Here is a 40,667-nt window from a genome sequence, read left to right as displayed (position 1 = left end):
TGGTAACAAGGCGGAATTTTTCTTATGTAGTTGTTCTACATTGATAAATTCTAACGCAGTTAGCATGATATTTAGCCCGCTAGGATGATCAGCTATTTAAGTGAATTGGTATTATTGCAGCTATTAGCTAAAATGCACTCCGGTGATGTCATATTCGCCAATGTATCGCTCACCGTACATATCAGCAAAGAAAAACTCCATCTCGACTTTGTGCCTGCCTTGATGGTTAAGTAGCTCGATTACATAAAAGGTTTTCTTGGGGCCTGAATAGGTTTTAAGATCGCTCGATTGCACTATTTTGAAATCGCTCGGATTACCTATCTTATCAAAATATTCATAAAGCACATTTAAGCCTCGCGAATAAATGTCTATTTCTCGTTGGCTTGCATTGGGAATGTGCTGCGCCATTAAAAATGCGGTATTTTGGCTATTAATCGCATCAATAAATTGGCTAATTAACTGCTGATGCTCAATAGGCGGTACAACTTTAACCTTTGTTGCTAACGCTTTTAACTTATCCGACGGCGGCATAATGCGATTTTGATACACCGTGAAATCACGTGAGTAAGCAACAAAATTCAAATAGCTTTCTAGGCTTTTTTGGTATTGATTGTGAAATTGTTTAAAATCTTCCGCTAGGTTATTTTCCAAATCTAAGTAAAAATCATAACCGGCTTGTCCAGTTAAATGAAGAATATCTCTATGATCAATGAGTAAGCCAAATAACAACGCATTAAAATCAATCACATTGTCTTGTTGGTTAAATAAAACCAGATCACTTGACCAGGTTTTATTACCTTTTTTTATTTCAAGCACATAATCTTTAAAGGGTGCTTGGCTGCCAAATTCTAGGTGTATTTGGTTAGATTGAAACGGAATAGACTCAGATTTGAAAAATTTTTCGCGTAAATGTAACTGAAAACCTTCGCTTGCTTTAGCAAACTCAGCTGACTTTTGCACTAGGGTCGTCTGTGACGAATGCACCTTAGTAACAAACATAATAAGTACGGTAACAATCAGTAGCTTAATTTTCATTATCACTCCTTGATAACTTGCACATGCGCTTTGATAGTATAAAAATCAATCGGCAAAATAAAGCCTTAACCGTTAAATTTGCATCTATCATTATCGACTGTTGACCTCAAAGCGTTTTGTTCTTTGTTGTTACTTCTTGACTTAGACAGCTAAGCCTACAAAGCGACGCCGCTAGCAAAAAGCGTTGGACTTGAACAAAATTTAAACCACAAAGAACAACACGCATTAGTTCGTCACTAAGTGTCTGTTACACAGTTACTTTGTTTAGAAACGAAATTACAGCGTGATTGAACACATTTGGCTACTCCCATTGCAATGCATGTCCAGCTTCTGCCACCACTAAGGTTTCACAACCCGGTAATTGCCTTGCTGCTGCGCGCATCAGAGCAGGCGGTTGATACAGATCTGCGCCGCCTGCAAAGATCAACAGACCCTAGGTACAGGTAAAAACGGCACTTCGTCAAAACGGTTCGATACTAGGCCGCTATTTTCTTTTGCATTTACTTTTGAGGTTAGCGCCAAAGATGCGCCAAGCGTGCCAACCGCAGCGCTTTTTATAAACTGGCGTCGTGACGTTCCTTGCTGAATGTTGTGTGCCATTATTATGTAATCCCTTTTTATTGTTATGCACTATTTAAACGCCACCCAATTTTAGTAAACAAGCAAGATACGATAAAACAATGCGTAAACGAAATAGAATCGTTAAATGTAATAAAACATGTCATAACATACTGAATTTTTGATTGTTTTTCTGTCATTCATTGTTTTCACTGCCACTCTAAATGCCTCAAATAAGCGCCGATAAAAGCGCATTAGATTAAAGTCTAAGTGTTCTAAACGTGGTATTTGTTTTAAATCAAAAAGGCGAAAGGTTTCGCATGTGACAATCACCGTCGCAATAAAGTAACTCTCACTAAATAAAGGACAAATCATTATGACTACTGCATTTTATATTCCTACCGTTAACTTAATGGGTGCAGGTTGTTTAAAAGATGCCGCTGATAATATTCAAGCAAAAGGATTTAAAAAAGGGCTTATCGTAACCGATAAAATCCTGAACCAAATTGGTGTTGTTGAAAAAGTTCAGTCGCTGCTTTACGAGCGCGATGTCGCAACGGCGGTATTTGATGGTACCCAGCCAAACCCTACCGTTAGCAATGTAAACGATGGCCTAAGTATTTTAAAAGACAATGATTGCGACTTTGTAATTTCACTTGGCGGCGGTTCGCCACATGATTGCGCAAAAGGCATTGCGCTTGTTGCTGCAAATGGCGGCAAAATTGGCGACTATGAAGGGGTCGACCAATCAGCAAAACCAATGCTACCGCTGGTCGCAATTAATACAACAGCCGGTACGGCTTCAGAAATGACGCGTTTTTGTATTATTACCGATGAAGAGCGCCACATTAAAATGGCCATTGTTGATAAACACACCACGCCGTTATTATCGGTTAACGATCCTGAGCTAATGCTGGCAAAACCTGCCTCGCTTACTGCCGCAACCGGTATGGATGCGCTTACCCATGCAATTGAAGCGTATGTATCAATTGCTGCAACGCCAATCACTGATGCTGTTGCAATTAAAGCGATTGAACTAATTCAAACACATTTGCGCGAAGCAGTGAATAATGGCGAGAACATTGAAGCACGTGAACAAATGGCCTATGCGCAATTTATGGCAGGCATGGCGTTTAACAATGCATCACTTGGTTATGTACACGCGATGGCGCACCAGCTTGGCGGTTTTTACGATCTGCCTCACGGTGTATGTAACGCAATCTTATTACCACACGTACAACGTTTTAACGCTAAAGCGGTTCCAGGTCGCTTACGTGATGTTGCAAAAGCAATGGGCGTTGATGTGAGCAATTTAAGCGAACAACAAGGTGCAGATGCAGCAATTGACGCAATTGTTAGCTTAGCCACTGATGTTGGTATTCCATCAGGTATTGAGCAATTAGGCGCAAAAGCTGACGATATTCCTACACTTACTGAAAATGCGCTAAAAGATGCCTGCGGATTTACTAACCCAATACAAGCTACTTCTGAAGAAATTGCAGAGATATTCCGCGCTGCAATGTAGTGATAACGCGATAACTCCTTAAAAAATAAAAAGGTTAGCATTCGCAGCTAACCTTTTTCTTGTCTTAATAACAATGTTGTTTGGCTATCTCAACTAGCGCGTGTTGCTCTTTACGTTCTACATAAATGCAAAATAAATTTTACCTTTACGACAATTATTTATCGTTTTACTTAAAACAAAAATAGCCCTAATTTGTCGGTGTTAAAAATATCAATCCAGTTAATTGAAAAAGGGTAAATATGAAGATTTTTTAATGGTATTGGCATTAGCAAGCACTGTAGTTTGGGCAAGCGAAGAACAAGCGAGCGTAGAAACAGTGAAAGATTCTTATGAATTCTGCCTAGATATGGCTGAAGAAGAAGAGAATAAAGACAGCGCCGTGCTATTTTGAGTAAACGATGAATTAAAATCTATTGGTTACAAAGGGTTTGATTCATTACAAGCAATCAAAAGCTTTATTAAAGCCGATTAAGCGTTAAACGCTAACAAACTTGATACAGACGAATAAAGGCCAGCATTTGCTGGCCTTTTTGTTTAGCTTTTGTTTCGTCTAAAAATATTGCAACCTTTTAAAAACAATTTGCGACTTAGTTAAAAACAACACATAAACAAACAACTATGAACAAATTTCTGCTCGCATTTTGTGCACTCGCTATTAACTTTTCAGCAAACGCTAATGCCGCACCACCGCGCATTTTTGATATTTCGATAAGTGAATCATTTGATTCATCTCTAACTAAATTGCAAGCAAATTGCCAAACAAAGGTACGCGTTATGTCGACCTCAACAGCGCGCTTTCCTCTAGCAAAAGAAACAGAGCAACATTTAGTATGTGACAGTGTAAAACACGGCGGAAAGGCTGCTATTGTCATTGCCGACGGTAAGGTTGCACACATTAACACAAATAATATCAGTGAAAGTGCCATTACCGGCTTAAGCGAAAAATATGCTGAGTACTTAACGTATCAAGCACACAGCAATCATCTATTGTGGTTAAATACACACAAAAATAGTGCTACCTTAATCGGGCAGGATGCGCTTCACCCAAATTTATTTGTGTGGTCTAACCCACATATCAACAATAACCAGCAAAGTGAAGTTACGTTAAATACCTTACTTAAATTTGGCGCGTCAATTGATGAACTTATGCCGATATTTAAAAAACACTGCCAACCGCTTGTGATTCAAGACACTAAACCCTGGTTGTTAACCAAGCCTAATGCACAAAAACAAGTTAACTGTTTTAATTTTTCAGCATTTGGTTTTCCGCGCAAAATTGAAGCCGTATTCGGTGATAACCACCTAGAACTCGCTTGGATTTTAACAGCAAGCACTGAGCAAACACGTGTGGCTCAATCACTTAGCAACACCTACGGCAAAGCAATATTTGAAAATGCCCAGTGGCAGGCATACCAAAATGGTGAAATTTATTTACGCAAAGACAAGCCTGAAGTATTAGCGGTATCAAAAAGGCTTATTCCCCTTATCAAAGAAAAATACGCAATTACGTTTTAAAAAATATTGCTAGTGGCTCGTGTGCCAATTTGCTCGCCTGACGCTAGCTAATTGGCATGCCAGCCATTTTGATACGCTAAACTGCCCCAAAGCGCATGTGCCAACGCCACTTTCGCCTCATTATGATCGAGTGGTTTTTCACTCATATCATTATCTACGCTATTAAAATCGAACATTTTCGGTTTTTTCCCTGGCTGTAAAATAGTGACACCTTTGTCACTGTAGTAGGCAAAATTATCAGCATACTGCATTAATGCCCTGCCAGTTGTGGCACTTTTTGTTAAATCGCGCCCAACCATAGGCGATTGATTGGTTACTCCCATTAATGACAGCACCGTTGGCGCTAAATCAATTTGACTAGCAATGGCTTTATAGCTCTGATTATCAAACTCACTGTTTAAAATAATCGCTGGAATATGAAAATTGTTTACTGGTACCAGAGTCTGACCTAACGCGCGTGCATCGTGGTCGGCAACAATCAAAAACAGCGTATTTTGCCAATACGATTGTGTTTTTGCTGTATTAATAAACTCACCTAAGGCCAAGTCTGCATATTGAATTGCTTTATGTCTTGCGCGCTCTTTATCATCATATTGAGCACGCTGAGATGCTGTATAATCAAATGGCTTTATCCTCCCGTTTGGAATTTCAAATGGATCATGATTGCTTGAAGTGAAAATCAGGCTAAAGAACGGTTTTTCTTGTATCGCCAGCTTATTAAGTTCTATATTCGCTTGTGTGAATACATCTTGGTCACTTGCACCCCAAGAGCCAACAAAATTTGGCTTATCAATATCATCAAAATCCACAATTGTCTGAAAACCGTTGCCAAGAAAAAAACTTTTCATATTATCAAAGTGGCTTTCACCGCCATAAATAAACTGGGTGTTGTAACCTTCAGACTGCAACAAACTTGCAAGTGTAAAAAAACCTTTTTGTGACTTGTCTAACTTAATCACCGCCCTTGCAGGCGTCGGCGTAAAGCCTGTAACAACGGCCTCAATACCACGTACAGAGCGCGTGCCCGTTGCATATAGCTTGTCAAACCCCCAGCCCTGTTGATACAAACTGTCGATATTAGGTGTTAGTGGCAAGCCGTTTAAACGTTTAACATACTGGGCGCCGAGGCTTTCTTCTAAAATGATCACCAAATTCTTTTTCGCACCTAGGTAGCTAGGTTGCTGTATGTTAAACATTGGATTATTCGGTAAAGTAAAAGCCGATGTTGGTAAGCCTGTTTCTTGACGAACAATGTTTATAACCTCACGCTCAGGCATCGCGCCATATAGTTTGCTCGCATTTTTTTCATTTAGCAGCGCTTTAACTGCATGGAACACACTATAGGTGGAATTAAGCGTTAGCGAATTCACTAGTGCATCATTTGAAAAAAACACATACGCGGGATTGATAGGTCTGTGTCCAAATGTGCCACGGGCAAGTAGTATAAGTGTAGCGAGCACCAGTAAAATCGCGACGAGTTTAACCTTTACTGTAGCGTGAGTTTGTCCAGTCGTTTTAAACACAAAATAATTGGCTAGCGGCAACACAATTAACTTAATCGCCGCGGCTAATAAAACAAGTGTTACAAAAACGGCAGCAGAATGCCCGCTCATCAACATTGAAAACACTTCTTTTGGATACACCAAATATTCCACAAACAAACGATTTGGTCGCAAGCCATACTCTTCTATGAATATGGGTGTGGCCATTTCTAAAAACACCAAGATTGTTAGAATTAGCACCAAGTAGCTTTTAAGGCATGCTAGCCATATTGGTTTTAGGGCTTTAATACTTAATGCAAGCGGTGAGATAAGTGCAGGGATAAGCAGTAAATAACCCAACGTACTTAAATCAATGCGTAATCCACCAATTAATAAATTTAACAACGCATTGGGGTTTGAAAAGTGTTGATACTGCCAAAGGCTAAAGCCCAAACGAAAAGTGCTAAGTACACCTAGCACACACAAGGTTAATACCAAATACGGCATTAGATGTTTTTTAAGATCTGTCAGCATTATTAATCTCAGCTGTGACTACCTAGAGCGTTCTATTTGTTAGACCTTAAACGGCAATACTTAAGAAAAGCTTAAGAAACGGTTTGCTGCAGCTTATTGCTAAAATAACCTTGTTAACGTAAGGCAAAGGCAATTAGCTGTGTGAAAGCTGAACAATATCGCTATTAAATGCAATTTCTTTGATGTAGCGCTAATTCTTAAACGCAAACGCGGTTAATTTTTAGCGCGCATTAAACTATAATTTGTGTCGCTAATTACCTTTTACTCGCGTTCTCTTTGCGCTGCACCTTTTTGACTACCGGCTTTTAAATAATGACTACGTTTCTTTTCCGCTTTGCTATGGTTTTTTTGCTAACGGTTTTTACCCACACCGCAACTGCACAAACGGGGGATAATATTAAATGTGGTATGGCAACAGGCTATCCGCCTTTTCAGTTTATCGAGAATAACCAACCCACTGGCTTTGATTACGATGTGCTGACGCGTGTGTTACAGCAAGTTAATCGAGAACTGTATTTAGTTGCAGATACATGGGATGAGGTAGTTAACCACTTACGTTTTGCCGAGCTTGATTGCGTCACTGGAATGGAAATCAATCCGCTGCGAGAGAAGTACTTTGATTTCACCATACCCTATTATTTTCGCTACACCACTGTGTTTGTAAAAGAAGACAGTAAAGACATTGAAATTGTACGTGACCTCTACGGAAAAAAAATTAGCGGCGACAAACACTCGCTCACCGAAACCATATGGCAAGAAAAGCACATAAAAGATAACTTTCGTTTAATTCAAACTGAGTCAAAAGAGCAAGCGATGTTAATGCTTGCCAACGGTGAAACTACCGCTGCTATTATGCCGCGTTCAGTAGGACTTTACCTCGCTAAACAGTACGGTGTTAAAGTTAAAATTGTGCAATCAAATTATCGCGGTACCCCCGTTGCCATTGCGGTCAGAAAAGGCAACAAAGTACTGCTCGACAAACTGAATTCAGCGCTTCAAACACTGCTTTCGTCAGGCCAGTTAGACACCTTGCAATCTAATTACCAAGACTGATTTAACAATTGATTTAATTGACAAAATTTATTTAACGCGTAGCCTAACGCCACATTTTATCTAAAATCACTACAAGGACTGTAATGAACTGCTCTCATGCACTTTATTGTGTGGAAGACTTCCTTCAAATTGCTTACTTACTTTCAAATCCTATCTTTGCTAGTGGCATCGTCATTCTTGCTTTTATGCTACGCAATATCCCAGGTCGCCCTTGGCTAATTAGTTTTGCTGTGCTGTCGCTATTTTCGAGCGTGTTTTATGCTGCTATTCAAATTGCGCAATATACATTATGGGGCGATTTACTTTATTTATACAAACATTATAACAACACGATGAGCGTACTAAATTTATTAAAATTTAATATTCTACTGCCCTGTTTTTTACTTAATTTATGGACTCTGAAAAATCTAAACATACCAATTCATACCGTGCTCTTTTCGTGGCGAGGACGTGCTACTCGAAGCATGTTTTGGGGTATATCGCTGCTTTACATAGTATTATGCTTAGGGTTATTTAACGTATTAAATAATTTCTTTAAATCCAACTCTAGCCTGCCCGTTTACGCTGAAGCGATTTTTTTCTTAGTATTCTTTTTCACCCTGTGTGTGATTTCCTGGATGACCTTAATGATCCACATAAAGCGTTGGCACGATTGTAATCAATCTGGTTGGATGATGTTTTTGAGTCTGATCCCTGTGATTGGCCCTATTGGTTGTATGGTATACCTAGGTTTCGCCAAAGGAGGCGATTCAGAAAATAAATATGGCCAGCCAGTTTCAGTAGGTGCTGGCGTTACCAATAACCCTGTAACTCACGAAATAAATAACAAGTGAAAATAGAGCAGCGGTTGCCTTAACCTTGTTTTATCTTTATAACATTAAAGAAAAAACAAACAGATGCTATTAAGGACAATTTATGGCTATTTATCAATTTCTCGATTTCACGTTTTGCGCAACAACATTTGCCTTAACGCAATCAGGTAAAGAAAAGCCCATTCGCCCTAAAACTGCACAGGCACTGCTGTTTTTTTTAACACAGCCAGAGCAATTAATATCAAAACACGCATTGTTTAAGGCACTGTGGCAAAGTGAAGACGTGCAAGACTATCGCCTTTTCCAAGTGATCAGTGAATTGCGTAAACTGGCACCAGAGCAACAGCTTATTCGCACTCAACCTAATCAAGGTTATATTTGGCAAGCCACGGTAACACAGGTAACGCCGGTTCGAAGAACACAACTACCTTGGCGCGCCATTGCTGCCGGCCTAACCTTAATGATATCAACAATTACCAGTGCTATGTGGGTATCACATAGCGATACACCGCCTACAACAAATTTATTGCCGGCAATGAGCAGCTACTCAAATGCGCTAATCGCTTTTCAAAAAAGTGATTTGGAGGTTGCCGAAAAGTGGCTTAACTTTAGTTTGCAAGAAAACCCCCACTCCATAGAGGCGCAACTATTGCTCGCTGAAGTAAAATTACACAAAAAAGAGCTCACTCAAGCAAATCAGCTTGCGTTTAAGATTATTAATCAAACGCCAACTTCAGATTATTATCGTACGCAAGCACTCGACCTATTAAGCCGTATATCATTAGAAAACAGTGAAATCAATGATGCACTCAACTATGCAATTGAAAGTAAAGAGCTACTTAATTCAAGTTTAGCCGTGTGCAGTAGTGAAGTAGTTAATCAGCGTATTGCGACGATTATTACCAACAAACCAGCAACTGCAAGCACGACTCAGCGTAACCCCGTTAACAGAGAATCTCTTATTGCAACAATAGTGACAAATAACAAGCAGCAAGCCAACACAGAGCAAAATGCTGAACACTTGGCGCTTTGCCACCAACTAAATCAGCCAACCAGTTTTAATTTCACAAATAGCACCTTGCATAGTGATATTTTTAGCTTACGACAACGCACTATGCGCATCTAAAACCACCTTACCCTTAAAAATATAAGCCATTAATATTAAAAAAATTATAGCTATTTATAGATGATTATAGATAGTTTTAAATGCGTCGAACGCTGCTACCTAGTAAGTTGGCTTAATCCAAATTTAATAGGCTAATTATATGCAATCAGTTAATCGAATTATCGCGTTATTATTCACACTTTCACTCTTTTTTTGCGCCGCGTTTGTGCACTCACAAACAGTGCAACCACTTGAAAATAATCACTCGACTCTTGCAGCGGTAAAACAAAAGTTGTTTGATTTACTCGGTGAAAATACACAGTTTTCCGTCGAGCCCTATAACAATGAGCTCCGCTTAGTCACAACACAAAACCATACGTTTTTCGCAAGTCCCGATGGTAAATATTTATATTTAGGACAAGTTATCGACACCGAAAGCAAAATAGATCTAACTGAATTAGTAAAGCAGCAGCAACGTGTAACACTTATCAAAACCTTGCCTAGAGATGCACTACTAAGTTATCAAGCAAGTAACGAACAGCATATCATCACGATTTTTACCGATATCGATTGCCCATTTTGCCGCAAATTGCATGGAAAAATAGAGAAACTCAATCGTCAAGGCGTTACGGTTGACTATGTAATGATCCCACGAGGTAAAGTCGGCAGCAGCGCATTTGAAAAAACCGCCGCAGCACTGTGTGCACGCAATCCACAAGAAGCAATGAACCAAGCAATGCAAGTAGGTCGTTACCAAGGTAATGTTACAAACGTCTGTGAGAATAACTTAGTTACACAGCAACAGCTGGCACAGCGTTTTGGTTTTAGTGCTACGCCTACTATCTTGCTACAAAATGGTGAAGCCATTTCAGGATTAATCAAAACCGATGAGTTGCTACAGCGATTAGCAGATATTTAGCACTTTCGTTTTGTTATGTTGCTGTACCACATTATAAATTGAGGGTCTATTGAACCCTCTTTCCCCTTTGCAGTTCGGTTTATAAACACATTGTGTGTAATACCATCATCTAATCATAAAACCACAACATAGTGCCGTTTTTTGCTTTCAAACCCAGCTTGTACCGATTTACAATATCCCCTGTGCCACTGAGCAATGTAAAACTTACAAATTGCGACTTTTTTACCGAGTAACTCTTTACACAGTTAGTATTAAAAAACTAAGAAGCCTTATTAATTCATTGAAATATAAATGAAAAATAATAGGCATAAAATTTGTAAGCCAGTTCGTAAAAAGCAGAACGAACATATTTACTTCGCCACTGCAGCAATCTACTAAACTAAATGACGTTTACATGAGAAAACGGAGATCATTAAATGAAAAAACACACTCTTGCGCTATCTATTTTGGCAGCTGTAACAAGCATGCCATCGCTTGCTGAAGATAAGGAAATCTGGCTTGGTGGCTTTGCCGAATATTACTATGCAGACAAAGATAAATTCCAAGCAATGCCAAAAGACCGCATTGATTGGGGTTGGGGCTTAGAACTTGGCGAACGTTTCACTCCGTCATGGGGTGGTCGTTTTGAATATGCACGCATCGACTTAGAAGCATATCCAGGTCAAGAAAGTATTGACGGTCATCGCTACGGTTTAGATGCGATGTTCTTCCCATTCCAAGGCAATTCATACGTATTTGCAGGTTTAAAACACGAATCACTTGATACAGGTTATAACCTAGGTAATTTAGGTGTAGGTATGCATTGGCCAGTAGCCGACAAATGGAAAGTAATCACAGAAGTGGCGGCTTACCATGACTTTGGCGAAAACCATAAAGATTACAGCGGTAAACTTGGTCTGCTTTATCAGTTTGGCGGTAACAGTGCGCCTGCAACCGAAGCACCTAAAGCTGCGCCGGTAATTGACAGCGACAACGACGGTGTTATTGACGCAAACGATCAATGCCCGAATACAAAACAAGGTGTCCGTGTCGACAGCACTGGCTGCGCTATTGTGCTTGATAGCGATAACGACGGTGTTAACGACAACGAAGACAGATGTCCAAATACACCAACGACAGATAAAACAGACGCACAAGGGTGTACACTGTTTAAAGACATGCAAGACAGCATTAAATTAGCGGTACAGTTTGATAACAACTCAAGTGAAGTACTTGATCCAAACAGCACTGACTTACGTCGTTTTGCTGATTTTATGAAAAAATACCCTGAGCAAAATGTGCAAATTGAAGGTCACAGCTCTGCACCAGGCAACGCGGTTTATAACCTGAAACTGTCAGAAAAGCGTGCCAAAGCAATTAAGCAGGTGCTAATTGACACATACGGCATTGATGAATCACGTATTAGCGCTGTAGGTTACGGTGAAACGCGTTTATTAAACGACGCCAACACAGCTAAAGCACACAGTGAAAACCGTCGCATTGAAGCGAAATTGATGATTGAAAAACGTGTAAAAGTTACGCGTTAATACTAGTAAAAACTAAAAAACGGCGAACTTAGGTTCGCCGTTTTTATTTAATGACTATCACGATTATTTTGCCGCAAGATATTCTGCAAACGTGATAAAAAATGGCACACCAATCAGTACGTTAAATGGAAAGGTAATACCTAAAGATGCGGTAATCGACATACCAGCATTAGCTTCTGGCAGGCTTTGTTTCATTGCAGCAGGCACCGCAATGTAAGACGCACTTGCGCCTAGCACCGCCATTAACGCAATACCACCGCTACTTAGCCCAAGCATTAACCCAAGCCCTGTGCCCGCAAGACCACCAATCATTGGCATCAGTACAGCAAAACTAATTAAGAACACACTGTTCTTTTTAACCGTTATAAGCTGTTTGCCTGCGATTAGCCCCATTTTGAATAAAAATAGCGCAAGAATGCCCGAAAAAAGCTCAATAAAGAAAGGCGATAATTTCGCAACGCTATCACCACCCAAATAACCAATAATTAAGCTCCCGAGCATCAGTAGAATGCTTTGGTTGGCCACAAGCTCTTTTTTAACAAATTCACCGTTGATGATTTTCAAGCTGCCTTTTGCTAACACTAAGCCTACAACGATCGCTGGCATTTCTAATAGGACAACAAACAGCGGGAAGTATGCCTCATACGAAACATTGTTCGCCTCAAGAATAGCAATTGCAACAGCATACGTGGCCACACTCACCGAGCCATAATGTGCTGCAATTGCCCCAGCATTAATTTTATCGAGCTGTCCGAAGTAGCGTAAAAGAGGGTATGCGATTAACGGTAAAACAAGGCCAAATGCAACAACGGCCAGTGACATTGTAAGTAATGCTGGGTCGACGTGTTTTTGCAATGCAAGGCCGCCTTTCAAGCCAATCGCAATCATCAAAAACATGCTCAGCGACTTATACAGCCCGTCAGGAAATCCTATTTTGGCACCTAATAATTGACTAACGATACCCAGAATAAAAAAAGCGACAACGGCATCAATAATCATGGCTTATTTTTCTCCCACGCGTTGCATATAGTGCTCTGCGGCAGGTCGAGACAAGCCTAGCTTGTTGCGTGCGACTAACTGTGAATAAAGTGAAAAGCTAAACAATAACGCTGCAACAATAACAAATGCCAACTGAGGCTGACCAATTTGACTGCTCAGCGCGTAGAACGCCAGCAGCATTGCACAGGTAACGAGAGACAATATAAAACTTCGGTTCTTCATTTTACTTTCCCATCTATTAAATTAAGCGACAGAAAAAAGTTTACACACCGTTTCAATTAGATAAAAATAGATATTAACTATATTTAGATTAGATTTTTATCTAATTTAATGTTTTGGAATGAGTATGGCATCACGATTACATGCGCACATTGGCACCTTTCGTCAACTTGAAATTTTATTAGCCGTATTTGAAGGTGGCAGCATTAAAGCTGCAGCAGAATCATTATTTTTGACCCAGCCTACGGTCTCCATGCAACTTAAAAAGTTAAGTGAAGCCATTGGCTTACCGCTTTATCAACAAGTAGGACGGCAACTTAAATTCACCGATGCGGGATTGGCAACCGTGGCAACAAGTCGGAAAATAATGCAGCAATGCGAAGCGCTTGATATGCATTTATCTAACTTGCGAGGACTTAAGTCGGGTACGCTTCGTATCGCCTGTGCCACCACAGCAAAATACTTTATTCCACACTTATTGGGCCCTTTTTGTAAGCGTTATCCGGGAATCGACATTCAATTTACCGTTGCTAACAGACAGCAAGTCATTGAGCGATTTGAACAAGGGGTAGATGACTTTTATGTATTCAGTTACGTGCCGCAAGAGCTTGATCTTGAAGTTATTGAGTTTATGTCAAACGACCTTGTGGCAATAGCCAATGCGGATCACCCATTTGCAAAACGCAAACAGGTTTCATTAGAAGAGTTTGCAGCGGAAAACTTTATTATTCGTGAAGAAGGATCAGGGACACGCTACGTCACCGAACAATTTTTCAAAGCAAACAATATAAAGCCTAATGTCAGAATGACTATTGCCAGTAATGAAGCCATTATTCACTCTGTACTCTCAGGCATGGGCGTAGCCATTTTATCAGCTCATACATTGGCATTTGGCGACAGCTATAATGTGAAAGTGATTAACGTATCGTCCTTACCTATTCAATCCAAGTGGTCTTTCTCTTGGGCCAAATCGCAGCAGCTTTCGCCCATTGCCAAGGTGTTTTTAGATTACGTAGAAACCGAAGGTAAAGCAATGATGACAAAAGCCATTCGTTTGCAGTAACACTGCTTACCTAAGTACACACTGCAATACACTTTTTAAAGCACGCTGCTCCATAATTACCAGCACAAATACACATAAGAAAATACCAATATGGAGCAAGTGCTAACGTTACGTGAGACATTGTGCAAACCACCAAATCTTACGCTACTATGCATTCAAAACACGTGAAAGTCCGACAATTAACGCCTTCTACTGCCAATTTAGCCATTACAGCCCCTAGCTAAAATCAAATTATCGCTTGAAATAATTCAAATATTAATGATAATGGTTTTTATTTAAATTAACTATTTGAGATGCCCGATACTAAAACCTGTATTCATAACGTGATGCAAATTTGGCAACAGCATGTATCAAAAGGTAACCAAGCTTTCGATAGCTGCCAGTTTTCTTACGCTAACCTCTTTTATGCCGATTGTTTAACTGCGTTAGAACAAGTAGAGGCGGAAATCGAATCTGATTCACCTCCGCCAGAAGCTTGGATTGTGGATCAGTATATTCCCGCTGTGGTGGTGTCGTATTTAAACTTAGTAGATTCCAATATCGCACAGCAAAATATAAACAACGCCTGCGATCTGTTAGTTGAAGGCTACAAAAGCGTATGCAAATGCGCCGCGCATATTTTTACATCAACCCAGTCTTCGCATCAGCTCCTCGTATTAAAGCATCTCTCACAACTAAAACACCATTGCTTCGTTTTACTAAAACAATATGGCGACGATGCGAATATCGCCAGCAAGTTAACTACCATCATGAACACAATCTGTGCTCAAAACAACACGATTCACTAGCGAGTAACGCTAAATTATAAAGGAAAAAAATATGGCATTTACACTACCGAACCTCGAATATGCATATGATGCATTAGAGCCGCACATTGACGCAAAAACAATGGAAATACATCACACTTTGCATCACCAAACTTATGTGAATAAAGCTAACGAAGCGCTAGCAGGTTCTGAGTTTGAGCAAAAAAGTGATGAATGGCTGCTAGTTAATATTGCTGCTTTACCACACTCATTGCAGGAAGCTGTAAGAGATCACGTAGGAGGCCATCATAACCACAGCTTATTTTGGCAAGTAATGTCACCCACTGGTGGTGAGCTTCAAACGGGGGAACTTAACAATGCGATTACTGCAACATTTGGCTCATTTGACGCGTTCCATGATCTGTTTGTTAAAGCAGCATTAACTCGCTTTGGTAGTGGCTGGGCATGGCTTGTTGTAAATGCAAATGGCGAACTAGCAGTGACGAGCTCTGCCAACCAAGATAGCCCGCTAATGAATAACGAAACGCCAATTTTAGGTTTAGACGTGTGGGAGCACGCCTATTACTTAAAATACCAAAACCGCCGTCCAGAATACATTAGCGCATTTTTCAATGTAATAAACTGGCAAGAAGTAGAGCGCCGCTATTTAGCTTTAATCTAATCTCAATAAAAAGGCTTACCACATGGTAAGCCATTTATCATCATAAATAAGAAAACTAAGAGGTTTACTGTGCTACGCACCAAACTTTCATTCATTGTGTTATCGCTTAGTATGTTGTTAACTGCTTGCCAAAGCACTCACATGCCAAGCCACGAGAAAACCGTGAGCTCGCTTGTGCAAAACAACAACCAATGGTATTTAGCTACACCGCTAACAAGCTTGTATGACTATCAACTGATCGATGTGCGTTCAGGGCAACCTAAGACTGTTGATTTAGCAAAAAGCATTGGCGGGTTGAGCGATTATGACGTGATATTTATTGGTGAGAATCATCGTCATCCAGGTAATCATTTAGCACAGGCAAACATTTATCAAGCGCTACTGAAAGCTAACCCTAAAATCATCCTTTCGTTAGAACAATTTGAGCGAGATACGCAAACATACCTAAATGCGTATTTAAATGATGAAATTGGTGAATGGTCATTCCGCCACTTTGGCCGTGCATGGGATAATTACCAAAGCAGTTATCGCCCCCTTGTTGAAATGGCAAAAACACATGGTTTACCTGTTATTGCCGCAAACGCACCGAAAGATACTGTGGTATGTACCGGCAGGCACGGCTTAGGGATACTAGACAACTTACCAGAAAAACGAAAACACCAAGTGGCACAGTCGTTTTATACGCCAACCGAGGGGGCTTACTTTAATAAGTTTACCGCCAATATGGGGCACAGTCAGGAAACAATTAAACCAAGTACGTTAAATCGCTATTTTGCCCAAGTAGTTCGTGACGATACCATGGCTGAATCAATCCATAATGCATTAGAAAATCACCCAAATCATAAACTAGTGCACTTAAATGGTCATTTTCACTCTGCATCACATCTCGGAACCGTTGAACGGGTAATGCTGCGAAAAAAGCGAAAAGTCGCGGTGATCCAACCTATTTTAGTAAATAACCCCAGCGCTCCCTCATTTTCAGTTGATGATATGAATAAAGGCGATTATCTATTGATAATTTACCCACTGCCAGAACAAGTTAAAACCAAAGAAAACCGGCGTATTTGGATGCAAACCGTATTTAAACGCTCTGAGCAAGACTGTACTTTTGGCACTAAATAAGCCTAATCTAAGCTGTTAGATAAAACGTATAAAGTTTGGGGTAATGAGTGTTTAGCGTAAATACGTTACGTTGCTGGCACACTGATTACGTTGATCTTAGTTTAATTATTACGCCACGTTTAAATAAAGCAGGATTTAAAGCATATTATGAGATTTCTAAACATTTTCGCTGTTTTTTCACTACTTTTAACCTCATGGGTTAGTGTTGCGGAGAGTACAAAACCAACATTGACCGCGGGTCAAACACTCTCGTTACCCGAGCTTAATGACCAATTTGATAAAAAGCAGGCACTTTTACCTAGTACGAAATGGCTGGTATTTAGTCACGATATGGATAGTAGCAAGCTTGTTAAAACAGCATTTGAGAATAAAAAAAGTGATGATTTATTAGCTGCAAATGTTCAATACTACGCCGATATTAGCGCAATGCCATCGCTTATTAGCCGTTTTATTGCTATTCCTAAAATGAAGAAGCTCGCTTATTCGGTAATTATGGATAAAGAGGGGGACGTACTAAATACTATTCCCAAAAAAGATGATCACGTTACTGTGTTAACACTCAATAACGGCAACATAACGCAAGTTAATATCGTGGACACTAGCAGGGCTTTAAAAGCCCTTATAAAGTCGTTTTAATTTATTTCCATATGACTTACCATTAAACAGTAATGATTATCAGTTACAATTTGGTGTTAAGCCATGTTGAACAAATTCGTTACTCGCTCGTGCCCTTGCTGCAAAAAGCCGCTTAAACTGAGTGACCGCCTTGCATTATTAAATCGCGAGCCACTCAACTGTAAGTATTGCGCTAAGCCGCTTAAACCAAATGTAAACATCACTTTGTTTAATGTATTTTGGCTAAGTATGAGTATTTCATGGCTAATTAAAAATACCACCACCTTAAATTATTTATACGCACTCGCGGCGGCGCTATTTGCCGTTAGCGTGTTTCTCCCAGCGCTCGATCTGCTCTTTACGCTCGAACCTGATGAATCAGGCTAATCAAAATCTTACGCTTCCCTATTTTCTCAAGGTTTATTATGAAGTACTTTGCTATTGTATTAATTACTGTCTGCTTAGCGGCATGCAACTACTTATCGAAAAATGCGACGCTAAATCTATCGCCAGAGCAAATTAGTCAATTACAAACACAGCTAAAGCCAAGCGAACAGGTTGTTGTCGATGCACTCTCAACCCATCAATTTGTTGCACTTGGTGATGCCCATTACTACCCTGGTTTTATGCTGGCAATAAGTGACATTATTACCTCACCAAAAATTGTATCGCAGCAGCCAATTATTGTGCTGGAGTTTGGCAATCAAAATTATCAAGACTATATAAATCAGTATATTAAAGGTGATACTGTTGATGAGTCACAGCTAAAACACGTACTGCGCGAAACCCTCTATTTCACCGCATGGCTTGGCGACGGGTATATGGAATTATTGCAATCAATCAGGGCCATAAACCAAACATTACCCGATGACAAAAAGCTAACGGTACTGTTGGCAGAAAAACACTTTAATTGGGAAAGTGCCACCGCCGAGTCGTGGCAGCGTGCTGCATCAAGCAAAGTAGATGGCTTTTACGATACACTCAAACCGATTATTCAGTCTAACCAAAAAGCGATTTTAGTGTTTGGCGGTTTTCACTTATTAAAAGCAACGCATCCAGAAACGGTTAATCAGCACGATTTGTCTCTGGTTTCTCGTATTGAGATGGCTAAACCTAACTCAGTATTTACTGTGTGGCCTGTTATTCAAAACGTGTTGTATGACGTGTTGCCTAATACAGACACGGCAAAAATTATTAAACTAGACGATAATTCCGTTCTCGCCGATATCCCATTTCGCGACATAATGCCAAAAGCGCGACCTATGCTTAGTAAAATAAACAGTAAAGATGCGACACTTCAATCACTTGCCGATGCTTTGTTGTATGTTGGTCACACTAAACGCGATATGACATTTTCAAAAGATGTGATGAGCGATGAAAAATGGATAACAGAAATGAAAAAGCGTGTCGCGATTATCGGTGGCAAACTCGAAACCCGCTTTAATTCGTTACTTACCGATAATAACCTTAAGTAACGAATTACACCGTACTAAATATGTGTTGTTAGTACGGTGGTTAACTTAAATATTTTGTAAGGTTTCTGATTGCGAGAAAGTCGTTTGTAATCGCTGTTTATAAACCTTAAATTCAGGGAAACGTGTAAACAACTCAAAACTTAACACCTGCCCCCAGCCTAAGATCACCGCAAAATATAAATCCGCAAGGGTTGGTTTTTCGCCTGCTAAATAAGGCGATTGAGCTAATCGGTCTGACACAAAATTAAGTAACTTAACAATCTCTTCTTCAGCATTTTGTTTAACCGAATCATGATCCGTTGACACTTTTTCCGGATGAAATATCTTAGTGAAATGGCCATGCAAACTACTGGCAACAAAATTTAACCACTTTAACGCTTCCATGCCATCAACACTTGCTAAATCAGGCATTAGGTGTGCATTTTTGTGCTTTTGCGAAAGGTAAATTAAAATTGCTTCGCCCTGCGTAAAGGTGTGGCTGCCATCTACCAACACTGGCAATTTACCAAGTGGATTAACAGCCAAAAAATCGGCGTTGTGTTGCGCGCCTTCAAAGAGATCCACTACCACAGTTTTATGTTCTGCACCAATAACTTCTAGCGCCATCTTTACCGCAGAAGAACATGAAATTTGAAAATGATAAAGGGTATACATAATTAGCATCCTGTCTAAAGTTAAATTAATTACGCACTCACTTTACGCCACTTTAGCGCTAAAAAAATTAGTGATTTTCGCATTTTTATTGTGCAATAATGCACAGATGAACTTAGATGATGATTACCAATACATAGTTGCTCTTTATCAGTCGGGCACCTTATCGGGCGCTGCCAAGCAACTTAAGGTTAACCACACAACCGTTGCACGGCGCATTCAAGCATTTGAAAAACGCTTTAAGGTTAGGCTGTTTGAACGTGTGCCAAAAGGTTACCAGCTGACGGAAACCGGCAAAGCGGTGTTACCTGATATCACGTTGTTAAAAGAGCAGCAGCGCAATATTGAACGTAAATTATTCGGACAAGATCAGCTGCTAAGCGGCGAGGTAAATATAGCCTTAACACCTGAACTAGCTAACGATTTTGTGGTACCCGCACTTAACGAGTTCAATGCGCGTTATCCCAATATTCAAACCAACTTACTAATTGGTTCAATGCACAAAGACTTGCGTGCCAGAGAGGCCGATATTGCATTGCGATTCACCCCAGCACCGAGCCAAGACGACCTCATTGGCAGAAAGCTGTTTGCATCAAATTGGGGTGTCTATGCAAGTGATGATTATTTAAGTACCTCTCGCGCACAGCACCGCGTGTTATTGTGGGAGCTAGAATTTGAAGCCGATTGGCATAACAAATACTTGCCAAGTAGCAATGTAATCGCACGATTTGATCAACTCGGCCCGCTTGTTATCGCGACTAAAAATGGCTTAGGTATTGCAAAATTACCCTGTGGTTTAGTCGATTCACAACCACATTCAAATCTTTACCGCTTAGATATACCGGTAAAACCCTCAATTTGGAGTTTATGGTTGCTGTATCATTCTGATTTAAAAACAGCAGCAAAAGTAACCGCAACCAAAGACTTTTTGTATCAGCATCTATCGCAATTTTCACACTACTTTTCGGGCGAAAATTCACGCTATTGGAAATAAATTAACTCACTTTACGGTAGTACAAAAAAGCCGCAACTGATTGCGGCTTTTAGTGTTATATAACGGTTTAAATTACACCCTAATTTGTTTGACCCGCAAACTTAATGTTATCAATCCAATCCGCATCATCTGACTCCGCAACCGATGAATCTTTGATATAACGCCATTCATTCTTTTTCAGCAAAATACAGGTGTTTATTATTTGTATGGTTCGCATTAAGTGGATGTAACTGCGCTTATCCAAAATCCAAAACATCTTCTCATCGACTTACACAGCTCATAAATAGCGCTAATTTGTTAATAACGTTAACCGTTACTTTTATTAATGTTAAATGTCACATTGAACGATTGAATAAAATAAATGATTACAGTTATCATTTGCATCTTAGTTATAAATACAATTACGTAAACAATGAAATCATTTAATCTCTCGCTTATTGCACTGTCATGCGCAGCGCTTTTACCAACTTCAATGGCTTTTGCTAATAACCAAGCAATAGCTAAAAACAACGACGACATTGAAGTTGTCAGTGTTTATGGCCGCCAAAATAAAGTGGTACTAAACTCGGGTCTTGCTACTAAATCGAATATGTCGTTAATGGAAACCCCAGCAGCCGTAGTAGTGGTTGACAGTGAATTACTTAACTCGCAACTTGTCGACAATTTACAAGATGCTATCAGAAACATCAGTGGTGTAACCCAAGCTGGTAACAATTACGGCATTGGCGATAATTTAGTGATCCGTGGCCTTGGTGCTAACTACACATACGACGGCATGTATGGTGGCGCGGGCCTTGGCAACACCTTTAACCCTACCCGTTCAATGACCAATGTTGAGTCAATCGAAGTATTAAAAGGCCCAGCAACCGGTTTATACGGCATGGGCAGTGCTGGCGGTGTTATTAACCTAATTGAGAAAAAACCAGAGTTTGAAGCCTCTCACACCATGACCGCCGATTTAGGTCAGTGGAATACCTATGCGCTTGAACTTGATTCAACGGCAGCAATCACCGACGATCTTGCTTACCGTGTATTGGTTAAATCAGCGCGCAGCGACGGTTATCGCGATTTAAACAACGACCGCGACGAAGCCTACCTCAGCTTCAAATACGTGTTTAGTGACAGCCACGATATAATGCTTTCGACAGCCTATATTAAAGATGGCATTGCGGTTGACTCAATCGGTCACCCTATTCGCATTTATAATGCCGAATCGGTCGGCGGTAAAAGCGCAGGCGACGTAAGCTGGACTGACTTAATAAATGACCCTAACGGAGTTGGTATTCAGCTGAGCGATGCACAAAGACAACAATTGGCCGAGTCACTTGCTGCCAATGATGGCTTAACGCCTTACACCTTTGGTCATAATGGCATCATTTCGTCGATGGCAAAAGACAATGAAGGCGAAGAGTTCCGTGTAAAGCTAACACATAATATTAACTTCACTGATAACCTCTACTTTAACCAGCAATTACAATACCGCGACTACGATTCAGGGTTTGCCCGTCAAACTGGTGCCTATAACTATGTGTATTGGAACCGCCGCGGCACCATCAATGCCGATCCACGCGCACCACTTGTGGTAGACGGTGAGCTGTTCCCATTTGCAGCAAGGCGTCAAGAATACCGAAAAGTAACTGCAAATGAGCAATCTTTGCAGTATTTTGCCGACCTACGTTACGATTTTTCAATGGATAATATCGACAACGAGTTACTAGTCAATGCGAATTATGAAGATCGCGACATTCGTTTTCAGCAATATTCAATCTATGACGCTGATAAAGTAATTAAAGATAAAGATGGCAACACAATTTATCGTGGTCAATTACCGTATATTTTTGATATTCGCACACCTAATTGGGGCGCTGGTAGCTTCGAAGATTATGATCCATTAAAAACCGCTAACTACAACAAGGAAGTCAGTGCTTGGGGCTTAGGTATTCAACACGTCGGTTATTTTGACTTTGGTTTAACTACGCGTATTGGTGTGGCGTTTAATGAAATCACTCAGCGTTATGCGCACTTTGGTGTGGACCCGCGTTACCGCGCAAGTGCCGCTGAGCCAACGCCAGAGCAAGATACCTCTGATAGTGGTATGACTTATAATTTAGGTGCAACCTACCTTGTAAATGACGACTTTTCGATATTTGTAAACCACGCAAAAGGCCGAACCGCCTACAGTGTGCTTGGCACTATCTACGGCACCGAAAGTGACCGTAAAGATTCAGAATCTATCAGTAATGATATTGGTATGCGTTATAAAGCACTCGATGATCAACTGGTTGCATCATTAGTGATATTTGAATCTAGTCGCACTAATTTACGCTATAACAACCCAGATTTTGATGAAGGTGTTTCAGCACCGAATGTACCGCGCTACTTCTATGATGGTAAAGAAGAAACAAACGGTATTGAACTTGATTTAAATGCTTATTTAAATGAGCAGTGGAAGCTAAATGTCAATGCGGTGTATCAAGATGCCCGTGATAACGATGATGAGCGACAAAAAGGTGTACCATATGTTACAGCGGGTGCTTGGTTAACCCATTCAAGCTATGCCTTTACCAGTGAAAGCCCGATTGAATTCAGCCTTGGCGGCATCTATGTTGATGAACGCAGTACAAACTCAAACTCCTTTGGTATTCCTGACGGTTATGTACCAAGTTATACCGTGTTTGACGCGGGTATTGCTTACCAAGCTGAGAACTGGGGTGTACAACTTAAGTTAAATAACTTATTCGACAAAGTGTACTACGAAAAGGCGATGTTCTTAGGTGGTATGCCTGGCAAAGAGCGTAATGCCCAATTGCGCTTTAATTACCGCTTTTAAAACTGTGGTCTCGGGTGAAGTTAACACAAATACTGCTAACGTAAATTAATTGCGCCAAACCTGAGATCATAACCATTTTCATATCCAAGGGATCTGAACATTCAGATCCCTACTTGTTTGGCAAAATATCCTGCTGCCAAGAATCCGATAAAAAATCGATAAATGCTCGCACAAGCGGAGATTGATAACTTCGCGATAGATACACGGCCCACAACTGACTCGCTTCAAGTGAATACTCAGTTAAAATAGGCACAAGCTGCTGTTGCTGTATGTAACTGCGAGCAATATCAAACGGCAACCATGCTATTCCGGCACTATTTATCGCCGCGTGCACAATCGTGGTTACATCATTACACACGAGTTGCCCAGCCACCTTCACTTCAACACGTGTATTGTCATTAAAAAAGCGCCATTAGTTGTGCATCTGCTTGTGGCATTGTCATTGCGCTTTTTGGCTCAGTGGGTTACATCACGTCGGGTAGCCAGCAGTTATCATTAAGCCAGGGATTTGTAGGCCTTGTATACTTACCGGCACTTGTTGGCATTGTGTGTACTTCTTGGTTTACCGCACCACTTGGAACAAAGGCAATACACCATTTACCCGTTATCACCATTAAAAAAGTGTTTGCAGGGCTTTTAGTAGCTATGGCAATCAATATGCTTATGCCATAGCTGTTTTAGTATTTGGATGGGTCACCCTATATATTGGTTTTATAGAGTGACATCTTATTTGCTAAAGTTGGTCATTATACAAATGAATAAATTGTATAATGACCTAGGAAAATAAACTGTGTTACACAATCTTATCAAGCGTTGGTAAAGCTGACATCGCACCTATTTCAGTGCATGTATATGCGCCACATTTTATTGCGAACTCAATTGCCTGCTTCAGCTCATTAGTATTTTCAGCCAATGTACAAATATCTATTTCATTATTTGATAGGTAGAATAGAAAACCGCTTATTAAGCTATCCCCCGCTCCAGTGGTATCCGCTACTGTAATCACTGGTGTGTCTACAAATAACTCGGATTTTTCCGTGATTACGTGAACAGGTCCTTTACCATTGGATACAATAATTACTTTAACACCAAGTGATAACAACCAATTACAATAGCGTTTGCATGAAATATTCCCCAATTGACACAAATAATCTAACTCTTCTTGACTAAACTTTATGATATCGCAGTGCAAATAACAGCGTTCTACACGTTCAGGCAGTAAGGTTAAATCTAACCATAAGTTAAGTCGCAAATTAACATCATAGCTTATCAGTTGATTATGCATTTTTGCACGTTTTAACAGTGCCATATGCACTTGCGAAATATCTGGATCAGTTAAGGTATTTGAACAAAAATGGAAGATACCATTTTCTGGCCAAGAAACACTGTCAAAGGCATCGATTTCAACTTTGATATCGGCAGTGTTCTCCCGATAAAAGCTAAATTGACGTTCTTTGTATTGATCTAACTGCACCACAGCTAACGCGGTGTTAGCGTCATTCACTTTGACACAAAATTGTGTATCTACACCATAATGCTGTAGTGTATTTTCAATTTTTTTACCAAATGGATCTTGCGATAATCCACCTAAAAAAACACTTTTACCACCCAACTTGGCAAATCCCACTGCAACATTTGCAGGTGCCCCGCCCACAATGGGAAGCAAAGCTTCGCCATCGTAAGGTAAAAGGTCCATTAATGCTTCGCCAAAGCAAGTGAGTTGCATGGTCGTTTGTTCAGTCATAATTACTCCAACTCAATATGCGGTTTAGAATTGATAGTTCAATGTGAACGACGTCGTACGGCCATTAATGCTTCGTGCGCGAATAATGTCGTTAGCTGGTACGCTGCCCTCTTCTGCTTCTGTTATGCCCACCGTATCAAACAGGTTATTGATGTTGAGTGAAACAGATAAGTTGTCAGTCACGTCATAGCTTGCAAATGCATTAACCTGAGTGTAACCATCGAACTTTAAGTCATTATTATCTTGTGCGTACGCATCTGTGGTGCCGATAAAGCTTAAACCAACCGCGGCTTGCTCCATGTTGTAACGCGCCATAAGAGAGTAGATAAAGTCAGCTTGACGACGTGGCGTATTACCAACTACCTCTGGTGTTAATGCATCTTTAGCAATTTCAGCATCCGTCCAAGTCATGTTACCTCTGAAGTCGAATGACCCGACAAAGTAAACCCCCTCTAGCTCTATGCCTTTTGCTTCGTATTGACGATCAAAGAACTTTTGGCTAGTTGCTTCAAAATTTTGTTCCTCTGTTTCAGCGTAAAACGCCGTTGCAAATAAACTGCCGTTATCAAAACGTTGTTTTAAACCAAACTCATATTGGGTTACTTCATCAATGGCGTCTTCTTTGGCCACGCTACCGTCAGCATTTACTTTACCAAACAGTAATCTATCTGCATTTGCACGCGCACCTTCACTAATTCGACCAAACACCGCTTGTGATGGATTAATTTGATAATTCGCACCGATTGAATAACTGGTGTAGCTCCAATCGTAGTTCACTGCGCTTGGGTTTGCGATATCGATGCCAGCCACTTGTTCTTCTGGTTTTGAAATAACGCCGTCACCATTAATATCTCGTTGTGACACTACAGCACCTGCATACGTGCCTTTGGCCTCACCATAGTCATAGCGCACACTGGCATCTAGGGTGATATCGTCAAACTGAGAAGATACCGCCAAGTAAGGTGCCCGCGTTGAATAGTCTGTGTCGTAGTTACGTTGACAACAATTGCCCCATGCTGGAGTGCCATAGGCGTACAAACCATTTTCTGAATATGCGGTGCCGTCAGCAGCAAAGACATCGACGAGCGCGGCATTATCGCCCTGCAGCTCCATCAGGTAAGAATTCCAAAGCCAAGACATGGCAATGGTTTGCTCAGATGCATAAAAACCAAATGTCACTGACGTATCATCGCTTAATGCTTTCGTTAACTTAGTGTCATTAACCATTGAACCGAAATCACGCATTTCAACATCAAATGTATGGATGCGCATAAGCGTATCATCATTAAAGGCTGAGCCTGCGTGCGGGCCGTTAGCATACTGTAGGGTCGCACCTTCTCCAGCAATACTTGATGCGATACTGGTTGAATTTCCAACTTCAGCAGGGAATGGAGAATTAAACGTGCCTTTTACATTCGCGACACGAAAACGGTTTTCAATTTTCCAGTCATTTCCCAAATCAAAACTTGCTTCCACGCCCACACTGTCTACTTGTGGATGCATTCCATCACGCATATCACCTTGGCGAATTTCATTATTTGCGCCCAAGCCTTGTGTTTTAATAAAATATGCAGAGTGAGGTGTGTCTTCTAATGAGTCAAATGTTGCGAGTGAGTCGCCATTAGAGCGCATTGGCATTGGTAAATAACTGGTGCTTCGGTCGTCTAAATGCTTTAGATACAAACGCACGTAACCGTTATCAAACTCTTTCGTTAAGTTGGCTTTAATTTGGCCACCTTTATTTCCAGTGAATCCAGTATTTCTTGGCCCTTCACCTTGTCGAACAAAGCCACCTACATGAAAACGGACAGAATCTGATAAATATGTTCCGTATTCAAAGTCAGTGCGAAATTCGTCGTAATCTAAACCAAAGGTCGTTGATACACTGCCCGACTCACTTTCACCTGTTTTAGAAATAAAGTTTATGATACCGCCCGGTGCATTACTTGCCGCCGTAGACGCAGAGCCACCACGAATAGACTCAACAGATTGAACGGTACTATCTAACCGCATAAAAATATCCGCATTACCAAAAGCGATATCACCAAACTGTAAAACCGGCAGCCCGTCTTCTTGAAGCTGTAAAAACTTAGCCCCACCCGATGCTACTGGTAGGCCCCGTACGGCAATGTTTGCATTACCTTCACCGCCCGTCGACTCTGAGCGCACACCCGGTAATATTCTAAACGCTTCAGCAGTGGTTCGAGGTGTTGATACGTTGATCTGCTCAGCAGAAATGCTGCTCACTGACACGCTTGATGCCATCACAGTGCGTCGTTGAGGCACACCCGTAACAATTATTTTTTCTAATTCATTTTGTGGCTTTGCAGTATTTGCTTGTTGTTCTTCAGCCAATGTTTGAGTGCTCACCGCTAATGCAATTGCGCTTAGGGCAAACCAAGTGGGGTTATATGTTCTCATAATGTGCCTCATTGTTGTCAATTTAAAGTATGGCACCACAAATGTGGATTTTATACTTAATCGATTAAGTAAATTAGCAAAAATGTCACCTTTTGCAATAAAAAATTGCTCAATTATTGCACTCACCTTGTTAAGTGATTGTTATAGATAACAAAAAAGTGTCCAACTCGGTGCACCCAATTGGCAGATTTGGTGCAGTTGAACACTTTAAAAAAGGGGTTTGGTTTAAATTAAGCGTGAACTAAGCGCGCTTTTGCTGGATCTTTAAAATAGTTATATAGCATGCCTAGCATTAGTAAGGCAGCAAAGCCGGTTGCCAATGCAAAGCCATATTCAATATGACCAAAGTGATCGCTAACAATACCCATCAATAAAGGCGAAACCGCTGCTGATAAAGCAGTGAAGAATAAAATAACCCCGGCGACAGAACCATGTTGATGTTTTTCAAAACATGAGATCCCTTTTGAGTTCAGGGTCGGATAAATCATCGACATAAATAAGCCACTTAGTGGCAATGTAAACACAGCTGCATCTACACCAAACAGGTAAGTTGCTAAATAACATAAAAATATCGCGCTACTGAGTGCAAGCATCACGATCTGCCACGAGAATAAATTCAACAACCAAACAGCCATAAATCGACCCACGGCACGTAATACAAAGAAGATAGTCAGTGCATAAGTCGCCAGTAACGTCCAATCACCTTGATAGGTTTTAAGCAAAGTTGGCATCCAGACATAGATCGCGACTTCAGTCGCAACATAAAGCGCAATGGCTGCAGAAAAACCGAGGGCATGCTTGTCTTTTAACATTAAAAGTGTTTGTTTGAAGCTTGCCTGCTCGTTGCTTTTTTTCACTGTTTTCGCTGGGAAGGACACCTTAAAAGTAGCCACACATAACAACACACACATGGCGCCTGCCAGTAAATATAGGTACTTCCAACTGACGCCAGCAACCAACATATAACTAACAATGGCCGGACCCACTATGGCACCCACAGCAAAGAACCCCTCTACGGTATTCATGGTTTTAGTATGTGCTTTACTTGATGGCGTCAGATCGCCAAGCAAGGCCAGCGCCGCGGTTTTAAACAAGCCAATTGCCAAACCTATCATGCTTAACAGGCCGACAAATAACGTAAATGTGTTGCCGACAGCGAAACCAAAACACGCCACTGAGAATAATAAAAAGCCAATGATTATTGTGGGTTTATGGCCTATTTTGTCTGCTAAAAAACCAAGGCATAGACCGCTAATGGCAATCCAAATCATGGGGGCATAATGGAAAGCACTGGCTTGTGTCATGGTCAGGTTATATTCGCTGATAAGCTCTGGAATAATCACGCCCACCGCGTCTGAGGTCATCGCAAACATGAAAAACATCATGTATGTCAACCAACGAAGCGTCGATAAGTTGTGTGTTGTCATAATGGTTACCTCGAGGGTTAATACCAACTTTATTAAACAGATAATTTAGTTGATATAACTGGCTGATCTTAAATAAGTCTAGCCTGTATCAGGCCAGCTTCAGCCAATTTTTATTGTAAATAGTACTTGAATATCTTTTATTGCTGATTAAAGATATAACTTAATCGATTAAGAATCAACTTTGAGATATTGAGTGCGACTATGAAAAACCAAGTGCAATTGATCACCTATGCAGACAGGCTTACAGGCAGTGGTCTACCAATATTAAAGCAAATGCTTGATGGGCCGCTGGCAGACCTATTCTCTGGCGTACATATTTTGCCTTTTTACTACCCTATAGATGGTAGCGATGCGGGTTTTGACCCAATTGACCATGCACAAATTGATAGTCGCTTAGGTAGATGGCCAGACTTAAAAGCGCTAGGCGAAGACTATGAAATAATGGCTGATCTCATCGTCAACCACGCTTCAGGTCAATCTCCAGAGTTTTTAGATGTGCTTGAAAATGGCTCGGCATCCGAGTATTGGAGTATGTTTTTAAAAGAGCAAGATGTGTTTCCTAATGGCATCACAGACGAAGAAGCCGCCGCTATTTTTAGACCACGACCCACCAGCTGTTTTACACCTAAAACATTGGCTTCAGGCGAAGTTGTTAATTTCTGGACGACCTTCACCGATAACCAAATTGACATAAATGTTGAAACCAAAGCAGGTAAAAATTACTTAGAGAAAGTACTCAACTTATTTGCCAATAATGGAGTGAAGATCATTCGTTTAGATGCCGCAGGTTTTGCCATTAAGCGTGCAGGTACTAGCTGTTTTATGACCGATGAAGCCTTTGCTTTTATTAAACAACTCTCAAAACAAGCCAATGAAATGGGCATGGAAACCATTGCCGAAATTCACAGCCATTATCAGACGCAAATTGCGGTTGCAGAAAAAGTTGACCGAGTATACGACTTTGCGCTGCCACCACTCATCTTACACACTTTGTTTACGCAAAATGTGGATGCACTTGTGTCTTGGCTGACCATTGCGCCGCGTAACTGCTTGACTGTGCTCGACACCCACGATGGTATTGGCATTGTTGATGCGGGTCCTGAAGGTGAAAAACCGGGTTTGCTCAACGCAGCACAAGTCGACAGCTTAGTTGAACAGATCCATGAAAACAGCAATTCACAAAGCCGTCAAGCGACCGGCGCAGCAGCCAGTAACGTCGATTTATATCAAGTAAACTGCACCTATTATGATGCCCTCGCCCGCAATGACTTAGACTACCTAACAGCAAGAGCTATTCAGTTCTTCTCTCCGGGTATACCACAGGTTTATTATGGTGGTTTACTTGCATTGCATAATGACATGGCATTACTTGATAGCACCAATGTTGGCCGCGATATTAACCGCAGCTACTTAACGCCAGAGAAGGTCGATATTCAATTACAAAAGCCTGTGGTTAAAGCTCTGTCAAAACTCATTAAATTGCGCAATGAAAGCCAAGCTTTTAATGGTGCATTCTCTTTGCAAGGCGCTGACAGTTTATTGTTCATGGAGTGGGAAAATCAGCAGCACACAGCATGTTTGAAGGTTGATTTTGAAACACAGCTAATTGAAATATCCTTTGCTGATGGAAAAGGCACTAAGCGTTTCAATATAGCGGATTTACTTAAGTAACCTGAGCTCTGGATAAGTAGCCTGTAATCTGGATACAAATCCCATAACTAAAGCGCAGACTACATAGTATCTATGAAGTTGCGCCAAAGATGTTAGACCGACTGACCTAACTTTAGATTGAAAGGCAGCATAACTTGCTGCTTTTCCTTATTTATAAATAGCTCAGCCGCTTTTTGTCCTTTATTCTCACTGTTCTGATGAATGGTGGTAATAGCTGGTTGAAATAACGCAGCTTCATCAATGCCGTCAAAGCCTACAATTTTGAGCTCTTCAGGAATATTAATGCCCTGCGCTTGGGCTTCTCTCGCTGCGGCAAGTGCAATTAAATCACTCATACATAACAACACATTTGGGCGAGGCGATGTATTTAATGCTTCTTTAGCTGCAATACGCGCATAACGTTCGCTGCTCTCAGGTATGTTCCATGTTTTGTCATCCGCAATAACGACACCTAACTCATTAATAGCTTCACGAAACCCAGCTAGACGTTGATGTGCAATCGAGGTATTGAGCTCAGGCAAGTGATGGTCATACACACGACAGATAAGCTCAGTATCAAGTAAGCGTAGGCCTAAAATAGCTACTTCAATATCATCACTTGTCGTTTCAAAACCTGTAAATGCTTGTTTTGCGACTGTGTAAGCGGCCTCATGATTATTGATGTTGACACTGGCTTTGTTGTCTAACTCAAAATCGACCGTGACAACATGCTTACTAAGCGCTTCAAGGTGAGTAATTAATTTGGTATTACGTGGGCGGCCATAGCAAATAAAGCCATCAACAAAATCGACAATGTCATTGACGCTTTCAGCATTACCTGAGAAAAGCAGTAAATTAATGCCTTGTGGTTCAAGCACTTTGGCAACACCGCGCATAAAACTGCTCGCCACCGGATCGGACACCATGTATTCAACACTGTCAGGAAGTACTAACGCTACAATATTAAACGTGCCTTTTCGTAACGAACGTGCTGCTTTATTCGGCCCAAAGTAACCGAGTTCATGGCATGCTGCGAGGATTTCTTCACGCTTTGCTTTCGACAGCTGATCCGGTCGATTAAAGGCATTTGAAACAGTGGCATTGGAAACACCTAAATGTGCAGCTATGCTCTTGAGTGTCCATTTTTTATCGGCCATACTTGGTTAACTATCCAGTCTTCTCGAATAGTAATAGTAAATAAAATCAACGAGAAAAAACAGTCATGAAGTCTTGTTTAGAAACTTAAAAATCAACTTTTAAGCTACCTACCAAGCGCTAAATATTTAAGTCAGATTGATATCTGTAATAACTTGGTTGCGGTCATTCAACTTGATTATTTTTAAATGCATCAGGCAAACATTCATTAGCTAAAATAATTTAAAGTCGCTATTTCAACTGCTAATGCTGAAAGAACTTGAAATATTCAGTTATCGCGTATTTGACTAATTTATCGCTTTTGAGAGTTATTCCAAGTCATGTGGGCAGCCTATGTGCTACTCTAAAACTCAAAAAACGCTTCTAAAAGAAGTCCTGATTAAAGTCTAGAGGTTGGTCTAAATAACCTGGAAAATAAAACTGCCAACCTTGGTTTTGCTTTTCAACCAGCTTTAATTGCAAGAGTTTTGAACTTAAGCAATATGCTTGAATATCATCGACACCAAAGGAGTACTGCTCTATCTCTAGTGCCGCAATTGACACTTTACAGCGAGAATCACCTCCCATCTCAGGATCTGGCTCAGGTAATGCAATTTCAATTGTGATATCGATGTAGTTACCATCTGGGTGTTTCGCAACATACTGACTTGTGATCATCATTTTTTCCTTTTAACGCGAGAAAAACAGTTTAAAACAAGACAGGGATAGAACATAACACTTGGTATCAACTTCGAGTTGAATGCTGTATTTTCAATCAAGTTTCACATTATTAAGTACAATTTGCTATGCGCGTCATCGCTAACATTGTTTGGCTAAGCTGAATGCGGGAAAAGTTGGCAATTGAAAAACCTTGTTGCATTTGTATTTTGAAATGGTGAACCTTGCTGTGCTAAAACTAAATTAGTTGGCATTTTTGATATTATCAAAAACTGCATTGTGTGTTTTTAAGTGTATAACTCACTTCTTAATTGCTCTGGAGAAATAATGATAGTTTTGTCTTGTTTAAAGATTACTATGTTATTTCTTTTACTTGTTCCCCTGTAATTCTCGCCAATACACTGTCAACTAATCAGCTAATTTCCAACCCCAGCCTTGGTTACGACTTACAATATCGAGTACATGTTCCAGCTAATTTAGAGCAAAGTAAAAAGTATAAAACGCTGTATGTAGTTGACGGGCAATCATTTCTCTTTAATGGCAAACTGCATGAGGTGATAACTCCAAATATAAGTAACAATAACATTGAGCCAATTATTAGTGTGTTTATCGATAGCCGTGACCCTCATCGTAATGAACAGTTTATGTGCAACCCCAAGTATGCCGCTTTTTTTATAAACGAGTTATTACCTCAAATTCAACGAGATTACCCTTCATCAAAAAAGCGTGAAGACAACGTAATTATGGGGGTGTCATTTGGCGGATTAAATGCGGCGTGTTTTGGTTTAATGATCGACGATTATTTCGGCGGGCTCGCCATGTTTTCGCCAGCCAACACAGAAATGCTTAAAGTAATCAGAAAATCCTATAATAAAGCAAAACCGCAATCTGCTCGGGTGTTTATCAATTTTGGTACAAAAAACGATAATATTTTAGCGGGAAGACGATTTAAAGAGTCGTTGGAAAAGCTCAACTTTGATGTGCATTATTTTGAGAATAATGAGGGGCACAATTGGAAGAATTGGCAGCCATTGTTAGATGATATGCTTAACGTCTTCTTTGTCAGAAATAAAAATTAAGCGTATTACATTTCATGCGGTTTATGAGTTGAGGCGTTAAACCCTTGTTGGTTTAACCAATTTGCAGCGTTAATCGGGGCATCAAATACAGCGCGTTCAAAGTTGCCAAACTCTTCTACAACCATTCTACCCAAAAATGCTTCTTTCACCCTGATTTAGAATAAATTTGAGCAGCTCGTCGTAAGTCATTCTCGATACACCATTCAACTAAAGATTGGATCACTTCAATCACATCGGTGGTGCAGAGTCCCCATTCTTCAAGATAAACAAGGTGTGCCCATGGTACGTTAAACTGACCTGCAAGTGCTTTAAAGTCTCGGGAAAAGTTTAGTGCCGCCTCTTTATTCCAAGTGCCTAAAAGCTCTGCATATAATACATTGTCAACACACCAAAGATGATAAGTACCGTGTTGTTCAAACGACATAGTTACACTTGTTGTAAAAGTCTGCTAAATAATTTATTAATAACCAAGCCTCAACAGAAAGACACTCTATGCGACAACACACCTTTCTAAAATCAACAATATGTCCTTGCCTGAATGTTGTTTTGAAATCTTAAATTAAATTGATCTTACCTTAACGATTTTGCGTTTAATCTAATGAAGGGCCGAAAGGGTAAAAATCACCCACTACTAACCAAACACCCCTTCACCATTTGACTAATAAAGCGCACTTTGCCAGTGCGCTTTTCATTTGAGGCAGAATAGTCCTTACTACAAACGCTGCCTGTTTAAATCATGGCCGCGTGTTTTTGTATCGATAATCGTTAGCCAAATGAACGTGCTTTTTGATATGCCTCTCGGCTGTGTACATTTGCCAAATAGCGGGTAATGTTATCGCGGTTTTCAAGCAAGTTTAAATTAGCCGCAAACTCTAAAGTGATTGTCATCATAATATCTGCGGCGGTAAACTCGTTACCAGCAAAATAGGTTTGCGTCGCAAGTACGGCATCAATATAACCTAAATCTAGGTTAATCTCTTTTGCAATATAGCCATCCATTGGGTTAGTGCCATCACGTTTTTCCATTTGCATTAGCAAGGTAGCAATAATTGGCAAGCCTAACGAGCCTTCAGCAAAATGCGACCATTCAAGATACTGGTAATAACTTTTTGAGCCTTTTTCTGGGCGTAAACGCTGCTTTTCATCTTGATCGAGAATGTACTCCATAATGGCACTTGATTCGCAAATTACAACGTCGTCGTGTTCAATGATTGGCGCTTTATTTAGCGGATGAATTTCACCTAAACTAGCGGGTGCTAATCGCGTTGTTCCATCACGTTTATGATGTTCAATTTGATATGGCATACCCAGTTCTTCAAGTAACCACAATACGCGCGTTGAGCGTGATTGATTGAGATGATGTACTTTAATCATATGCAACTCCTATTCTATTCTGTATCCAAGTGTTCTGGTCCAACTTGCACAACCAATTTGCCAAAGTTTTCTCCTTGCAATAAGCCAATAAATGCCGACACTGCATTTTCAAGGCCTATGACTTTGTCTTCTTTATATTTGATTTTTCCTGATATTAGCCATGGCACCATAGCTTGTTGAAATTCGCCATAGCGATGACCGTAGTCATCAAATACAATAAAGCCTTGCATTTTTATGCGCTTAACAAGCAAATTGCCCATTAATAAACCAAGGCGATCTGGGCCAGGTGGTAAATCCGTTGCGTTGTATTGTGCAATTAAGCCACACAATGGAATACGAGCTTTGGTATTTAAAAGGGGTAGTACGGCATCAAACACTTTTCCGCCCACATTTTCATAATAAATATCAATACCCGAATCACACACTGCTGCAAGTTGCTCAGCTAAATCAGCATCATTGTGGTTTAAACAGGCGTCAAAGCCTAACTCGCTTACGGCGTAATCACATTTTTCTTGGCTACCCGCGATACCAACCACTTTGCAGTCTTGCAACTTACCAATTTGACCAACAAGACTGCCTACCGCGCCTGTTGCCGCCGCAACGACTAAGGTTTCTCCAGCCTTTGGGGTGCCAATGTCCATTAACCCCATATACGCGGTTAGCCCCGGCATCCCCAGTACACCTAACCCATAGGATGGATTGGCCATTGCGCTATCTAACTTAATTACACCCTCACCATTTGAAACGCTGTAATCTTGCCAACCACCAAATGCGACGACCAAATCACCTTTTTCAAATCCTTTTAAATTGGACTCTTCGACCCGACAAATACTGCCGCCTACCATAACCTCGTTAATCCCCACAGGCTCTGCATAAGACTTTGCATCACTCATTCGCCCGCGCATATAGGGGTCGAGCGATAAATAGATGGTGCGCAATAACATTTCATTGTCACCGGCAATGGGTAGGCTGCTTTCTACTAAATTAAAATTCGCGGGTATTGGTGCACCATGGGGGCGTGATGCTAAGGTAATTTGGCGGTTTACTGTGCGATTTTGTTTCATATTAAATCCTTCTTATTTAACAGGCTATTGGCGATTACTCAGCCAATAGCTTTGCCAAAAACTCACCGACGGCATGAGCACTTGTTGGGTTTTGTCCAGTGATTACACGCTCATCTTCAATTACAAACTCTCCCCAGGGCTGAACTTTGCTATATTGGGCGGCTTTACGTGTTAACGCTTCTTCAAGTAAGAACGGAATATCATTGATAGTGCCAAAATCGACCTCTTCTTCACGGGTAAACGCTGTTACTTGTTTGCTCGCAATTAATGGTTCGCCGTTACTCAATGTGATAGGTAACAATGCCGCAGGGCCGTGACATACTGCAGCAATAATACCACCAGCTTCATAATGTTTAGCCGCCATACTCGCAACTTCTTCATTGCTTGCTAAATCAGACAGCAAACCAAAGCCACCTGGGTAGAAAATTGCATCGTAATTATCAATATTAACTTGCGATACAGGCACCGTATTGTTGATCTGCGTTTGGAATGACGCGTCACCAAGTACTTTGTTGTTCACATCATCGCCCTCGATATCTGTGCCATAAAGCGGTGCCTTGCCACCATTAATTGATACAATATCAAACGCAATTCCGTTGTCGTTCAATACGTGAACAACATGCGTAAGCTCTGGCGCATACGTGCCGTTTGCTTGCTCGGTTTCACCCAATGTTGCGTGATTTGTTACTGGAATAAGTACTTTTTTCATAATAAATACCTTTATTGCGTTTTAATAAGTTAAAACCACTTTATATTGTTTCTAATTTAATGATAATTACCTAAATCAGTTAAACTCTTTTGCTATTTAGCAACAATCAACACAAATGTGTGCTTTATCATAAAAAACGTTAACACAAAGCGGGTTGTTATAATGGAGTCGTTATATGGATAGTTTTGAAGGTATATTTGAATTTGTTGCCGTTGCCGAAAGCGGTGGTTTTTCAGCCGCGGCTAAAAAGTTAGGTTGCTCCACCAGTCACATTAGCCGACAAGTATCGCGCTTGGAAGAGCGTTTGGGCTCGCGTTTGCTTGCACGCACCACGCGGCAAATCAGCTTGACCGAAAATGGCGAGTTTTATTACCAGCAATGCAAATATCTAGTACATGGCTTACAACAGGCGAATGAACAAGTTACTCAGCAGCAGTATCAACTTAATGGAACACTGAGAGTCAGTGCTGCAGGTGGTTTCGCTGAGAACTTTGTCGCTCCCGCACTGATGACATTTGCTAAAAATCACCCTGAGCTGTCCATTGATATTGACTTTAATAGTCGCATGGTTAATTTTATAGAAGACGGCATAGACTTTGCGATTCGCTATGGCGAGTTACATGATTCAAACCTTATCGCACGAAAACTCATTAGTCGCTCTATGATGCTTGTTGCAAGTCCCGAGTATTTGGCCAAGTACGGTACACCAAACCACCCTAACCAACTAAAAAGTCATCGCTGCATTTTGGCAAACAGTGACCACTGGACCTTTAATATTGATGGGATTAAGCAAAGCATCAAAGTAAGTGGCAACTGGCAAAGTAACAACTCAAATGTGGTGCTTGATGCATGTGAACAAGGTTTAGGCATAGCCTACATGCCAGACAGCACCTTCACTAAATCAATCAAACAAAACAAGTTAGTGCCAATATTAGTGCCCTATTGCATTTCTGGCGCAACAAGTTGGATTGTGTATCAAAACAAGCAATTTATGCCACTGCGTGCACGCCTTGCAATCGATTATTTATTAGAATACTTCGCTAAATGGCCAAATTAGTAAAAGCAGCAAGAAACAAGGATAAACTGGCATTAAAATATCTTAATGCCAGTTTGATTCGCTTTATCGCTAATGCGTATTCTCACTATGATTTTAAGGTAACAACAGACTATTGATGTGTGATAGGCCAGCCGCCTTTTATTAAGAACTGCCAACCCGAGAGCAATTATCTATAACCAAATAACACTGTTGAGCATGTAAACAGACTCTCATTTTGCCCAGCTAACAGATGCCGCACGAGTGCTTATACCTTTGGTTTATCTCAGCCTTTCGCATAACCTAACTTAATTAAATTGACCTACTAAAGGTTATGCTCTCAAGTTTTACGAGCAGATAGCATCAAAATATGCGCTAAGGCCAGCTTAAATTAATACGGTAAAAACCCATCATTTTGTATATTTTATGTAAAAATTTTGAAAACAACCTTTTAATTAATGCGTTTTGTGTATATTGTATACACGCAAATCAATTGGATAATGATTAATCAATGCAGTAGGGATTTTATGAATTCAGGTTAATACATTCTTTAAAAGCAACGAATAAGTACTCAAGATAGAGTGCAAGGGAAATCAAATGTTTAATAAAAATAAATGTATGGCGTTATTGTCGTTAGCGCTCACTTTACCCACAAGTGCCGCTTTTGCTGGCTCAATTCAACTACCTTCAACACAAACACAACAACTTTTATTTGATAATAAAAAAACAGCTGCCCATATATGTGGCACCGACGATAACCACCAAGACTGGCGTGCACTGCAAAAACTAAACAAAGCGCAATATGCGACTTTCGCGCAGCTAAAACAATTACACCCAAGTGCTGTTAATCAAAACCTCGCTTCGGTTGTGGCTGCAGGAAATGGCGTACCAGGCCGCTATTATATTCCTGTAGTGGTTCATGTTTATGGCGATACCTATAACTGTACCGATGAAACTAGCAATTGTTTAACCGAAGAAAAAATCATTGATGCGCTCAATAAAAGTAATGAAGATTTTTTAGGCACAAACACACAAGATGGTCCTATCGACCCGCTTTTCCAAGCAATTAGAGAAAATCTGAACATTGAGTTTGTACTTGCCAAAAAAGATCCAAATGGTAATGCAACAAACGGCATTGTTCGCTACGCAAATAAATCAGGGTATGGTAATGGCTCAGGTGTTGACGACCAAATTGCGGCCGATGCGTGGGATAATTTTAAATACATGAACATTTATGTCCAGCAAGATCTCTATGCAGACGGCGGCACAACAAGTTCCGGTGTCGCCTGGTACCCAAGCTTGTCGATGTCTGAAAATGGACTTGCACGTGTTGTTTATAATGGTAATTACCTTGGCAGCAACACAGGTGAAAACTTTCGCTCAGTATTAACCCACGAATTTGGCCACTGGCTCAATTTGCCACACACTTTTGATGGTGATGTGTGTTCTGTGCATCAAGAAGCATTTTGTGCCGCCACCGGCGACAACAACTGTGATACACCACAAATGAGTAGCAGCATCTTACAAAACAATGCACTTAACTGTTTAGGTCAAAAGACAAATACCGAAAACTTCATGCACTATTCTGACAACTACGCCATGTTTACTAAAGGGCAGGTTCAGCGCATGACAGCCGCACTTCATGGTCCGGCACGAAAAAGCCTATGGAGTAACGAAAACCTTATCGCAACAGGCCTTGAAGAATACACTTCTAGCGATGAACATTATTGGGATGGCAGTGGTTTAGATATTGCCCCTGAAGGTAACACTCTAGAGTCGTTTGACAACTTGTCAGCCAACAAAGGTGAGTCAGATAATTTTGAAGTGACCATTCCCCAAGGCACTGAAGCCGTTGCTTTTTACTTAGACGGGTACACTGAAGACCCTGATTTATATGTATCTCGTGGAAGTGCACCAACAAAAAATGGTGATAAGTGGAATGCCGATTTTATTTCATTTAAATCAGCAGGTGTACCCGAGTTAGTCACTGTGTCAGCGCCATCAGTTAATGCGACTTACCACAGCACGGTTGATGCCTTTACTGCATACACTAATGCACGTTTACAAGTTATTGCTGTCGATGACGCAACCCTTTGCAATAATTGCGAACGTATATTTTTAACAGAAGAAACCAACCTCTCAGCGAATAAAGGGGATGCGGTTAAGGGATATCAGTTTACCATTCCAGACGATGCAATTCGTACCGTTGTAGTATTACCTGGCGGCTATCAGGGCGATCCTGATATGTACGTAAGTGTTGATGCAATACCAACAACCAGTACCTTTGACTGCGGTCCTTTTAGTGCACCCAGACACAGTGAATATTGCGAGCTGCCAGCTGGCGGTGGCACACTTAATGTGATGATAGATCCCTTCTTGGATTATAGCGGCGTAACTTTACGAGCGTATTATGAACGCGCTGCCAACGCAACTTTACCTATCGCTGAAGCGAACGGTGACTACAGCGCGCAAATTGGTGAAAGTGTAACCCTAATTAGTAATGGTTCCAGTGACAGTGACGGCACCATTGTCAGCTATCAATGGGATTTAGGAGACGGTAACCAAGCAACTGGTGAGACAGTAAATCATACTTATGCGCAAGTCGGTGAATACACCGTGACTCTGACCGTAACAGATAACGACGGCAATACTGCAAGCGATACTACTAGGGTAACAATTAACGACACCAACAAAGCACCTATCGTAGTGATTTCTGATTCAGTCACCGCACAGCTTGGTGAATCTGTCACTTTCTCTGCTGCTGGCTCTTCAGATGATGGTGAAATTACGCGCTTTGAATGGCAATTAGGTGATGGCACCACCAAAACAGGTGAAACTATTACCCATACCTATTCGCAGATTGGCAACTACACAGTTACTCTAACCGCAACAGAT

40 protein-coding genes and 1 pseudogene (1 of these 41 only partly in view) are annotated in these 40,667 nt (G+C 40.7%); 22 read left to right on the top strand and 19 right to left on the bottom strand.

Going from position 1 to position 40,667, the window contains the following annotated elements:
• Nucleotides 1–123: 123 nt before the first annotated feature.
• From AN214_RS10400 to AN214_RS22225, 3 genes are all read right to left on the bottom strand, one after another.
• Entirely contained in the window at nt 124–1,035 is a 912-nt protein-coding gene (locus AN214_RS10400; protein ID WP_054979671.1) for a hypothetical protein, read from the bottom strand.
• A 301-nt stretch (nt 1,036–1,336) separates the two neighbouring features.
• A complete protein-coding gene (locus AN214_RS23185) occupies nt 1,337–1,462 on the bottom strand; it encodes an alpha/beta fold hydrolase (protein ID WP_268795499.1) in 126 nt (41 codons plus the stop codon).
• Nucleotides 1,459–1,635 carry a twin-arginine translocation signal domain-containing protein gene (locus AN214_RS22225; RefSeq protein ID WP_082428551.1) on the bottom strand — a complete coding sequence of 59 codons (177 nt, stop codon included), beginning with the start codon at nt 1,633–1,635 and terminating at the stop codon, nt 1,459–1,461. The genes AN214_RS23185 and AN214_RS22225 overlap by 4 nt, the downstream gene beginning before the upstream one ends.
• A gap of 334 nt (nt 1,636–1,969) precedes the next feature.
• On the opposite strand from AN214_RS22225, the gene yiaY reads away from it, so the two are divergent.
• The 3 genes from yiaY to AN214_RS10385 all read left to right on the top strand — a co-directional run bounded on the left by yiaY (nt 1,970) and on the right by AN214_RS10385 (nt 4,633).
• Complete coding sequence (yiaY, locus tag AN214_RS10390) at nt 1,970–3,118, top strand: L-threonine dehydrogenase (protein ID WP_054979669.1); 1,149 nt, start codon at nt 1,970–1,972, stop codon at nt 3,116–3,118.
• Between the two features lie 253 nt (nt 3,119–3,371).
• A complete protein-coding gene (locus AN214_RS22700) occupies nt 3,372–3,509 on the top strand; it encodes a hypothetical protein (protein WP_161805678.1) in 138 nt (45 codons plus the stop codon).
• Between the two features lie 227 nt (nt 3,510–3,736).
• Nucleotides 3,737–4,633 carry a hypothetical protein gene (locus AN214_RS10385; RefSeq protein ID WP_054979668.1) on the top strand — a complete coding sequence of 299 codons (897 nt, stop codon included), beginning with the start codon at nt 3,737–3,739 and terminating at the stop codon, nt 4,631–4,633.
• Between the two features lie 47 nt (nt 4,634–4,680).
• Here AN214_RS10385 and AN214_RS10380 read toward each other — a convergent pair whose 3' ends face one another.
• Nucleotides 4,681–6,648 carry an LTA synthase family protein gene (locus tag AN214_RS10380; RefSeq protein WP_200911126.1) on the bottom strand — a complete coding sequence of 656 codons (1,968 nt, stop codon included), beginning with the start codon at nt 6,646–6,648 and terminating at the stop codon, nt 4,681–4,683.
• A gap of 312 nt (nt 6,649–6,960) precedes the next feature.
• On the opposite strand from AN214_RS10380, the gene AN214_RS10375 reads away from it, so the two are divergent.
• The 5 genes from AN214_RS10375 to AN214_RS10355 all read left to right on the top strand — a co-directional run bounded on the left by AN214_RS10375 (nt 6,961) and on the right by AN214_RS10355 (nt 12,063).
• Nucleotides 6,961–7,701: a transporter substrate-binding domain-containing protein gene (locus AN214_RS10375; protein WP_054979667.1), complete on the top strand. Its 741-nt coding sequence runs from the start codon at nt 6,961–6,963 to the stop codon at nt 7,699–7,701.
• Nucleotides 7,702–7,784: 83 nt separating this feature from the next.
• Nucleotides 7,785–8,534 (top strand): DUF805 domain-containing protein, encoded by a 750-nt coding sequence (locus AN214_RS10370; protein WP_054979666.1) that lies wholly within the window; start codon nt 7,785–7,787, stop codon nt 8,532–8,534.
• Nucleotides 8,535–8,616: 82 nt separating this feature from the next.
• Entirely contained in the window at nt 8,617–9,639 is a 1,023-nt protein-coding gene (locus AN214_RS10365) for a winged helix-turn-helix domain-containing protein (RefSeq protein ID WP_054979665.1), read from the top strand.
• A gap of 139 nt (nt 9,640–9,778) precedes the next feature.
• On the top strand, nt 9,779–10,537 hold the full coding sequence (locus tag AN214_RS10360) for a DsbC family protein (protein ID WP_054979664.1): 759 nt from the start codon (nt 9,779–9,781) through the stop codon (nt 10,535–10,537).
• A 416-nt stretch (nt 10,538–10,953) separates the two neighbouring features.
• Nucleotides 10,954–12,063 carry an OmpA family protein gene (locus AN214_RS10355; protein ID WP_054979663.1) on the top strand — a complete coding sequence of 370 codons (1,110 nt, stop codon included), beginning with the start codon at nt 10,954–10,956 and terminating at the stop codon, nt 12,061–12,063.
• A 63-nt stretch (nt 12,064–12,126) separates the two neighbouring features.
• On the opposite strand, the gene AN214_RS10350 is transcribed toward AN214_RS10355, so the two are convergent.
• Together AN214_RS10350 and AN214_RS22480 are read right to left on the bottom strand one after the other, a co-directional pair.
• On the bottom strand, nt 12,127–13,062 hold the full coding sequence (locus AN214_RS10350) for a sodium-dependent bicarbonate transport family permease (protein ID WP_054979662.1): 936 nt from the start codon (nt 13,060–13,062) through the stop codon (nt 12,127–12,129).
• Between the two features lie 3 nt (nt 13,063–13,065).
• Nucleotides 13,066–13,284 (bottom strand): hypothetical protein, encoded by a 219-nt coding sequence (locus AN214_RS22480; protein ID WP_138631336.1) that lies wholly within the window; start codon nt 13,282–13,284, stop codon nt 13,066–13,068.
• A gap of 124 nt (nt 13,285–13,408) precedes the next feature.
• Between AN214_RS22480 and AN214_RS10345 the strand changes: the two genes are divergently transcribed.
• From AN214_RS10345 to AN214_RS10315, 7 genes are all read left to right on the top strand, one after another.
• The gene (locus AN214_RS10345; protein WP_054979661.1) at nt 13,409–14,344 is read left to right on the top strand and encodes a LysR family transcriptional regulator; all 936 of its coding nucleotides are present in this window, start codon (nt 13,409–13,411) and stop codon (nt 14,342–14,344) included.
• Nucleotides 14,345–14,637: 293 nt separating this feature from the next.
• Nucleotides 14,638–15,132, top strand: a complete 495-nt coding sequence (locus AN214_RS10340; protein ID WP_054979660.1) for a hypothetical protein — start codon at nt 14,638–14,640, stop codon at nt 15,130–15,132.
• Between the two features lie 31 nt (nt 15,133–15,163).
• Nucleotides 15,164–15,772, top strand: a complete 609-nt coding sequence (locus AN214_RS10335) for a superoxide dismutase (RefSeq protein WP_054979659.1) — start codon at nt 15,164–15,166, stop codon at nt 15,770–15,772.
• Nucleotides 15,773–15,841: 69 nt separating this feature from the next.
• Entirely contained in the window at nt 15,842–16,894 is a 1,053-nt protein-coding gene (locus AN214_RS10330; RefSeq protein ID WP_054979658.1) for a ChaN family lipoprotein, read from the top strand.
• A 147-nt stretch (nt 16,895–17,041) separates the two neighbouring features.
• Nucleotides 17,042–17,530: a hypothetical protein gene (locus tag AN214_RS10325; protein WP_054979657.1), complete on the top strand. Its 489-nt coding sequence runs from the start codon at nt 17,042–17,044 to the stop codon at nt 17,528–17,530.
• A 63-nt stretch (nt 17,531–17,593) separates the two neighbouring features.
• Nucleotides 17,594–17,896, top strand: a complete 303-nt coding sequence (locus tag AN214_RS10320; RefSeq protein WP_054979656.1) for a hypothetical protein — start codon at nt 17,594–17,596, stop codon at nt 17,894–17,896.
• Nucleotides 17,897–17,934: 38 nt separating this feature from the next.
• Nucleotides 17,935–18,984 carry a hypothetical protein gene (locus tag AN214_RS10315; protein ID WP_054979655.1) on the top strand — a complete coding sequence of 350 codons (1,050 nt, stop codon included), beginning with the start codon at nt 17,935–17,937 and terminating at the stop codon, nt 18,982–18,984.
• 45 nt (nt 18,985–19,029) lie between these two features.
• Here AN214_RS10315 and AN214_RS10310 read toward each other — a convergent pair whose 3' ends face one another.
• Nucleotides 19,030–19,638 (bottom strand): glutathione S-transferase family protein, encoded by a 609-nt coding sequence (locus tag AN214_RS10310; RefSeq protein WP_161805677.1) that lies wholly within the window; start codon nt 19,636–19,638, stop codon nt 19,030–19,032.
• 106 nt (nt 19,639–19,744) lie between these two features.
• Here AN214_RS10310 and AN214_RS10305 point away from each other — a divergent pair, with 106 nt between their 5' ends.
• A complete protein-coding gene (locus tag AN214_RS10305; protein ID WP_054979653.1) occupies nt 19,745–20,629 on the top strand; it encodes a LysR family transcriptional regulator in 885 nt (294 codons plus the stop codon).
• A gap of 79 nt (nt 20,630–20,708) precedes the next feature.
• On the opposite strand, the gene AN214_RS22695 is transcribed toward AN214_RS10305, so the two are convergent.
• The gene (locus AN214_RS22695) at nt 20,709–20,885 is read right to left on the bottom strand and encodes a hypothetical protein (RefSeq protein WP_161805676.1); all 177 of its coding nucleotides are present in this window, start codon (nt 20,883–20,885) and stop codon (nt 20,709–20,711) included.
• Between the two features lie 156 nt (nt 20,886–21,041).
• Here AN214_RS22695 and AN214_RS10300 point away from each other — a divergent pair, with 156 nt between their 5' ends.
• Complete coding sequence (locus AN214_RS10300; protein WP_054979652.1) at nt 21,042–23,459, top strand: TonB-dependent siderophore receptor; 2,418 nt, start codon at nt 21,042–21,044, stop codon at nt 23,457–23,459.
• A 109-nt stretch (nt 23,460–23,568) separates the two neighbouring features.
• Here AN214_RS10300 and AN214_RS10295 read toward each other — a convergent pair whose 3' ends face one another.
• Nucleotides 23,569–23,838 carry a LysR substrate-binding domain-containing protein gene (locus AN214_RS10295; protein WP_082428549.1) on the bottom strand — a complete coding sequence of 90 codons (270 nt, stop codon included), beginning with the start codon at nt 23,836–23,838 and terminating at the stop codon, nt 23,569–23,571.
• A 23-nt stretch (nt 23,839–23,861) separates the two neighbouring features.
• Between AN214_RS10295 and AN214_RS10290 the strand changes: the two are divergent.
• Nucleotides 23,862–24,131 (top strand): annotated as a pseudogene (locus tag AN214_RS10290) (TSUP family transporter); the annotation flags it as partial.
• 121 nt (nt 24,132–24,252) lie between these two features.
• Here AN214_RS10290 and AN214_RS10285 read toward each other — a convergent pair.
• The 3 genes from AN214_RS10285 to AN214_RS10275 form a co-directional block, all read right to left on the bottom strand.
• Nucleotides 24,253–25,203 carry a carbohydrate kinase gene (locus AN214_RS10285; RefSeq protein WP_235576738.1) on the bottom strand — a complete coding sequence of 317 codons (951 nt, stop codon included), beginning with the start codon at nt 25,201–25,203 and terminating at the stop codon, nt 24,253–24,255.
• A gap of 24 nt (nt 25,204–25,227) precedes the next feature.
• The gene (locus tag AN214_RS10280; RefSeq protein ID WP_054979675.1) at nt 25,228–27,624 is read right to left on the bottom strand and encodes a TonB-dependent receptor domain-containing protein; all 2,397 of its coding nucleotides are present in this window, start codon (nt 27,622–27,624) and stop codon (nt 25,228–25,230) included.
• 230 nt (nt 27,625–27,854) lie between these two features.
• Complete coding sequence (locus AN214_RS10275; protein ID WP_054979650.1) at nt 27,855–29,051, bottom strand: sugar MFS transporter; 1,197 nt, start codon at nt 29,049–29,051, stop codon at nt 27,855–27,857.
• 201 nt (nt 29,052–29,252) lie between these two features.
• Between AN214_RS10275 and gtfA the strand changes: the two genes are divergently transcribed.
• Nucleotides 29,253–30,722, top strand: coding sequence for a sucrose phosphorylase (gtfA, locus tag AN214_RS10270; protein ID WP_054979649.1), 1,470 nt, complete (start codon nt 29,253–29,255; stop codon nt 30,720–30,722).
• Between the two features lie 92 nt (nt 30,723–30,814).
• On the opposite strand, the gene AN214_RS10265 is transcribed toward gtfA, so the two are convergent.
• Nucleotides 30,815–31,858, bottom strand: a complete 1,044-nt coding sequence (locus AN214_RS10265) for a LacI family DNA-binding transcriptional regulator (RefSeq protein WP_054979648.1) — start codon at nt 31,856–31,858, stop codon at nt 30,815–30,817.
• 361 nt (nt 31,859–32,219) lie between these two features.
• Nucleotides 32,220–32,513, bottom strand: coding sequence for a hypothetical protein (locus AN214_RS10260; protein WP_054979647.1), 294 nt, complete (start codon nt 32,511–32,513; stop codon nt 32,220–32,222).
• Nucleotides 32,514–32,854: 341 nt separating this feature from the next.
• Here AN214_RS10260 and AN214_RS10255 point away from each other — a divergent pair, with 341 nt between their 5' ends.
• The gene (locus AN214_RS10255) at nt 32,855–33,592 is read left to right on the top strand and encodes an esterase family protein (protein ID WP_054979646.1); all 738 of its coding nucleotides are present in this window, start codon (nt 32,855–32,857) and stop codon (nt 33,590–33,592) included.
• Nucleotides 33,593–33,597: 5 nt separating this feature from the next.
• Here AN214_RS10255 and AN214_RS23180 read toward each other — a convergent pair whose 3' ends face one another.
• The 5 genes from AN214_RS23180 to AN214_RS10235 form a co-directional block, all read right to left on the bottom strand.
• Nucleotides 33,598–33,726: a hypothetical protein gene (locus tag AN214_RS23180; RefSeq protein ID WP_268795498.1), complete on the bottom strand. Its 129-nt coding sequence runs from the start codon at nt 33,724–33,726 to the stop codon at nt 33,598–33,600.
• Between the two features lie 11 nt (nt 33,727–33,737).
• Complete coding sequence (locus AN214_RS10250) at nt 33,738–34,016, bottom strand: hypothetical protein (RefSeq protein ID WP_054979645.1); 279 nt, start codon at nt 34,014–34,016, stop codon at nt 33,738–33,740.
• Nucleotides 34,017–34,357: 341 nt separating this feature from the next.
• A complete protein-coding gene (locus AN214_RS10245) occupies nt 34,358–34,966 on the bottom strand; it encodes a glutathione S-transferase family protein (protein WP_054979644.1) in 609 nt (202 codons plus the stop codon).
• Nucleotides 34,967–34,980: 14 nt separating this feature from the next.
• Nucleotides 34,981–36,030, bottom strand: a complete 1,050-nt coding sequence (locus AN214_RS10240; protein ID WP_054979643.1) for an NADP-dependent oxidoreductase — start codon at nt 36,028–36,030, stop codon at nt 34,981–34,983.
• 34 nt (nt 36,031–36,064) lie between these two features.
• On the bottom strand, nt 36,065–36,739 hold the full coding sequence (locus tag AN214_RS10235; protein WP_054979642.1) for a type 1 glutamine amidotransferase domain-containing protein: 675 nt from the start codon (nt 36,737–36,739) through the stop codon (nt 36,065–36,067).
• A 175-nt stretch (nt 36,740–36,914) separates the two neighbouring features.
• Between AN214_RS10235 and AN214_RS10230 the strand changes: the two genes are divergently transcribed.
• Nucleotides 36,915–37,796, top strand: coding sequence for a LysR family transcriptional regulator (locus AN214_RS10230; protein ID WP_054979641.1), 882 nt, complete (start codon nt 36,915–36,917; stop codon nt 37,794–37,796).
• Between the two features lie 573 nt (nt 37,797–38,369).
• Nucleotides 38,370–40,667, top strand: partial view of a M43 family zinc metalloprotease gene (locus AN214_RS10225; protein ID WP_054979640.1) — the 5' portion only. The gene runs 819 nt beyond the window's last position; the window shows 2,298 of its 3,117 coding nt (coding positions 1–2,298); it begins with the start codon at nt 38,370–38,372; the stop codon falls past the right edge of the window.

Source organism: Pseudoalteromonas sp. P1-9, assembly GCF_001399975.1.
GTDB lineage: Bacteria > Pseudomonadota > Gammaproteobacteria > Enterobacterales > Alteromonadaceae > Pseudoalteromonas.
Note: the sequence above shows the minus strand (reverse complement) of the source record. Positions and strands in the feature narration are given on the sequence as shown.

Bases quoted from the DNA above. Each gene is read 5' to 3' on its own strand.
- AN214_RS10400 (WP_054979671.1), bottom strand. From the start codon at position 1,035: ATGAAAATTAAGCTACTGATTGTTACCGTACTTATTATGTTTGTTACT.
- AN214_RS22225 (WP_082428551.1), bottom strand. From the start codon at position 1,635: ATGGCACACAACATTCAGCAAGGAACGTCACGACGCCAGTTTATAAAA.
- yiaY (WP_054979669.1), top strand. From the start codon at position 1,970: ATGACTACTGCATTTTATATTCCTACCGTTAACTTAATGGGTGCAGGT.
- AN214_RS22700 (WP_161805678.1), top strand. From the start codon at position 3,372: ATGGTATTGGCATTAGCAAGCACTGTAGTTTGGGCAAGCGAAGAACAA.
- AN214_RS10385 (WP_054979668.1), top strand. From the start codon at position 3,737: ATGAACAAATTTCTGCTCGCATTTTGTGCACTCGCTATTAACTTTTCA.
- AN214_RS10380 (WP_200911126.1), bottom strand. From the start codon at position 6,648: ATGCTGACAGATCTTAAAAAACATCTAATGCCGTATTTGGTATTAACC.
- AN214_RS10375 (WP_054979667.1), top strand. From the start codon at position 6,961: ATGACTACGTTTCTTTTCCGCTTTGCTATGGTTTTTTTGCTAACGGTT.
- AN214_RS10370 (WP_054979666.1), top strand. From the start codon at position 7,785: ATGAACTGCTCTCATGCACTTTATTGTGTGGAAGACTTCCTTCAAATT.
- AN214_RS10365 (WP_054979665.1), top strand. From the start codon at position 8,617: ATGGCTATTTATCAATTTCTCGATTTCACGTTTTGCGCAACAACATTT.
- AN214_RS10360 (WP_054979664.1), top strand. From the start codon at position 9,779: ATGCAATCAGTTAATCGAATTATCGCGTTATTATTCACACTTTCACTC.
- AN214_RS10355 (WP_054979663.1), top strand. From the start codon at position 10,954: ATGAAAAAACACACTCTTGCGCTATCTATTTTGGCAGCTGTAACAAGC.
- AN214_RS10350 (WP_054979662.1), bottom strand. From the start codon at position 13,062: ATGATTATTGATGCCGTTGTCGCTTTTTTTATTCTGGGTATCGTTAGT.
- AN214_RS22480 (WP_138631336.1), bottom strand. From the start codon at position 13,284: ATGAAGAACCGAAGTTTTATATTGTCTCTCGTTACCTGTGCAATGCTG.
- AN214_RS10345 (WP_054979661.1), top strand. From the start codon at position 13,409: ATGGCATCACGATTACATGCGCACATTGGCACCTTTCGTCAACTTGAA.
- AN214_RS10340 (WP_054979660.1), top strand. From the start codon at position 14,638: ATGCCCGATACTAAAACCTGTATTCATAACGTGATGCAAATTTGGCAA.
- AN214_RS10335 (WP_054979659.1), top strand. From the start codon at position 15,164: ATGGCATTTACACTACCGAACCTCGAATATGCATATGATGCATTAGAG.
- AN214_RS10325 (WP_054979657.1), top strand. From the start codon at position 17,042: ATGAGATTTCTAAACATTTTCGCTGTTTTTTCACTACTTTTAACCTCA.
- AN214_RS10320 (WP_054979656.1), top strand. From the start codon at position 17,594: ATGTTGAACAAATTCGTTACTCGCTCGTGCCCTTGCTGCAAAAAGCCG.
- AN214_RS10315 (WP_054979655.1), top strand. From the start codon at position 17,935: ATGAAGTACTTTGCTATTGTATTAATTACTGTCTGCTTAGCGGCATGC.
- AN214_RS10310 (WP_161805677.1), bottom strand. From the start codon at position 19,638: ATGTATACCCTTTATCATTTTCAAATTTCATGTTCTTCTGCGGTAAAG.
- AN214_RS10305 (WP_054979653.1), top strand. From the start codon at position 19,745: ATGAACTTAGATGATGATTACCAATACATAGTTGCTCTTTATCAGTCG.
- AN214_RS22695 (WP_161805676.1), bottom strand. From the start codon at position 20,885: ATGTTTTGGATTTTGGATAAGCGCAGTTACATCCACTTAATGCGAACC.
- AN214_RS10300 (WP_054979652.1), top strand. From the start codon at position 21,042: ATGAAATCATTTAATCTCTCGCTTATTGCACTGTCATGCGCAGCGCTT.
- AN214_RS10285 (WP_235576738.1), bottom strand. From the start codon at position 25,203: ATGACTGAACAAACGACCATGCAACTCACTTGCTTTGGCGAAGCATTA.
- AN214_RS10280 (WP_054979675.1), bottom strand. From the start codon at position 27,624: ATGAGAACATATAACCCCACTTGGTTTGCCCTAAGCGCAATTGCATTA.
- AN214_RS10275 (WP_054979650.1), bottom strand. From the start codon at position 29,051: ATGACAACACACAACTTATCGACGCTTCGTTGGTTGACATACATGATG.
- gtfA (WP_054979649.1), top strand. From the start codon at position 29,253: ATGAAAAACCAAGTGCAATTGATCACCTATGCAGACAGGCTTACAGGC.
- AN214_RS10265 (WP_054979648.1), bottom strand. From the start codon at position 31,858: ATGGCCGATAAAAAATGGACACTCAAGAGCATAGCTGCACATTTAGGT.
- AN214_RS10260 (WP_054979647.1), bottom strand. From the start codon at position 32,513: ATGATCACAAGTCAGTATGTTGCGAAACACCCAGATGGTAACTACATC.
- AN214_RS10250 (WP_054979645.1), bottom strand. From the start codon at position 34,016: ATGTCGTTTGAACAACACGGTACTTATCATCTTTGGTGTGTTGACAAT.
- AN214_RS10245 (WP_054979644.1), bottom strand. From the start codon at position 34,966: ATGATTAAAGTACATCATCTCAATCAATCACGCTCAACGCGCGTATTG.
- AN214_RS10240 (WP_054979643.1), bottom strand. From the start codon at position 36,030: ATGAAACAAAATCGCACAGTAAACCGCCAAATTACCTTAGCATCACGC.
- AN214_RS10235 (WP_054979642.1), bottom strand. From the start codon at position 36,739: ATGAAAAAAGTACTTATTCCAGTAACAAATCACGCAACATTGGGTGAA.
- AN214_RS10230 (WP_054979641.1), top strand. From the start codon at position 36,915: ATGGATAGTTTTGAAGGTATATTTGAATTTGTTGCCGTTGCCGAAAGC.